49 protein-coding genes and 2 tRNA genes (1 of these 51 running past the window's edge) are annotated in these 57,671 nt (G+C 49.2%); 26 read left to right on the forward strand and 25 right to left on the reverse strand.

Annotation, left to right across the window (positions count from 1 at the left end; translation table 11 throughout):
* Positions 1-654: 654 nt before the first annotated feature.
* From Q4488_RS02805 to Q4488_RS02820, 4 genes are all read right to left on the reverse strand, one after another.
* Complete coding sequence (locus tag Q4488_RS02805) at positions 655-1,233, reverse strand: dimethylsulfonioproprionate lyase family protein (RefSeq protein ID WP_303578941.1); 579 nt, start codon at positions 1,231-1,233, stop codon at positions 655-657.
* A gap of 27 nt (positions 1,234-1,260) precedes the next feature.
* Positions 1,261-1,464 (reverse strand): hypothetical protein, encoded by a 204-nt coding sequence (locus Q4488_RS02810; RefSeq protein ID WP_303578942.1) that lies wholly within the window; start codon positions 1,462-1,464, stop codon positions 1,261-1,263.
* Between the two features lie 122 nt (positions 1,465-1,586).
* Positions 1,587-2,537, reverse strand: a complete 951-nt coding sequence (locus Q4488_RS02815) for a diguanylate cyclase (protein ID WP_303578943.1) — start codon at positions 2,535-2,537, stop codon at positions 1,587-1,589.
* Positions 2,538-2,654: 117 nt separating this feature from the next.
* Positions 2,655-6,638 carry a CHASE domain-containing protein gene (locus Q4488_RS02820; RefSeq protein WP_303578944.1) on the reverse strand — a complete coding sequence of 1,328 codons (3,984 nt, stop codon included), beginning with the start codon at positions 6,636-6,638 and terminating at the stop codon, positions 2,655-2,657.
* Positions 6,639-7,021: 383 nt separating this feature from the next.
* On the opposite strand from Q4488_RS02820, the gene Q4488_RS02825 reads away from it, so the two are divergent.
* From Q4488_RS02825 to cydX, 7 genes are all read left to right on the forward strand, one after another.
* The gene (locus Q4488_RS02825; protein ID WP_303578945.1) at positions 7,022-8,629 is read left to right on the forward strand and encodes an NAD(P)/FAD-dependent oxidoreductase; all 1,608 of its coding nucleotides are present in this window, start codon (positions 7,022-7,024) and stop codon (positions 8,627-8,629) included.
* A gap of 449 nt (positions 8,630-9,078) precedes the next feature.
* Positions 9,079-9,291: a response regulator transcription factor gene (locus Q4488_RS02830; protein ID WP_303578946.1), complete on the forward strand. Its 213-nt coding sequence runs from the start codon at positions 9,079-9,081 to the stop codon at positions 9,289-9,291.
* Positions 9,292-9,686: 395 nt separating this feature from the next.
* Positions 9,687-11,267, forward strand: coding sequence for a PAS domain-containing methyl-accepting chemotaxis protein (locus Q4488_RS02835; RefSeq protein WP_303578947.1), 1,581 nt, complete (start codon positions 9,687-9,689; stop codon positions 11,265-11,267).
* Between the two features lie 284 nt (positions 11,268-11,551).
* On the forward strand, positions 11,552-13,540 hold the full coding sequence (locus Q4488_RS02840; protein ID WP_303578948.1) for a bifunctional diguanylate cyclase/phosphodiesterase: 1,989 nt from the start codon (positions 11,552-11,554) through the stop codon (positions 13,538-13,540).
* Between the two features lie 651 nt (positions 13,541-14,191).
* The gene (locus Q4488_RS02845; RefSeq protein ID WP_303578949.1) at positions 14,192-15,760 is read left to right on the forward strand and encodes a cytochrome ubiquinol oxidase subunit I; all 1,569 of its coding nucleotides are present in this window, start codon (positions 14,192-14,194) and stop codon (positions 15,758-15,760) included.
* A complete protein-coding gene (gene cydB / locus Q4488_RS02850) occupies positions 15,753-16,889 on the forward strand; it encodes a cytochrome d ubiquinol oxidase subunit II (protein ID WP_303578950.1) in 1,137 nt (378 codons plus the stop codon). The genes Q4488_RS02845 and cydB overlap by 8 nt, the downstream gene beginning before the upstream one ends.
* 17 nt (positions 16,890-16,906) lie before the next feature.
* Positions 16,907-17,005: a cytochrome bd-I oxidase subunit CydX gene (gene cydX, locus Q4488_RS02855; protein ID WP_303578951.1), complete on the forward strand. Its 99-nt coding sequence runs from the start codon at positions 16,907-16,909 to the stop codon at positions 17,003-17,005.
* Positions 17,006-17,049: 44 nt separating this feature from the next.
* On the opposite strand, the gene Q4488_RS02860 is transcribed toward cydX, so the two are convergent.
* Positions 17,050-18,366 carry a sigma-54-dependent Fis family transcriptional regulator gene (locus tag Q4488_RS02860; RefSeq protein ID WP_303578952.1) on the reverse strand — a complete coding sequence of 439 codons (1,317 nt, stop codon included), beginning with the start codon at positions 18,364-18,366 and terminating at the stop codon, positions 17,050-17,052.
* 96 nt (positions 18,367-18,462) lie between these two features.
* On the opposite strand from Q4488_RS02860, the gene cydD reads away from it, so the two are divergent.
* Complete coding sequence (cydD, locus tag Q4488_RS02865) at positions 18,463-20,181, forward strand: thiol reductant ABC exporter subunit CydD (protein WP_303578953.1); 1,719 nt, start codon at positions 18,463-18,465, stop codon at positions 20,179-20,181.
* Entirely contained in the window at positions 20,174-21,793 is a 1,620-nt protein-coding gene (locus tag Q4488_RS02870; protein WP_303578954.1) for an amino acid ABC transporter ATP-binding/permease protein, read from the forward strand. Before cydD ends, Q4488_RS02870 begins: the two co-directional genes overlap by 8 nt.
* Positions 21,794-21,931: 138 nt before the next feature.
* Here the strand turns inward: Q4488_RS02870 and fusA are convergent, their stop codons facing one another.
* The 6 genes from fusA to Q4488_RS02900 form a co-directional block, all read right to left on the reverse strand.
* A complete protein-coding gene (gene fusA / locus Q4488_RS02875; protein ID WP_303578955.1) occupies positions 21,932-24,016 on the reverse strand; it encodes an elongation factor G in 2,085 nt (694 codons plus the stop codon).
* Positions 24,017-24,170: 154 nt separating this feature from the next.
* Positions 24,171-24,734, reverse strand: a complete 564-nt coding sequence (locus Q4488_RS02880) for a phosphoribosyltransferase (RefSeq protein WP_303578956.1) — start codon at positions 24,732-24,734, stop codon at positions 24,171-24,173.
* Positions 24,735-24,911: 177 nt separating this feature from the next.
* Positions 24,912-25,352, reverse strand: a complete 441-nt coding sequence (locus Q4488_RS02885) for a cytochrome c (protein WP_303578957.1) — start codon at positions 25,350-25,352, stop codon at positions 24,912-24,914.
* Positions 25,333-25,809 carry a DUF411 domain-containing protein gene (locus Q4488_RS02890; protein ID WP_303578958.1) on the reverse strand — a complete coding sequence of 159 codons (477 nt, stop codon included), beginning with the start codon at positions 25,807-25,809 and terminating at the stop codon, positions 25,333-25,335. Before Q4488_RS02890 ends, Q4488_RS02885 begins: the two co-directional genes overlap by 20 nt.
* Entirely contained in the window at positions 25,806-26,225 is a 420-nt protein-coding gene (gene cueR / locus Q4488_RS02895) for a Cu(I)-responsive transcriptional regulator (protein ID WP_303578959.1), read from the reverse strand. Before cueR ends, Q4488_RS02890 begins: the two co-directional genes overlap by 4 nt.
* 48 nt (positions 26,226-26,273) lie before the next feature.
* A complete protein-coding gene (locus Q4488_RS02900; protein WP_303578960.1) occupies positions 26,274-26,621 on the reverse strand; it encodes a hypothetical protein in 348 nt (115 codons plus the stop codon).
* Between the two features lie 144 nt (positions 26,622-26,765).
* Here Q4488_RS02900 and Q4488_RS02905 point away from each other — a divergent pair, with 144 nt between their 5' ends.
* From Q4488_RS02905 to Q4488_RS02935, 7 genes are all read left to right on the forward strand, one after another.
* Positions 26,766-28,985, forward strand: a complete 2,220-nt coding sequence (locus Q4488_RS02905; protein WP_303578961.1) for a heavy metal translocating P-type ATPase — start codon at positions 26,766-26,768, stop codon at positions 28,983-28,985.
* Positions 28,986-29,154: 169 nt separating this feature from the next.
* Positions 29,155-29,886: a glutathione peroxidase gene (locus Q4488_RS02910; RefSeq protein ID WP_303578962.1), complete on the forward strand. Its 732-nt coding sequence runs from the start codon at positions 29,155-29,157 to the stop codon at positions 29,884-29,886.
* Between the two features lie 140 nt (positions 29,887-30,026).
* On the forward strand, positions 30,027-31,304 hold the full coding sequence (locus Q4488_RS02915; RefSeq protein ID WP_303578963.1) for an imelysin family protein: 1,278 nt from the start codon (positions 30,027-30,029) through the stop codon (positions 31,302-31,304).
* Positions 31,305-31,308: 4 nt separating this feature from the next.
* On the forward strand, positions 31,309-32,799 hold the full coding sequence (locus tag Q4488_RS02920; RefSeq protein WP_303578964.1) for a di-heme oxidoredictase family protein: 1,491 nt from the start codon (positions 31,309-31,311) through the stop codon (positions 32,797-32,799).
* Positions 32,796-33,887: an imelysin family protein gene (locus Q4488_RS02925; RefSeq protein ID WP_303578965.1), complete on the forward strand. Its 1,092-nt coding sequence runs from the start codon at positions 32,796-32,798 to the stop codon at positions 33,885-33,887. The genes Q4488_RS02920 and Q4488_RS02925 overlap by 4 nt, the downstream gene beginning before the upstream one ends.
* Positions 33,877-34,998, forward strand: a complete 1,122-nt coding sequence (locus tag Q4488_RS02930; RefSeq protein ID WP_303579083.1) for a DUF1513 domain-containing protein — start codon at positions 33,877-33,879, stop codon at positions 34,996-34,998. Before Q4488_RS02925 ends, Q4488_RS02930 begins: the two co-directional genes overlap by 11 nt.
* A 119-nt stretch (positions 34,999-35,117) precedes the next feature.
* Positions 35,118-36,206 carry an LbtU family siderophore porin gene (locus Q4488_RS02935; RefSeq protein WP_303578966.1) on the forward strand — a complete coding sequence of 363 codons (1,089 nt, stop codon included), beginning with the start codon at positions 35,118-35,120 and terminating at the stop codon, positions 36,204-36,206.
* Between the two features lie 71 nt (positions 36,207-36,277).
* Here Q4488_RS02935 and gcvA read toward each other — a convergent pair whose 3' ends face one another.
* Positions 36,278-37,186 (reverse strand): transcriptional regulator GcvA, encoded by a 909-nt coding sequence (gene gcvA / locus Q4488_RS02940; RefSeq protein ID WP_303578967.1) that lies wholly within the window; start codon positions 37,184-37,186, stop codon positions 36,278-36,280.
* A gap of 194 nt (positions 37,187-37,380) precedes the next feature.
* On the opposite strand from gcvA, the gene Q4488_RS02945 reads away from it, so the two are divergent.
* Positions 37,381-37,599, forward strand: coding sequence for an RSP_7527 family protein (locus tag Q4488_RS02945; protein WP_303578968.1), 219 nt, complete (start codon positions 37,381-37,383; stop codon positions 37,597-37,599).
* Between the two features lie 404 nt (positions 37,600-38,003).
* Here the strand turns inward: Q4488_RS02945 and Q4488_RS02950 are convergent.
* The 3 genes from Q4488_RS02950 to znuA all read right to left on the reverse strand — a co-directional run bounded on the left by Q4488_RS02950 (position 38,004) and on the right by znuA (position 39,306).
* Positions 38,004-38,090 (reverse strand) — tRNA-Leu (locus Q4488_RS02950).
* A gap of 79 nt (positions 38,091-38,169) precedes the next feature.
* Positions 38,170-38,256 (reverse strand) — tRNA-Leu (locus Q4488_RS02955).
* A 69-nt stretch (positions 38,257-38,325) separates the two neighbouring features.
* The gene (gene znuA, locus Q4488_RS02960; RefSeq protein WP_303578969.1) at positions 38,326-39,306 is read right to left on the reverse strand and encodes a zinc ABC transporter substrate-binding protein ZnuA; all 981 of its coding nucleotides are present in this window, start codon (positions 39,304-39,306) and stop codon (positions 38,326-38,328) included.
* 87 nt (positions 39,307-39,393) lie between these two features.
* Between znuA and Q4488_RS02965 the strand changes: the two genes are divergently transcribed.
* Genes Q4488_RS02965 through Q4488_RS02985 form a run of 5 tightly spaced genes read left to right on the forward strand, consistent with a single transcriptional unit; the run spans position 39,394 to position 43,930 of the window.
* Entirely contained in the window at positions 39,394-39,888 is a 495-nt protein-coding gene (locus Q4488_RS02965; protein WP_303578970.1) for a Fur family transcriptional regulator, read from the forward strand.
* Positions 39,885-40,691, forward strand: a complete 807-nt coding sequence (znuC, locus tag Q4488_RS02970) for a zinc ABC transporter ATP-binding protein ZnuC (RefSeq protein ID WP_303578971.1) — start codon at positions 39,885-39,887, stop codon at positions 40,689-40,691. Before Q4488_RS02965 ends, znuC begins: the two co-directional genes overlap by 4 nt.
* Positions 40,691-41,482 (forward strand): zinc ABC transporter permease subunit ZnuB, encoded by a 792-nt coding sequence (znuB, locus tag Q4488_RS02975; RefSeq protein WP_303578972.1) that lies wholly within the window; start codon positions 40,691-40,693, stop codon positions 41,480-41,482. The genes znuC and znuB overlap by 1 nt, the downstream gene beginning before the upstream one ends.
* Positions 41,479-42,810, forward strand: coding sequence for an MATE family efflux transporter (locus Q4488_RS02980; RefSeq protein WP_303578973.1), 1,332 nt, complete (start codon positions 41,479-41,481; stop codon positions 42,808-42,810). The genes znuB and Q4488_RS02980 overlap by 4 nt, the downstream gene beginning before the upstream one ends.
* Before the next feature lie 7 nt (positions 42,811-42,817).
* Entirely contained in the window at positions 42,818-43,930 is a 1,113-nt protein-coding gene (locus Q4488_RS02985; RefSeq protein ID WP_303578974.1) for a sorbosone dehydrogenase family protein, read from the forward strand.
* Here Q4488_RS02985 and Q4488_RS02990 read toward each other — a convergent pair.
* The 3 genes from Q4488_RS02990 to prlC form a co-directional block, all read right to left on the reverse strand.
* Positions 43,922-44,509 carry a DNA-3-methyladenine glycosylase I gene (locus tag Q4488_RS02990; RefSeq protein WP_303578975.1) on the reverse strand — a complete coding sequence of 196 codons (588 nt, stop codon included), beginning with the start codon at positions 44,507-44,509 and terminating at the stop codon, positions 43,922-43,924. The genes Q4488_RS02985 and Q4488_RS02990 overlap by 9 nt on opposite strands.
* A 29-nt stretch (positions 44,510-44,538) precedes the next feature.
* Positions 44,539-44,796, reverse strand: a complete 258-nt coding sequence (locus Q4488_RS02995) for a YheV family putative zinc ribbon protein (RefSeq protein ID WP_303578976.1) — start codon at positions 44,794-44,796, stop codon at positions 44,539-44,541.
* 115 nt (positions 44,797-44,911) lie between these two features.
* Positions 44,912-46,945, reverse strand: coding sequence for an oligopeptidase A (gene prlC, locus Q4488_RS03000; protein ID WP_303578977.1), 2,034 nt, complete (start codon positions 46,943-46,945; stop codon positions 44,912-44,914).
* Between the two features lie 385 nt (positions 46,946-47,330).
* Between prlC and Q4488_RS03005 the strand changes: the two genes are divergently transcribed.
* The 3 genes from Q4488_RS03005 to Q4488_RS03015 all read left to right on the forward strand — a co-directional run bounded on the left by Q4488_RS03005 (position 47,331) and on the right by Q4488_RS03015 (position 49,714).
* Complete coding sequence (locus Q4488_RS03005) at positions 47,331-47,927, forward strand: hypothetical protein (RefSeq protein ID WP_303578978.1); 597 nt, start codon at positions 47,331-47,333, stop codon at positions 47,925-47,927.
* Between the two features lie 200 nt (positions 47,928-48,127).
* Positions 48,128-48,670: a gamma carbonic anhydrase family protein gene (locus tag Q4488_RS03010; RefSeq protein WP_303578979.1), complete on the forward strand. Its 543-nt coding sequence runs from the start codon at positions 48,128-48,130 to the stop codon at positions 48,668-48,670.
* Positions 48,671-48,805: 135 nt separating this feature from the next.
* Positions 48,806-49,714 carry a patatin-like phospholipase family protein gene (locus Q4488_RS03015; RefSeq protein ID WP_303578980.1) on the forward strand — a complete coding sequence of 303 codons (909 nt, stop codon included), beginning with the start codon at positions 48,806-48,808 and terminating at the stop codon, positions 49,712-49,714.
* 18 nt (positions 49,715-49,732) lie between these two features.
* Here Q4488_RS03015 and Q4488_RS03020 read toward each other — a convergent pair whose 3' ends face one another.
* The 7 genes from Q4488_RS03020 to Q4488_RS03050 form a co-directional block, all read right to left on the reverse strand.
* Positions 49,733-52,108 (reverse strand): Lon protease family protein, encoded by a 2,376-nt coding sequence (locus tag Q4488_RS03020; RefSeq protein WP_303578981.1) that lies wholly within the window; start codon positions 52,106-52,108, stop codon positions 49,733-49,735.
* An 83-nt stretch (positions 52,109-52,191) separates the two neighbouring features.
* Positions 52,192-53,028: a shikimate dehydrogenase gene (gene aroE / locus Q4488_RS03025; RefSeq protein WP_303578982.1), complete on the reverse strand. Its 837-nt coding sequence runs from the start codon at positions 53,026-53,028 to the stop codon at positions 52,192-52,194.
* On the reverse strand, positions 53,025-53,945 hold the full coding sequence (hemF, locus tag Q4488_RS03030) for an oxygen-dependent coproporphyrinogen oxidase (protein WP_303578983.1): 921 nt from the start codon (positions 53,943-53,945) through the stop codon (positions 53,025-53,027). The genes aroE and hemF overlap by 4 nt, the downstream gene beginning before the upstream one ends.
* A gap of 54 nt (positions 53,946-53,999) precedes the next feature.
* Entirely contained in the window at positions 54,000-54,521 is a 522-nt protein-coding gene (locus tag Q4488_RS03035) for an L-threonylcarbamoyladenylate synthase (RefSeq protein ID WP_368411566.1), read from the reverse strand.
* A gap of 41 nt (positions 54,522-54,562) precedes the next feature.
* Positions 54,563-55,075: a 5-(carboxyamino)imidazole ribonucleotide mutase gene (gene purE, locus Q4488_RS03040; protein WP_303578985.1), complete on the reverse strand. Its 513-nt coding sequence runs from the start codon at positions 55,073-55,075 to the stop codon at positions 54,563-54,565.
* A gap of 108 nt (positions 55,076-55,183) precedes the next feature.
* Positions 55,184-56,311 (reverse strand): DNA-processing protein DprA, encoded by a 1,128-nt coding sequence (gene dprA, locus Q4488_RS03045; RefSeq protein ID WP_303578986.1) that lies wholly within the window; start codon positions 56,309-56,311, stop codon positions 55,184-55,186.
* Positions 56,312-56,348: 37 nt separating this feature from the next.
* Positions 56,349-57,392 (reverse strand): LysM peptidoglycan-binding domain-containing protein, encoded by a 1,044-nt coding sequence (locus Q4488_RS03050; protein ID WP_303578987.1) that lies wholly within the window; start codon positions 57,390-57,392, stop codon positions 56,349-56,351.
* A 142-nt stretch (positions 57,393-57,534) separates the two neighbouring features.
* Between Q4488_RS03050 and def the strand changes: the two genes are divergently transcribed.
* Positions 57,535-57,671 carry the 5' portion of a peptide deformylase gene (gene def, locus Q4488_RS03055; protein ID WP_303579084.1) on the forward strand. The gene runs 370 nt beyond the window's last position, so 137 of the gene's 507 nt are visible here — the first part of the coding sequence; its start codon is at positions 57,535-57,537; its stop codon lies beyond the right edge, outside the window.

Genomic DNA, 57,671 nt, shown 5'->3' on the forward strand with positions numbered 1-57,671 from the left:
TTTATTTAGTTGAAAAAGCCTCACTTCATAGTGGGGCTTTTTTGCGTCTGGATTATCGCAGCTCGGAACACGAACCTGGTTCGATTATTCGTCGCTACGCTCCTCCCCCTTTATTCAATCGCAGGTAAATGGCCATCAGCAACTGCAACGTGGTCAGTGCGACCTGCTGCTATCACCGGCGGTGTGGGGTTACGAAGTTCTCTATCGGCGGGTGCTATTCAAAGATCGTTATGTGTTTAATGTCCACCACGCATCCATTGGCTCAACAATCGCTGACTGAAGCTGATTATCTCGAGGCTAAGCATGTAGAAATTCGTTATGAGGGGGCTGGAAACCCTTTTATCTAAATACACCCGGGTTGCAGGAGGCTAAGTTGAACATTACCCTGCCTGCCAAGTGTCGCGAATACTGTGCCTATTATCGCCAATACCAACCTGCTACTGACACTACCGGAACGTTAAGCGCAACTCATCGGTAACTCAATGGCGCTCAAAGAGCCACCTTTTAATAGCGATTTTGAGGTTTGCCTCTACTGGAACAAAATAACCCATCATTCCAAGGCGCATCAATGGCTACGTGAGCAGATTATTAACCTCGTCTCAAACGAGATACCCCTCAGCAAAGCCGTGACTGACGATTAAGCAAAACAGACGCTTAGTCCTTGAAACACCAGATGGCGAATAACGGTTTATCCAACGACTGCATCGCATGAACAATATTGGCAGGATTGTAGACATACCCCCCGATGTCTGGCGACCACCAAGGTTGACCTTGTTGCCACCAAAGGCCTTCACTCAATACCAGATAGATCTCTTCGGGTGGGTGATGATGGTCGGGGTAGGTTAAGTCCGGCTGCATCAAGGTGACGCCAACCGTTATACCGTCACCCACTGCCAGCCCTCTTGGACCGATAATCTCTGCGTTTGCGTGGCCCGCCATGAAGTCAGGTTGATTCACGGCCGCACGTTGAAACCAGGTTAAGTCATCGGCAATATCGAAGAATGAATTAACCAGCGGCTGTAGTTGACGGGGCAGATCATTAACCCTGTTCGCCACTTGCCGTAATGATTCACTCAAAGGATTCTCTTGCGGGGTCACGGCCGTCATAGTGACCGCTGATTCAAGTCGCTGACTGATCGTTTTCGCTGTCTGAGTACCGACGGAAGACAAACCAACGGGGTCTTTCAATAATTGACTCAATTGCCGCTGAAAAACACCAAGCTGACTCTCCATATTACCGCCTTATGCTAAATGAATCGATTATTCTGCTGTTTCCAGCTTGTTAATATAGGCTCGCATGGATGCTAGGTTAAGCTGATCCACTTGAGCTTGAATTTGCATTTTAACGTTGGCTTTGGTTTCGCTGGAGTACAACCGATAGAGGGTAAAATTGACCCCCAGTGATAACACAAACAACAATACCAGCACGATCAGTGCATCCAAGTTAAGCTCAAACTTCTTCACATATTTTCCTTCAACATAGTATGCCACTTCATGCAGCCTCACGATGCCGCAATAATTAACAGTGCCCTACCCCATCCATCACCACTGTGCGATTGTTAATCGTCCGACTCATCGGCATTACCTCACTCGGGATGAAAGCAGATCCGATCCCGGCCGGCATTTTTTGCTTCATACAATTGCTCATCTGCATTCAGAAACAGAGTTTCAGGGGACGCCTTATCACTTGGATACAGGCAAGCAACCCCAATACTAACCGTCACGCGGCTATGATAGGTATCGGGAGCATGGGGAAGGTTTAAATCTCGAATCGCCTGCATCGCTCTTTCCCCTATGGCGACGGCACCTTTTAGTGGTGTCTCGGGCAGCAACAGCGCAAACTCTTCACCGCCATAACGGGTCAATTGATCTGACGAGCGACTGATGACGTTACTCAAGACAAGTGCGATTTTCTGTAGGCACTCATCCCCTTGTCGGTGACCGAAGCAATCGTTATATAGCTTGAACTGATCGATATCGACTATCAACATGGATAAACAACTTTGTTTACGCTGCAATCGCCGCCATTCGGCCTCTAAAATAAGATCGTACGCACGGCGATTACCCACGCCAGTCAGAGCATCGATCAGCGTCCGCTGCTCCAGCATATCAGTACGCCGCTTGAGTTCTAAATGAGTATGTACTCTTGCCAGCAGTATCGGCGCAGAAATGGGCTTATGAATAAAATCGACAGCGCCCAACTGCAACCCTTTCAATTCATCGGTTTCATCATGTAACGCCGTCACAAAGATCACTGGAAGGTTACGGGTATCGTTGTTTTCTTTGAGCTCGCGACAAAAACTGAAACCATCAACTTCCGGCATCATCACATCTAACAGCAATAGATCAGGGATCTGTTTTTGCAAGACGTCTCGAGCTTCTGCCACACTGCGAGCAATGAGTACTTCATAGTAGGGGCTTAATAGATCCCCCATCAATCTCAAATTTGTTAGTTCATCATCAACAACAAGCACGCGAGCTAAAGATGTTGCTGCGCTCTGCTGTTGATAGCCTGCCTGAATGAAAGATTTGGCCATATTTAGCAACTCAATCAGTTCTCTTTTGTATATCAGCCCATAAATATAATTCGCCGACACCAACGGTTACTTTATCAGCCCCATTAACCTTTACCAAGCACCGGCTTGAACGAGCGGCTAATGTTCCACACCTTCTTCTAGGTTATCGTTTTTCTGCCAGTGAGTATGGATAATCTGTTGTGCATTGGGATAATCAAAGCCATTGATCGCTTTAATTAGCCCTGACAGCCAAGCAAGGCCGTTAAAATGCACATATGTCTCGAGTTTTACAATCAGGTCCACGGGCAGCAAGCGATGCTGTTCGATCAAATAACATATCTGACTCAACAATTGAGTCAATTCTGCCGCATCATCTTGGCTAAGATCGGTACTCTGTTGTGCTTCAGCTTGCTGTACGTAAGGCTGCAAACTCTCGAGTGTGTCACTGATGATAGATTGCAGATGCTCTAATGAGGTGGCATCTAGTCGATGTTGCTCTCGCGCTCGTTGCTCAAGTAAGGCCGCATTACGTTGCAACGGTAGTGCCTCAACATTGCCAGCAATCCCTTTCAATGAGTGTAAGGTTTGACGCAACCCACTCGGAGAAGTAGCGGCAATCTCTGCGGGTAATAATTGCGCATCCAGATGACGAAGGTCGTCATTAAATGCGCGTAACAGTCGCTGCAAAGCCCCATCATTATCACCTAAGCGTTGTTTCAGTTTGGCAAAGTCAATCCACGCTTCAGCATCATTAACGTCTGATAATTCAGCCATGCCGAGCGCATCATTAACACGCATCTCGTCTGCGCTGTGAAGATAACGTTGCAGGGTGACAGACAATAGTTGCAGCTCGATCGGCTTAACAATATAACCATCCATTCCGGCCTGCATCGATGCCGCTTTATCTTCATCCAAAATCGCTGCCGTCATCGCAATAATCGGCAGATGCTGTCCCTCAGGCTCCGTTGCCCGATAACGTTTGGTTGCCTCTAGACCATCCAAGTTAGGCATTTGCAGATCCATTAACACCAAATCATAAGTGGTCGTTGCCAAACACGCTAAAGCCTGTAACCCATCATTCGCTAGATCAACGCTTAAACCCAGTTTTTCTAGCATCGCTTGAGCCACTAACTGATTCGTTTCTTGATCTTCCACCAGCAGAATTTTTTTACTCGCGTAGCTGTGTATTAAGCCGGGTAGATACTTCATGCTCGGTTTAAATGCGCGTCCCAGACTACGTAGCACCCCGTTATATAAACGTCTCGGCGTTATCGGCTTAACGATGACCGCATCCGGCTGTGAAATATTACCAATGAGTTCCGCCGCACTCTCATCGGAATTAATCATTAACAAGACATGATAGGTGCCATCGCGGTGTTTAAGGTCGGCAGACAATGCGGGCCAATGACTACGGCTACTACTATCGAACATAATCAAATCGGCGCGACCCAATGCCGGCGAATTCAATCCTTCGCGTTCGGTGCTGACGACCGTCACAGTCGCGCCCAAAGAGTGCAGCAGATCGTAGGTGATACGTTGTCCGGTAGGCTGCGTATCAACCATCACAATAGCAACGCCTGCTAACGTCCCTGAGATTAGACTTTCACTCCCTGAGGCACCGACTAAGACAGTAAAACTAAACTCACTCCCCTCGCCAAAGACACTGCTCGCTTCGATAGTGCCACCCATTAATGTCACCAGTGAACGACAAATTGCCAGTCCAAGTCCCGTGCCTCCATATTTGCGTGTCGTCGATGCATCAAGCTGAGAAAAAGAATCAAACAATAATGGAATCTGATCTTGTCGCACCCCTAAGCCAGTATCTTTGATGCGGAAGCTCAACCGTACTTGATCCCCTTCAACGACCGCAGCCACTGTCACCAGAATCTCGCCTTGCTCGGTAAACTTAACCGCATTACCAATTAGGTTATTGAGGATCTGCCCTAGCCTTAAGGGATCCCCGATCACCTTGGCAGGCAGGTGCGCGGGGAGATCAAGATAGAGACGCAAACCCTTTTCATGCGCCTCGATCGCAAACAGGTCAATAGACCGAGTCACCACCTCTTCCAGATAGAACTCGATCTGTTCAAGTTCCAGCCGAGCAGCATCCATTTTTGAATAATCTAATATATCATTGAGCAAACTCAATAGCGTGCGCGATGCATTAAACATCCGTTTAATATAATCGCGCGCCGTATCGGGTAGATCAAACTCCGTCAATAATTGACTCAAGCCTACGATAGCGTTCATAGGCGTACGAATCTCATGGCTCATATTGGCGACAAATTCACTCTTAGATTGACTCACGGCTTCCGCCTGCTGACGAGCTTGCTCGAGTATTTCAGACGCTTTAGCTCGCTCAGTCACATCCACCACGGCAACGATAATGACCTCTTTATCCTGATAAATAATAGGGCGAGCAGTCAGCTCGACACGCACCTCACTGCCATCCTGCTTACGGTGAACCGATTCTTGCGGCAGATGAGTCGCTATTAACCCGCGTAAGCTACTACCATCCACGGCAATATCCGTCAGCACCATTTGCTGAAACTTATCGCGGGCGTAGCCATAATGCACCTCAGCCGCATGGTTGATCATCAGAAACTGCGCACTCGCCCGATCAAGCAACATCATCGGTACGGGGGCTAGTTCAAACACTTCATGATAGCGTCGTTCACTCGCCTTCAGAGCTTCTTCGGCCTGCTGTCGGCGGGTTACATCGATGATAATCGAAAGAATGACGGTCTTATGCGCCATCTCAATTTTGCCATTATGCAGCTCAACAACCCGTGCTTCTCCGTTAGCCAGTCGATGCGTTACGCGAATCCAAGATTGTTGACTGCTGTGCCTCAACATCGTTGAGGACAAACTGTCCAGCGTCATGCGCTTAAACATATCGATCTGATAGCCATAAAATCTCAATGCCGTTACGTTGGCATCGATAATCCTGCCATCATCCGGATCACTTAACAGCATCGCGACACCAGCATTGCTAAATAGCAATCGGTGCCGCTCTTCGCTGACTCGCAGTTCATGAGTCATCGCTTTAGCCAATCGTTGAGCCGCTTTTTGTGAGGAAGACAAATTAGCAACAATCAAGAACAGCAACAGATCTACCACCAAACCACAGATCGCCACAATCGTGGGTTGACTCGCTTCAGCCCCCGTCAGATAACCCGGACGACTGTAGAGATACAAACTCCAGTTATGCCCCCCCACATCGAGAACCTCAAGACTCTCAAACGTCAGTTGACTATTTTCAGCACCGAGACGCGTTTTAACACCGGGCACGTTGTTGTACAGAATGGTATCGGTGGACGCCTGCGAGCCATCATAGATTTCAAAATCTATGTTGCCCTGATCAGCCCCCAAAATACCATACATCAGATCACCCATTCGAAACGCACTAAACACATAACCCACGAGTGCTTGTCGCCGCTGCACAACGGTCTCGATGGGTTCGCCTACGCGGTATAATGGGTAGTACATCAGAAAACCATACTGAATATCTTCTTCCGTTTCTTGTACTAGGGTAACGCGTCCAGAAACCGCGGGAGCACCGGTATCGCGAGCAATGTCCATCGCTTTACGTCGCGTCGGTTCGGAATACATATCATAGCCAAATGCACGCTGATTTCGCCAATCAAATGGCTCAAGGTAAACAATCGCGCTATAGAGATCTCGATCCCCCTGCGGCTTGATACGATAATCCCAAAACCCTTCGGCCCGAATCGCTTTTTGATGGGCGGTCAGGTTATCCGCGGTCACCATGACGGCATAACCCAACCCTTGGATACCGGGAAAATGCTCCTGTAGATCGAGCGTATCCGTAAACGCTTTCCAATCGGTACGATTAAGGTCATTCGCAACGTTAAACAGGCCTATACCTGCACGTAGGGCCATGGCATATTCCTGCATACGCTGTTCAATAGCCGTGCGAACATCATGCGCCTGAAACTGAAAACGCTCACCGGCTCGTTGCTTCACTGCACTATCAGAGATATACCAAGCCAAGCCGGTTAGCACTAAGGAGATAAACAGAATAATCCAGGCGATAGTTGGCCGATGCTCGATAAACTGCCGAACCTTTTGGCCGTAGTTTACTGAAGAGGACTCAGCCATAGACGATGACTCCCTGACCGATGCGATCACTTTTGAGATTCGATTCCATATAAACGTTCAACATCAGCCGTTGTTATCCCCAAAATCCCTGTATATCGTTATGATTATAGAGCCTGCTTGTTTTAACAAGCAATCCTGACTGATTCATCGTCATCTGATGCGCTTTCAAACCCCATCTATTAGCCTGAAAGGCATCACAATGCACATGACTCAGGATCCACTGACGATCACTGCAGCACGCAACTCACCGATCACAGGGAATTCTCGTATCCCCCATACTTAAACACTGCAGCAGTTCTCTCGGAAATACAGTAAAATCGCGCCTTTACTCTAACTAAGTAACCCTGAGCCGCTTGTTTTGCTCGTTAATACCGGATATTTCAATGATACGTGTTTCAAATATTAAACTGCCTCTTGATCATGACGAGCAAGCCCTCACCGATGCGATCCTAACGACCCTTGATATCACCGCAGCACAGTTAGTCGGCGTTGAAATTCGCCGTCGTGGCTACGATGCGCGTAAAAAGAATACTATCTTTCTGATCTATACCCTCGATATTGAAACCACCATTAACACGGCCTTACTGACTCAACATGCGAGCAATCAATCGATCCGTCAAACACCGGATATGGAATACAAATTTGTAGCCCAAGCGCCCACCCACCTTGAAGAGCGTCCTCTGGTGATCGGCTTTGGTCCTTGTGGTCTGTTAACGGGGCTGGTACTGGCACAAATGGGCTATAAGCCACTGATTATTGAACGCGGCAAAGCAGTTCGCGAGCGTACCAAAGACACCTTTGGCTTTTGGCGACAGAAGAAACTCAACCCCGAATCCAATGTTCAGTTTGGTGAAGGCGGTGCCGGTACCTTCTCCGATGGCAAACTATCGACACAGATTAAAGATCCCAAGCAGTATGGCCGTAAAGTACTGAGTGAGTTTGTTGAAGCCGGGGCTCCGGAAGAGATCATGTATGTCAGCAAACCCCATATCGGCACCTTCAGACTCGTCTCGATGGTCGAAAAAATGCGCGCCAAGATCATCGAGATGGGCGGCGAAATTCGCTTCAGCGCTCGAGTGGATGATCTGCATATTGAAGACGGACAGCTAACCGGCGTGACCCTCGCCAGCGGTGAAACCATCCACTCTAAGCATGTCGCCCTTGCGATCGGTCATAGCGCCCGCGATACCTTTCAGATGCTGCTCGATAAGGGTGTCTATATGGAAGCCAAGCCGTTCTCGGTAGGCTTTCGTATCGAACACGAACAATCACTGATCGATCGCGCTCGCTTCGGTAAAAATGCCGGCCATCCCATTCTTGGGGCGGCGGATTACAAGCTGGTACATCACTGTAAAGGTGGGCGTTCGGTCTATAGCTTCTGCATGTGTCCCGGCGGTACCGTGGTAGCAGCCTCCTCTGAAGAGGGCCGCGTGGTGACGAACGGCATGAGTCAATATTCGCGTCAAGAACGCAACGCTAACAGCGCCATTGTCGTTGGTATCGATCCATCTGATTATCCCGGCAACCCGTTAGCTGGCATGGATTTTCAGCGGCAGTTGGAAAGCAATGCCTACCTCATGGGCGGCGAAAACTACGATGCGCCGGCGCAAAAAGTGGGCGATTTTCTAAAAGGCCGCTCTTCTGAAGAACTCGGTGATGTACAGCCTTCATTTAAGCCCGGTATAAAGTTGACTGATCTCTCCCAAGCCCTGCCCGATTTCTGTATCGAGGCACTTCGCGAAGCGATCCCTGAGTTTAATAAACAGATTAAAGGCTTTGCCAAAGATGACGCTCTGCTGACAGGAGTCGAAACCCGTACCTCATCGCCAGTATCGATCAAGCGCGGCTACGACATGCAAAGTATCAACACCCGCGGTTTATATCCCGCTGGTGAAGGAGCGGGTTATGCCGGCGGTATCATGTCGGCAGCGATCGATGGCATTAAAATCGCCGAAGCGATCGCCTTGAGTATCAATGAACAGCAAGTTTAAGGCTTTCATGCCCTGTCAATAATGGCTCGATAATCATATCGAGCCACGCTCAATGCCTATCACCGCACACCGTAATCAAATAAGCCTGCAGACGTTATACAACCAATAAATACGCTAAGATGCGTGCTGTTTAAAGCGTCTATGGTTAACTGATAAATGACAACTTAATAACCCATCAGCTTTTTATTCTGTTTTTGTCCAGATATGTTATTTGATATGCGTACGAGCAAGTAAGGCAGCCTATAACAAAATATTATACAACGGGACAGGCTGCCAAAGTTCTAGGTGTATGTATCCGCACGGTACAATTAGGGGTTTAAGGTGGGCGGATAGAATCCTGGAAAACATCCGGAGAGCATCGCCGCCTATCCACAAAATCGGTTCATGCACTGCACAATCTTAATCTATCACAGGATCACTCAAGCACTGCATCATCACCAGATAACAGGATGAAAACATTTCTAATTGTCAATGACAGTAAAGCGGCTTCACGCCTGCTAGCCCGCATTATCCTATCCGTTTTTCCCAATGCAGAGATTGCGGAAGCCACAGACGGCTTTGAAGCAGCCATTCGCGTAGGCAAAGCACCTCCCGATATACTGCTTGCCGATCTCAACATACCAAATATGAACGGATTTCAAATAATTGAAGCGATCCACTAGCAACTCGATCACGAACAACCAACCCTGATCATAACCACAGCCTACGACTCAGAAGAGTTAAAAAAACCTGCCGTCAATCCTACCCTATGTCGCCAACGTGTTTCACAAGCCACTTAATATCGATCTGCTGGCGATTTATCTCACTCAAGTGAAATAGCGTCTTCCCTAATAAACCTCATATCAAGGTCATTGTTATAACCGAGTGACTCCTAGGCGATTACCTTACTGAACCAACAGACTGCGGTATCCATTAGATAAGTCCATAATAAAACTGATAAAACCAAGTAGAAATCAATACTCCGTTTCGCTATATTAATATACACACTATTTGTACGGTTTGAGGTGAAGCACTCGAACAATATCTATCATACTAACAATAAACATAGAGACTATTGATGAAAAAGAACCTTCCGGTTACTGATTATGAAGTGCCATATGACAGCAATCTCAATATTCTCTCAACGACCGATGCAAAAGGCGCTATCACCTACGTAAATCAGGATTTCATTCAGCTCAGCGGCTTTGACGTTAGCGAGTTAATAGGCAAAAATCATAATACGGTGCGCCACCCAGATATGCCTCCGGCCGCCTTCAGCGATCTATGGTCTACGGTAAAAAACGGTCAATCCTGGATGGGGATCGTTAAAAACCGCTGCAAAAATGGTGATCACTACTGGGTGGACGCTTACGTGACACCGATAGAACGAAATGGAAAGATAGCCGAATACCAGTCAATTCGTCGAAAACCTGACCCTCAGCATGTGGACCGCGCTAAAAAGATTTACCCCAGCTTGATGCAGGGGAAAAAGCCCCGACAAATTATAAAAACCCCCTCATTACTAACCCGAACACTACTTAGCCTCTACCTTCCATTCTTTTTTGCACTCGTTACCAGCAGCTTTTTTGTCGAACTACCATCAACACTACTCATTGCTCTTTTCATTGCGCTACTCCTCTCCACTGCACTTATCTGCTTTGTCTTCGCCCCCTTACGCCGGTTATCGCAACAAGCTAAACAGATCGTCACCAACCCCGTCGCACAGTATGTTTATGCTGGTCGCAGCGACGATATCGGCCAGATACAGCTGGCGATAAAAATGCTTCAATCCGAATCCTGCGCATTGGTCGGTCGCATATCTGATTCGGCCAGCACGCTGACCGAGGGTTCATCCGAACTCAGTTCTGCGGCCAACCAGTCAGAGGTTGGTGTTCGCCAGCAATTTGCCGAAACCGACCAGGTCGCCGCCGCAGTCAACCAAATGTCGACCAGTATTCAAGCGGTTGCAAGTAACGCTCAAAACAGCTCCGAGGCAGCGACTAACGGCCTGAACGAAGTTGCACAAGGAAAGAACGTTGTTAATGAGAGCATGCTTGCCATTGAAGACCTTAAAAAAGAGATTGAGCAGGCTGTCAGTGTTATTGCGGATGTAGAAAATGGCAGCAAAAGTATCAATACTATTCTTGAGGTGATTCGTGGCATTGCCGAGCAGACCAACCTACTAGCTCTGAATGCGGCAATTGAAGCGGCCCGGGCAGGCGATGCCGGACGCGGCTTTGCCGTTGTTGCCGATGAGGTGCGACTGTTAGCCAATAGAACCCAAACATCAACAGAAGAGATCCGAGAAATGATTGAAAAGCTCCAATCCAGTGCCGGTAAAGCGGTGCTCACAATGGAGCAGGGACAGATCAAAACCAGCATGTGCGTTAACCAGAATGAGGTCACGGTCAACACATTGGACGCAATTTACAACTCAATCGAACTCATCAGCGATATGAATACCCAGATTGCTATTGCGGTTGAACAACAAGGTACAGTGGCCGATGAGATAAACCGCAGCGTCTGCAATATTAGAGACATGTCTGAACAGAATTTGTCGGCAGTTGAACAAACTGCGGCAACCAGTCAGCGTATGTTAGCCGTTTCTCAGAACTTTTCCGAACTCTCATCTCAATTCTGGTCCAGACAGAATCAATAAGGAGAGATGAGTGAATATGACACTATCTTTAATGCCATAAGCATAAGAACTGAAAGGGATTTTATCTAATGCAAAAAAGAATTCGACGGTTGGCTATCATTTGCGGCCTACTCGTTATCGTTTCAATTATGACAGAGCAATTTCTGTTTTTTCAGCAGGACTCACAGCATATACAAGACTACTCTGGAATTAGCGCACTTCACCTAGACAACATTATCCTTGGCTTGTTGTTAGCCACGATTGCTTTACTACTATTTGAGCGACGTCAGGCCCAGCGCCTCTATATGGCCAGCCTGAAACTGAAAAAACATCATAGCCAACATGTTCAGCTATGGAACAAACTGCCTTTTGCTATTGCGGAACTTGATTCGCACAAAGCCATCCACCACACCAATGCGGCATTCAGGCAGATATCAACATTGCATGGCGTAGCGTCTATACAACAGAAAATAGAGCAATTGTTTAACCAGCTTGAGCAAAACACGCATCAGCACCATCCGACGATATTACAGCAAATTCAGGCCGAGGATGCGGCTTTGCTCTGCCTGGAATGGCAACTACACCATGCAAATAGCCGTATATTTCTTACAGGCCGCGATGTAACCCAGCAGCAGGTAGGACGAAACGGCCTTTCTGTTGCTGAAAAAATTATCGAATGCACCCCTATCGGGGTAATGATTACCGGCCCAGACAAGCGAATTCAATATACCAACACAGCTTTCGAGCAAGTCACAGGATACGACTCCCATGAAGTGCTTGGACACCCTCCCTCCATCCTTAGCTCAGGAAAACAGAGCCCTGATTTCTACCGAGAAATGTATCAAACAATCGAAACTGAGGGCACCTGGCAAGGAGAGATATGGAATAATAAACGCAATGGCGATGCCTATCTGGAATGGTTATCCATCTCAGCGCTAAGAGATAGTTGGGGCGAAGTCACGCATTATATCGGTATGTTCTCGGAGTTCACTGCCCAGGAACGGGTTAAAGAGAAGCTGAGAACCTTAGCCTACTATGACGATTTGACGTCGCTGGCAAACCGCACGCTGTTTAATGAACGCCTGCAACACCTCGTATCGATCAATCATAAGAAGAAGCTCTGTGTTGTATTCATTGATATTGATGGATTCAAGCGTATTAATGACACCCTAAGTCACCAAATAGGCGACCTGCTTCTGGTGGCCATTGCCGACAGGATAAGGGCAACCTGTCGTGAAGCCGATACAATAGCCCGTTGGGGGGGAGACGAATTCATCATAGCAATTGAAGTCTCCGACAGCCACATTGGAATCGATACATTCTGCAAAAAACACCTAAAGTCACTGAAACAACCCTTTCTGATCAATGGCCGTGAACTTAGCATAACGGCCAGCATGGGGGTCAGTATCTATGGCGATGATGCGCATAACATCGCCGAACTAATTCGTAATGCCGACATCGCCATGTTTCAGTCAAAAAAGCGGGGTAAAAACCGCTTTGAGATATTCTCGCCTGCTCACCATGAACACCTCATGGAAAACATGGAGATCGAAAATCGTCTGCGCGTTGCCATCAAAGAAAACCAGATCGATGTTCACTTCCAGCCGCAGGTCTGTAAAGAATCAATCATTTGCGGCCTAGAAGCACTGGCCCGCTGGCATGACCCTATTCTTGGACAGGTCTCTCCTCAGAAGTTTATTGAAGTGGCAGAAGAAACCGGATTAATTAACGATCTAAGCCAGGTTATTTATCATACTGCCTTAAAAAAGTTCAAAACCATTAAGGTAATGAGTCCGGCGCTGGGGTTGTCTGTAAACCTATCAGCATCACAACTTCAGGATGTTAACTTAGTCACATCACTGAAACAGGTAACCGATATACGAGGCATCGATCCCGCCAGCATTAAACTCGAGATTACCGAAGATGTGTTGATGTCTGATATAGACCAATCCATTCGCAATATAGCGCTATTGAAAGAGATGGGCTTTCAGGTCTCGCTAGACGATTTTGGCACGGGCTATTCATCGCTTAGCTATCTGAAAGACCTTGATATCGATGAAATCAAAATTGATCGCTCGTTTGTGCAGAGTCTGACCTCCTCTAAACGAAACAAAGCGATTATTGAGGCGATAGTCGCGATGAGTAAGGTACTCGACATCGACTGTGTTGTGGAAGGTGTCGAAACCGCCGAGCAGTTAAACCGACTAGTACAGATCGGCTGTACGAGCTTCCAGGGTTACTACTTTTACAAACCGAAGCCTTCAAATCAGATAGTAGAGCTACTCACTCATTAAGTTCAGCAGCGAGGTTTTATCTCGCTGTCATCAATCCGTGCGGTCTCACGCGACTCATTTAAAGATATCAACGACTCGCCCACCCGTCTAAACCGCGATGGGTTCGCGGTATATCTCAAAAAACCATGCTGTTGATAGTGCGAAAAAAACGATTTAATAGATTAAAGAATCCACTGCAAGATCATCCCCCCCTTCAGGCAAACCAAAGGCCCCCTTTTGTCAAAAAGGTCATGAACGATGACAGAGAAAAGCAACCAACAACAGACAGGTTAAGCACTTAAGGCTGCTTCAGAAAGGCAGCATAATATGCTATATATAGCCCTTAAGACAGATCAGCCCATACCGTTACCCCATATCGCGCGGCAGCAGTTAGCTAAAGAACTGCGTCATATTTGTCTTAAAACCGCCTGCGGCCTTATGTCACAGCAGTTTTGTCATTTTTTGCGTCATAATGACAAAACCTGCGAAGAAGGGTTTGTTAACGACTCACCCTTTCATAATAAAAACATATAAAACAATCGCTTATAATTTTTAACACGTTTGGTACAGCATTTGCTGTAATAACGTTATAGCTTGAGTCGCTGGGCCCTGTGTGCTGCACGCTTCGGGCTTTATTTCGCTAGAATGCCGAACCAATGAAGGTATTAAAGTATGGTTTCTGAAACGGTTGTCGAATTATCGCGCTGGCAATTTGCCCTCACCGCGATGTATCACTTTCTCTTTGTGCCCCTCACGCTGGGGCTATCCTTTATGCTGGCGATCATGGAATCGGTCTATGTGATGACCGGTAAACAGATCTATAAAGATATGACCCGCTTCTGGGGCAAACTCTTCGGTATTAACTTTGCTCTCGGCGTTACCACCGGACTGACGATGGAGTTTCAGTTCGGCACCAACTGGGCCTACTACTCCCATTATGTTGGCGACATCTTTGGAGCACCGTTGGCGATCGAGGGTCTGATGGCGTTCTTCCTCGAATCGACGTTTATCGGTCTATTCTTCTTCGGTTGGGATCGACTCAATAAGGTTCAACACCTAGGGGTCACCTGGCTGGTTGCGATCGGCTCAAACTTCTCAGCCTTATGGATTCTAATTGCCAACGGCTGGATGCAAAATCCCGTCGGCGCTTATTTCAATTTTGAAACGATGCGTATGGAGATGGACAGCTTTGCCGAGGTTATCTTCAACCCCGTCGCGCAAGTTAAATTTGTCCACACCGTCTCTGCTGGCTATGTCACCGGCGCGATGTTCGTGCTTTCGATTAGTGCTTTCTATTTATTGCGCAATCGCGATGTCGCCTTCGCTCGTCGTTCCTTCGCTATCGCTTCAGCGTTCGGACTGGCCTCCATTTTGTCGGTAATCCTCTTGGGTGACGAAAGTGGCTATGAAGTCGGTGAGGTGCAACAAGTTAAGCTGGCGGCGATTGAGGCTGAATGGGAAACCCATCCAGCACCCGCGGCTTTCACCCTTATCGGTCTGCCTAATCAAGAAGAGCAAGTCACCGATTATGCGGTGCGGATTCCTTGGGTACTGGGGCTCATCGCTACGCGTTCAGTCGATGAACAGGTCACTGGTATTAAAGATCTAATAGCCATGAACGAAGCTCGTATTCGCAAGGGGATGGTTGCTTATGATCTGCTTCAAGAGCTACGTAATGGCAATGATACCCCGGCTAACCGAGAAGCTTTCAGTGCCGTCAGCGATGACCTCGGTTATGGCCTACTGTTGACCCGCTTTACGCCGAATGTCAGCGATGCCACCGAAGCGCAAATTAAAATGGCTGCCCGAGATACTATTCCGAAGGTTGCACCGATGTTTTGGACTTTCCGCATCATGGTCGGTGTCGGCGTTATTATGCTGTTCACCTTTGCCGCTGCGTTTTATTACACCGCCCGTCGACGTGAATATAAAACCCGCTGGTTGCTTAAGCTAGCGCTACTCTGCCTGCCATTGCCATGGATTGGGGTAGAAACTGGCTGGTTCATTGCCGAGTTTGGCCGTCAGCCATGGGCGATTGGTGAAATCCTGCCAACCTATGTGGCCACGTCTACCCTCAGCGAAACCGATCTATGGATGAGTATTGCGGGTTTTGCAACCCTCTACACATTCTTCCTCTGTATTGAAGTGTTCCTGATGATTAAGTATGTCCGTAAAGGTCCAAGCGCCCTTGAAACAGGCCGCTATCATCATGAGAAACTAGGAGAAGCTCAGCATGTTTGATTATGAAACTTTGCGTTTAGTCTGGTGGCTTTTAGTGGGCGTACTGCTCATCGGTTTTGCTGTCACTGATGGCTTTGACCTAGGGGTCGCGATGCTGCTACCTCTACTCGGTAAAAATGATACCGAACGACGGGTCATGATTAACACCATTGGACCACACTGGGATGGCAATCAGGTTTGGCTAATTACGGCTGGCGGCGCCATTTTTGCCGCATGGCCGCTGGTTTATGCAACCGCCTTCTCCGGCTTTTACTGGGCTATGTTACTCGTCTTGTTTGCGCTATTCTTCCGCCCTGTAGGGTTTGAATATCGTAGCAAAATGCCCAGCAATCGCTGGCGTAACAACTGGGATCTAGGTATTTGCCTTGGCTCCTTCGTTCCCGCATTGGTGTTTGGCGTCGCCTTCGGTAATCTCTTCTTGGGTGTTCCGTTTAGCTTTGACGAACTGACTCGCTCAACCTACACCGGTTCGTTCTGGGCGTTGCTAAACCCATTTGCGATCGTCTGCGGCTTGGTGAGCGTGATGATGTTAGTGCAGCACGGTGCGGTCTGGTTGCAGATGCGAGCAGGCGGTGCGATACAGCAACGTAGTCAGGCGGTTGCTGGGCTTGCTGGGGTCATCCTCAGCGCGCTACTGCTTATTGCTGGCTTCTGGTTATACAGCGCCATCCCTGGCTATAGCATCAGCAGCGATATTATTACCAATGCTAGCTCAAACCCACTGAGCAAAACCGTGGTTCAAAGTGCAGACTGGTTTGGTAACTTCGCTCTCTACCCGCTGCTCTGGTGCCTACCGCTGATCGCTCTGGCATTGCCTCTACTGACCAGCGTGCTGGCCCGAGGTGGACGCTTTGGTCTGGCTTTCCTAAGCAGTTCATTGAGTATAACCGCAATCATTTTACTAGCTGGCGTCACACTGTTTCCGTTTGTTATGCCATCCTCAAGCGATATGGCGAGCAGTCTTACCCTATGGGATGCCACTTCTAGCCAACTCACGCTGGAAATTATGCTCTGGGTCGCCGTGCTCTTTGTTCCGATCATTTTGCTCTACACCATTTGGTGCTATGTGAAAATGTGGCGTCGAATCGAGCCGGAGTTTATTGAACAGAACAACGTTTCCAACTACTAGTCTTAAAGGAGCACAATATGTGGTATTTCGCCTGGATTCTTGGTGTTCTTCTGGCCTGCAGCTTTGGCATTATCAATGCGATGTGGCTGGAAAATCATATGGACGACTCTGAATAGTCTCTCCGTGAACGCCGTATCAATAGCAAACTGGAATAGGGGTTTCACTGTTCCAGTTTGCGATATAGCGTTCGTAGACTACAACCAGCAATCTCAGCAACACGCCCTTTATCTGGGTAGATTTGCATTAACGCGTCAAGATAACGCTGCTCTAGCTGCTCTAAACTGAGGCCCTGCATCGCTAGCTGAGTCAATCCTTCGGCTTTTTTCAAGTCCTTATCGGGCAGCAACATCAAACTCAAACTGCGCTGTATAATATCAGCCCCGATCAGATCATCATGACGCAACACAACCGCCCGTTCGAGTATATTCTTCAGTTCGCGGATGTTGCCTTTAAAAGGTTGCTGAGCCAGTAATTGCAAAGCAGCATCACTCAAGCGTAACGGGGATTTATCTTCGATACGCAACAAAATGCTTTCCACCAGTAATGGCAAATCATCCCGTCGTTCAGACAACGATGGCAAGCGAATAGGAAAGGTACTGATACGATGAAACAGATCCTCTCGGAATTCACCTCGCTCGACCATCAACGGCAGGTCTTTATGGGTAGCACACACCAGCCGAAAATCAGCCGCCACCGCCTTACTATCGCCGACCGCACGGAACGTTTTTGTTTCAATCAAACGCAACAGCTTAACCTGCTGATGCAGCGGCACATCACCCACTTCATCAAGAAACAAGGTGCCCCCATGAGCCGATCGGACCAACCCCGTGCGCGAACTAATCGCGCCGGTAAACGCACCTTTGACATGACCGAACAGCTCACTCTCAAACAAACTGTCCGTCAGGCCAGAGCATTCCACCGTGACAAATGGTTTATCCGAGCGAGTGCTGACAGAGTGAATCGCCTGTGCCGCCAACTCTTTACCGGCTCCAGAGGCCCCCATCAACAACACATTGGTATCCGTCTTGCCGACTCGCTGAATCAGATCAACCATCTCGTTAAAGGCGCGACTCCGACCGATCATTTTATTGGCGATCGGCTCGGCGCTGACTTCACGAATAGGGGTCATCAGCTCAATAAAGTAGGCTTGCTCGTCATCATCGGTGATCGGAATGGTTTCAATGCCGACATGCTCTTTGCCCTTAGGCGTGTTATGTATGTGCAGTACACTGGCGCGATGGCCGCTATCACGCGCTTCCTGCATCGGGCACGTTTCCCCTTCAAGATCACAGGGACGTTGATAACCATGGGAAAGAAAGTAACATTTAGCCGAACTACGGCCATCCAACGAGCCAAAGCGAAAATCATAAATCGTATTAGTGGCAACAACATTATAATCCGCATCAATCAACACCGCCGGAGAGGTATAGCTATCCAGCACGTTACGCATCGTTTTCAACCAACTGGCTTTGACCATGGTGATACTCCTTACCGTCAGTTATGGCTAAAATATGTCAATAATGACAAGCACCACCCCACATTACCAGTACCTTCTTGATAGAGGCCGCCACTCATGAGCCAAATCAACATCTCCATGCTAAAACAGTGTCGCGATGGTCAGCAGTTACTGCGCCTCGCCGGAAAAATGAGTCGCCGAGAAAATCGCTGGTTAACACTGCTTGGAATGCTTCAAACCGGCGCAACCATCGGGATCACGGCGCTCATCGCGTTACTGATTAATAGCGCGGTTTATGCCGCCGAGCCAAGCCATTGGCAATCGGAGGCATGGCTGCTACTCGCCGCTTTATTAACACTACGAGCACTTTTACCCCTGTGGCAAACCCGCTTAGCCGATCGCGCCAGCATCAATGTGCGCAACCAATTACGTGCCTTAGTGCTGCAGCACTGTGCTAGCTTGCAGCTGACACTAGAACAGCATTTCAGTCATGCGGAGCTTAGCAATCTGCTCAGCAACGAGATCGATAGCACGCGTGATTACTTTGCTGAATTTTTACCACAACAGCGGCTAGCGATGCTGGCACCGCTGATGATCATAGTCGCCTGCTTCTGGAGCGGCTGGTTGGTACCTCTGTTACTCGCTATTTCGGCGCCGTTAGTCCCGCTGTTTATGATTATTGTTGGCCATAAAGCCGCCGATGCCAGCCAACGTAACCTGACGGAGCTGACCCGATTAGGCAATCTGCTAGCAGATCGCATCAAGGGTATTTCAGCCCTGCAACTGGCCAACCGCTGTGCCGAAGAGCAGCAACACCTGTTTCGTCAATCCGAGCAGTTTCGTCACTCAACCATGCAGGTTTTGCGGCTCGCCTTCCTCTCCGGCACACTACTGGAGTTTTTCAGTGCGATCAGTATCGCCATGGTGGCGGTCTATCTCGGCTTACTCTATCTCGATAAATATCAAATCGGCATGTGGCTGGATACTCTCTCTCTTAGCCACGGTATCTTTCTGCTAATGCTGGCTCCCGAATTTTATCTCCCCCTACGCCGACTCGGCACGCTCTATCATGCGCGCGCCGATGCCAGCAGTGTCGCCGACCATCTACTCAAACTACTGCAACAGCAACCACCAACTCAACCTGCTGATAGCCGACCGTTGCCTCGCGGTGAAATCACCGAGGTTTCGCTGCAAAAATTGCAAACAGGCTATGCCGACAGTCCCATTGGTCAAGCCCATAGCTTTAGCCTAACGCGCGGTCAAATTACACTCTTAAGCGGCCCATCCGGCATCGGTAAAAGTACCCTCTTGGATACCCTTGCAGGTCTACTCCCGCCGCTTGCGGGGCAGCTAGAGGTGAATAACAGTGCGATTAATGTCTATCAAAATCCGCACTGGCAACAACGAATCGGTTATATGGCTCAACAACCAGAGCTACTCTTCGACAGCATTCGTCATAACCTATGCTTGGGTCGCCGCTTCACCGATGCGCAACTGTTTGATGCCCTTAAACAGGCCCGCGCCGATCATTTAGTCGCCGAACTACCGAAACAACTCGATTATCAGATCAGTGATAGTGGCGGCTTCCTTTCCGGCGGACAAGCACAACGTATCGCCCTAGCGCGAGTCTTTTTACATCAGCCAGATCTGCTTTTGCTAGATGAACCCACCGCCAATCTAGATCAAGATAACGCCGATGCCTTTATGGCAGGCTTACAGCAGTTCACCGCCAATGGTGGCATCGTCTTGATCAGTAGCCATCGAGATGCCATCACTCAGTTTGATCAAATCATTCAACTCAGCGCCGATCCATCCTCGGAGGCTCCCCATGCCTAAACTCGTAACACGCTATTTTCAGCTATTATGGCAGCAGCGAGGCATGGCTTCGCTGGGGTTACTGCTAGCCATCATTACCGCCCTCTCAGGTATCGCCTTACTGGCGGTGTCAGGCTGGTTTATCAGCGCCACCGCAGTCGCCGGACTCACCCTTAGTGCCGCTCACGGCTTTAACTATTTCGCTCCTGGCGCGGTTGTACGTGGCTTATCGATTAGCCGCACATTCGGCCGTTACGGTGAGCGATTAGCCACCCATGAAGCCACCTTCCGCGTTATCTCACACCTCCGTAGCGATATGTTTGCCGCCTTGGCACGCCATAATTGGCAGGAACAACCCCTCAACAGCCATGAAGCCAGCGGCCGCTTACTGGACGATATTCGTCACGCCGAAGCGCTCTACCTCTCAGCGCTGGTACCCGGGTTCGTTATGTTACTCAGTAGCCTGCTTTACCTCGCCACTATCGCGCTATTCTTACCCTCACTTGCGCTCTGGTTAATACTGCCGGTATTCATCTCGGTGGTCCTGATACCCATGCTCTATCTACAACGGGTTTTACAACCGCAAAACAATCTTCATCAACAACGTAATCGGCAATGGAGTGACGCTCACTCGCTGTTTAGCAATCTGCGCACCTTGATTCTGTTCGATCGACTCTCACATCAAGGGGAAACATTAACCGATAGCGCCCACCTAGCCGATACCACCGAACAACAAACCAGCAATGCACGACAGCAAGTACTGATCATCAATCAGTTGGTACACGCCGCCATGCTATTACTGGTTTTATGGCAGGGACTCAACGGCTTAGCCGCAGGCGAGTTGGCCGGCACGCTGGTATTCATGCTGTTATTGCTGACGCTCGGTGTACAGGAAGTCATTGTTACGGGCAGTAGCGCACTGGCCGCCTTTGCGTTGGGCTATAAAGCATTAGAGCGGATCGATCAACTCAGCCCAGCCAAACCGCAGCGCGATCTACGTCTGTTCAACGAACCTAAACATCATCAACCACACATCGTTATGCAAGCGGTTCAATATCGCTACCCTTCCCGCCAAGCCGCCACGCTATCCGACTTCAACGCAACGCTAGACGCCGATCATTGGTATTGGCTAACTAGCCCCAGTGGTCAAGGCAAAACCACGCTACTACAACTGCTTGCCGGTCGATTACAGCCACAACAGGGCAAGATGACCTATACCGGCCTAACAGCGAATCAAGTTGCCATGATGCCTCAGCAGGTCAGCCTACTGCAGGGCACACTCCGCTTTAATCTCTGTTTACATCATGATTTCAGCGATGCACAGCTTTGGCAGGCACTACAAACAGTCGAGCTAAACGACTGGGCTAAACAGCTCCCGCAACAACTGGATACTTGGCTAGGCGCTGGCACGCAGCTACCGTCCGGCGGCGAACTAAAACGCCTCGGATTAGCGCGCTTACTGTTGCTCGATCGTTCGGTCATCTTAATGGATGAACCCACCGCGGGTATTGATACCGAGCGCAGTCAACGCATTCTCGAGCGCCTACGGCAGCGTTGGTCTCAACGTATTATTGTCATCAGTAGTCATGATATTCGATTGATGGCCGCGGATGATAAGCGGTTATCGTTATAGCCTGACAAGCTCCGACGGTAAACAGCAAAAAACCGCCGCGGCGGTTTTTTTGTTTTTTATAATGCCCTAACACGGCTTTAAGTCAGGCACAAAAAAGGCCCGCATAATGCGAGCCTTTTTATTAACGCAAGCTAACGATTACTTGTTAGCTTTACGCTCTTTTTCTTCAGCGATAACTTTCTCAGCAACCGATGCTGGGCATGCTGAGTAGTGCGCGAACTCCATAGAGAACTGACCACGACCGGAAGTCATCGTACGCAGGTGTCCGATATAACCGAACATCTCAGACAGAGGCACGTCTGCTTTAATACGTACACCGGAACCTGCCGCTTCTTGACCCGCGATCATGCCACGACGACGGTTAAGGTCACCGATAACATCACCCACGTGATCTTCAGGAGTGAACACGTCAACTTTCATGACTGGCTCAAGCAGCTGAGGACCCGCTTTAGGCATGGACTGACGGAACGCACCTTTAGATGCGATTTCAAACGCAATCGCAGAGGAGTCAACCGCGTGGAAACCACCATCGAACAGTTCAATTTCAACATCCAACACAGGGAAACCAGCCAGTGGGCCTGTTTCCATCATGCTCTTGAAGCCCTTCTCGATAGCCGGGAAGAATTCTTTCGGTACGTTACCACCGACAACGGTAGAAGAGAACGTGAAACCACTGTTCTGCTCGCCCGGCTTGATCCGGTAATCGATCTTACCGTACTGACCAGAACCACCTGACTGTTTCTTGTGCGTGTAGCTATCTTCAATCGCTTGAGTAATAGTCTCACGGTAAGCAACCTGTGGCTGACCAACAATCAGTTCAACACCGTAGGTACGCTTGAGGATGTCAACTTTGATATCTAGGTGTAGCTCACCCATACCTTTCAGGATGGTTTCACCAGAATCTTCATCGGTTTCAACCACGAAGGTAGGATCTTCTGCAACCATTTTACCAATCGCAATACCCATCTTCTCAGCGCCACCTTTATCTTTAGGTGTCACGGCGATGGAGATAACCGGCTCAGGGAAGATCATCGCTTCAAGGGTACATTCGTGCTTAGGATCACACAGCGTATGACCGGTTTGTACGTTCTTCATACCGACGATGGCGATGATGTCACCGGCTTGAGCAGAATCCAGTTCTTTACGCTCATCGGCTTCCATTTCACACATACGGCCAACACGTTCAGTTTTACCTGTGAACGAGTTAAGAATTGTGTCGCCTTTCTTCAGTTTACCCGAGTAAATACGGATAAAGGTCAGCGCACCGAAACGGTCATCCATGATTTTGAATGCCAGGGCACGGAAAGGCTCATCAGTAGAAACCGTAGCGACTTCACCGGTTGGCTCACCGAACTCATCGGTCAGATCTTGTGGAATAACGTCTGTTGGGCTCGGCAGGTAATCAACCACCGCATCCAGAATCAGCTGAATACCTTTGTTTTTGAATGCAGAACCACAGTAAGTTGGGAAGAACGCCAACTCACGAGTACCGGTACGGATGCAACGCTTGATATCTTCCATCGATGGCTCTTCGCCATCCATGTAAGCCATCATCAGATCATCGTCTTGCTCGACAGCCGTTTCGATTAACTGTTCACGGTACATCTCAACATCTTCTACCATGTCAGCAGGGATGTCTTTGATTTCGAAGTTTTCAGGCAGACCGGTGTCATCCCAAACCCACGCTTTACGCGTCAGCAGATCAACCACACCGACGAAGTCATCTTCACGGCCAATAGGCAACACCATGATCAGAGGCTTAGCCGCCAATACATTTTCAACTTGATCTACAACGCGATGGAAATCAGCACCCATACGGTCAAGCTTGTTAACGAAGATGATACGGGAAACGCCCGATTCATCCGCATAACGCCAGTTAGTTTCTGATTGAGGCTCAACACCGCCAGAACCACAGAATACGCCGATGCCGCCATCCAAAACTTTCAGAGAACGATATACTTCAACAGTGAAGTCAACGTGTCCCGGAGTATCGATAACGTTAAAACGGTGATCTTTCCAGAACGTGGTGATCGCCGCTGACTGGATAGTAATACCCCGCTCAGCTTCCTGTTCCATGAAGTCGGTAGTGGACTCACCATCGTGAACCTCACCTGTCTTATGGATTTTACCTGTCAGCTTCAGGATACGTTCGGTCGTGGTAGTTTTACCCGCGTCTACGTGGGCGAAAATACCGATATTACGGTAGTGTGATAAGTCAGACATTTCTTCACTCGAATGTTAGGGGCGTAAAATGCGCGGCATTATACCGCATTCATTGGCATTTGTAGATATTTTAAGCAAAGAAAAATCCTCGCCGTTATATCCACGCTCAGGGTTCATTTTTCGGCATTAGGAAATCCGCTATCCACTTAGGATGTCAGATTCCATACTCCTCATATATTTCTTTTAGACCCGGCTTATTAGCCAGCATCTCTTCCTTGTTTAACCCCTTAAGTTCATGGGGGAAAACCAGCCAACGGTCTGATTGATGCAGAAAATAATCGGGCTCTAGATCGGTCCGATTATTGATTGGCTTGAACCAAGGTGTTGCTATGCGAATATCATGGGGTGCATTCAAACGCGCTTTATCTTTCAACGTATCGATAACGGCTTTGATACTCAAACCGGTGTCAAACACATCATCAACAATCAATAATGAATCGGTTTGATTGACATTCCGCACAAGGTAATCCAAACCATGCACTCGCACCTCTTTCTCGCGGGTACCAATACCCGAATAAGACGATGTGCGAATAGCAATATGATCGGTTTGCACCCCAAGATTATCCAATAGTTCCTGTACTGCGATACCGACCGGCGTACCGCCGCGCCAGACACCCACAATAAAATCAGGACGGAAGCCACTATTATAGACTTCCAGCGCCAACCTGAAGGAATCTTCCAGTAGATCCTGTGCGCTCAGATATACTTTTTCAACCATCGTTCTATTCCATTACCGGCCGATACCTGGCCTCTACGGGCCCATGTATGAGACCTATGAAAGTACCGAGTTTTCGGTAAGGCCCGCTACTGTACGTATTCTGATCAATCCACGCAAGATCAACGAGCCGTTTTTATGTAAAAAGTAGGGCCATTGAGATGGCCCTGCAGAATAGCTTTACCTCAATCCACCACGATCAAGCCATGCCTGATAGGTCATTGCCGGCCATTGACTCTGGAAGAAGCTAATCAACGCTTCAATATCCGCATCTGACAGCTTGCCTTCAAAGCCGGGCATCGAACCGCCCAACGACACACCGCCTTGCTGAATAGCGCGTTTTAGACCTTTGAGAGGATGGTGCCACGCATGCCCCAAACCATTTAACGGTGGAGGCGGGTAGGCACCATCCGCACCGGGTGTCTGCCAGTTCCGTGTGCCTTCGGCGCTAGCACCATGACATTCGGCGCAATTATCGGCAAATAATGCTTTGCCATTTACGACCTGTGACGGGCTATACCAGCGTCCATCAACGGTGACTTCCGTTTCACCACAACCGGTCAACAGCGCCAGACTCAACAGCAAAGTGGCCACGGTTCTATTAGTCATCAGCATATTCATGATAACTCCCGGCCCTGTTTTGCTCATCAATAGCGTAAACCGTAAAGGCATCTTTAGGCGCTCCATCACTATCCATACCGGGACCTCCCGACGGCATTCCCGGCACTGTTAATAGGCGAATATGATTCTCCGTCGCCAGCAAACGTTTAATATCCTGTGCAGGCACATGCCCCTCAATCACCTTGCCATTCACTTCGGCGGTATGACAGGAGGCGCCATTGACGGGCACCCCTAAACGTTGTTTATGGGGAGTCACATCACTGACAACCACATCATTGACGGTAAAATTGTGCGCCTTTAAATGACTAATCCAGCCCTTGCAGCAACCACAACTGGCACTGCGATAGACGCTAATAGAATAAGACTGCTCGGTTTTATCCTTCAGCCATACCGGATCAGCCCCGTACGCATTAACAGACAATCCCAGACCAACCAAGGCCCATTGCATATAGTTCATGCTTTACCCCCACAGACAGACTCGTCCGTCATACCATTCAATTGATCCAGAATCGGGCAGTCCGCCTGTTCATCGCCACGACACTCACTGACAGCCGTTTCCAATAAAGCCCGCATCTGCTGCAATGACTCAATCTGCTGATCGATCCGCTGGATCTGCTGCTCAGCTTTCTGCTTAACGCTAGCACTGGTGCGGGTGGGATCTTGGGACAGCGCAAACAGTGCGCGACTCTCATCGAGTGAGAACCCCAAATCCCGAGATCGCTTGATAAAACGGAGCATATCCAGTTGCTGCTCACTATAGATACGATAGCCGTTCGCGGCACGCGCAGCGGGAGGAATAACCCCCTGTTGTTCGTAAAAACGGATGGTTTTGCTGGTCAGCCCAGTTGCCTCGGCTGCCTGAGAAATATTCATAATGCACTCCAACGATATTTAACCAAAAACGATTAACCTGACGGTATATCAAGCAGGTAAAAGCATCGCGCGGGGAGGATGGTAGGGCGGAGGAGAAATAGCGGAGAAGTAGACCTCTGGTGCCCAAACAGGCACCGCGGTCATACAGCGAGGTAGTTCAGTGGGCAAAACAAACACTGCGGCCGAAAATGCACCACAGCAGTGTGACAGTGGTTCACAACAGCTCTGCTCATGCATGCCACAACCTTGTTCATCGTGGCGGCCTTGCCCATCCATCTCAGTAAACATATGACAATCCGCCGATGCTTCAGCGACCATCCACACAGACGCCGTTAAGCCCGTCTGATTAAAGACCAGCACACTGAACAGCAGAATTATGAACGCTCGATAGATCATCAATACAGACCGGTGTTTATCCAGATATCATGAATTTAAAATACAGATTCGCGCGTTCTTATCAAAAATGCAACGCTTGCTTGACCTTACAGTGACTGGAAGCACTAACCTATGATGAGATAAACCCAATGATGGGAGCACCTCATGACCACCACACTGTTATTAGAGAACGTCACCTGTGCCGGGTGCGTTAAAAAAATTGAAACGGCCATCAACGCACTGCCCAACGTCGAACAAGCCAGCGTCGATTTCCCTCAGCGCCGCCTAAATGTCGAAGGCAATATCCGCGCCCCGCAACTCATCGAAGTACTGTCTGAAATCGGCTATCGAGGCCGACTCGCCAGCAATGATGCAGATGATAGAGCGCGTCAAAAAGTTCAACAAGCGGCGCAATATAAGCAGTATATCCGCAATACGCTGTTGGCATTGGGGCTCGGGGTTCCGCTAATGATCGCCGGTTTGCTAATGGATGAAATGAGTGTCCGAACACCGCAAGATCAACTGATTTGGGGCGTTGTCGGGCTATTAACACTCATGATTTTACTGTTCCCCGGCCGCCATTTCTTTACTGGCGCGTGGCTCTCCCTGAAAAACGCCTCGGCCACCATGGATAGCCTGATCGCACTAGGCACGGGTTCTGCTTGGTTATTCTCAACCGCCGTGGTGTTGCTACCCGAAATGTTTCCAGAGGGTTCACGTCACCTGTATTACGAAGCCAGTGCCATGATAATTGGTCTGATCAATTTCGGCTTAGCGATGGAAATACGCGCCCGCGGCAAAACCTCTGAAGCGGTCGAACGGCTACTCAGCCTACAGCCCAAAACGGCTCGGGTTATCCGTCACGAAAAAGAGATGGATCTACCGTTAGAACTGATTGAAAGTGGCGACCGACTGCGTATCCGTCCCGGCGAACAGATTCCCGTCGATGCCATTGTAGAGGAGGGCAGTAGCCTAATCGATGAATCCATGCTCAGTGGTGAACCGCTACCGGTCAGCAAAGTCAGCGGCGATCGGATCAGCGCCGGCACACTCAACAAATCGGGGGCATTAATCGTCATGGCAGAGAAAGTCGGCAGCGATACCGCCTTAAGCCGCATTATTGAGATGGTTAAACAGGCTCAGGCGAGTAAACCAGCAATATCTCGACTCGCAGACACCGTGGCATCGATCTTTGTGCCGGTGGTGATACTCTGTAGCCTCGCCACCGCAATTATTTGGTATATCTGGGGCCCACAACCTCCTCTAGCCTATATGTTGGTCACCTCGATGACTGTGCTCATTATCGCCTGTCCCTGTGCTTTGGGTTTGGCGACGCCGATGTCGGTCATGGTCGGGGTAGGGAAGGCCGCCGAATACGGTATTCTCATCCGCAACGGTCAGGCTCTGCAGAGCGCTTCTCAGCTGAATACTCTGGTGCTGGATAAAACCGGCACCATCACCGAAGGCTCGCCTCGCGTCACGGATATACTCAGCGATCGAAGTGATCTCTTATCACTAGCCGCATCATTAGAAGCCGCATCAGAACACCCCTTGGGCGAGGCGATCGTTCGCTATGCCAAGGCACAGCAAACCCCATTACTGCCTGTGGATAACTTTAAAGCATTCACAGGGCTCGGTGCCACCGCTGAGATCAACGGCGCGAGCATTGCCTTAGGCAACCATGCGTTTATGCTGGAACAAGCTGTTGATAACTCCTATTTTGTTACATCCGCCGAGCGTTTATCAGAGCAAGCGAAAACGCCCGTCTATGTCGCGATCGATGGTTGTATCGCGGGTATCATTGCAATTGCCGATCCCATCAGACCGGACTCTTTAAGCGCTATCACTCGACTGAAAAAAGCCGGCATAAATGTGATCATGATCACTGGGGATAACGCCAATACGGCGGTAGCCGTTGCTCGACAAGCGGGTGTGGATAACTTTATAGCCGATGTGCTGCCCTCCGATAAAGCGTTGCAACTAAAAAAATATCAACAGGCAGGTAATTGCGTCGGCATGTGTGGTGATGGTATCAACGACGCGCCGGCACTGGCGCAAGCCGATGTGGGATTTGCTATCGGCAACGGCACCGATGTCGCGATTGAGAGCGCCGACGTAGTATTGCTGCGCAACAGCCTTCACTCCGTAGCCGATGCCATTGAGTTATCCCGTGCTACCTTGACGAATATCCGTCAAAATCTATTCGGCGCTTTTATTTACAACAGCTTAGGCATTCCCATCGCCGCCGGTATTTTATTCCCTTTCAGCGGTATGCTACTCAGCCCTGTGATCGCAGGGGCCGCTATGGCCTTTTCATCGGTCACCGTGGTTAGCAATGCCAATCGATTACGACTGTTCAAACCTTCGGCGAGCAAATCAATATGACAAAAGATAACCCGTATTAAACTTATGTTATGTTCCATTATGATTCATCACAGAAACATTTTTAGTTTTTAGCTATCGTCATGCTTAAATTAATTAATTTTAACTACATAAAGCTTTTTGGCATGATGATCCTATTGAAAATAACTACTGCATTAAAGGAATCAAACCGATGCTATCCAACAAAGAAGGTCAGGCAGTCCCTCAGGTCACCTTTCACACACAGCAAAATAATCAGTGGGTTGATGTAACAACTGACGAATTATTCGCCGGTAAGAAGGTCATTCTATTTGCTCTACCCGGCGCCTTCACGCCTACCTGTTCGACCACTCACTTACCGCGCTATAACGAGTTGCTACCGGTATTTAAGCAACAGGGGGTCGACAGCATCATCTGTATCTCGGTCAACGATACCTTTGTCATGAATGCTTGGCAGGCAGATCAAGGCGCTGAAAATATTACCTTTATTCCCGACGGCAACGGCGAGTTTGCCGCCGGTATGGATATGCTGGTGGATAAAGATGATATCGGCTTTGGTAAACGCAGCTGGCGCTATTCGATGTTAGTGGTTGATGGCGTTGTCGAAAAACAGTTTATCGAACCTGACCTGCCGGGTGACCCGTTCACCGTGTCCGATGCCGATACGATGCTTAACTACATCAACCCGAATGCAGAGCAACCTAAACGGGTAAGCGTACTAACTAAGCCTGGCTGCCCACACTGTATCCGTGCGAAAAAACTGCTGCAAGAACAAGGCTTCCACTATGAAGAAGTTCAACTCGGTAGCCACGGCCTAAGCTACAGTTCACTGGCCGCGATCAGTGGTCAGGGAACTACACCGCAAGTCTTTATCGATGGCCAATGTATTGGCGGTGCCGATGAGTTAGAACAGTACTTTGCTTGATCTAACACTTCACAGCTAAAGCCGGTCTAAACCGGCTTTTTTGCGTCTTTTTTTCGTTATAGCTCGTCTAAATAAAATTCTATATTGCGAATCATTCTTATTTGCATTAGCATCTCCACATCACGTAACGGAGTAACCTTATGCAACTCAAATCTTTTATTTCTGCCACTATTCTCGCTGGGACTCTGTATTCCCCAATCGCTTTTTCCTCAGCACCGGCACCAACGGCCATTATCAATAACTATGCAAATATAGCGTTAGCGACTTATGAAGACGCGTTATTCAGTGCCCAACACCTGCAACAAAGCATCAATACTCTGTTACAAAACCCAACACCCGTTAATCTAGAGCAAGCCCGTCATGCCTGGATTGCCGCCCGCGTCCCTTATCAACAGTCGGAAGCCTTTCGCTTCGGAAACAGTATCGTCGATGACTGGGAAGGACGAGTTAATGCTTGGCCGCTCGATGAAGGTCTCATCGACTATGTCGATACCGGCAAATATGGCACCGAATCCGATGAAAACGAACAATATCGTGCTAACGTCATCGCGAATACCTCATTACGTGTCGCGGGTGTTGAAATTGATGCTACCGATATCACGCCACATTTCATCGCCGAAGTACTTCACGAGGCCGATGATATCGAAGCCAACGTAGCCAGTGGTTACCATGCGATTGAGTTTCTTTTATGGGGACAGGATCTAAACGGCACTAACTCTGGCGCAGGTAATCGTCCCGCAACAGATTTCAGCCTAGACAACTGCACCGGAGGACACTGTGATCGACGTCGTGACTACCTACAGGCCGCCACTCAGTTATTGATTACCGATCTGCAAGAGATGGTCGGCAACTGGCAAGACGATGGCGCTGCCCGTCAGGAACTCACCGCGAAAGAAGACAACGCTGCAATTGCAACGATTCTAACCGGTATCGGCAGTCTCGCTTACGGCGAACTGGCAGGGGAACGTACTAAATTAGGTTTGATGCTACACGATCCAGAAGAGGAGCATGATTGCTTTTCTGATAATACTCACTGGTCACACTTCTATGATGCCAAGGGCATTCGCAATGTTTATCAGGGTGAATATTCTCGCATCGATGGCTCTGTCGTCTCCGGCCCAAGCCTATCAGACTTTGTCGCCGCTAAAGCCGCCGTTGCCGATCAAAATATGCACAACAAGCTGATCGCCACCGAAGCCGCCGCTCAAGCGATGGTCGATGCCGCGGGCCGCGGGCAAACATTTGATGTCTTGATCGGTGAAAATAATCCACAAGGGAATCAAATCGTACAACGCTTCGTTGATTCACTGACCGATGAGACTCAAGCGATTGAAAACATTATCGCGGTGCTAGACCTCGATAATATTCAATTGGCAGGGTCTGATAGCTTGGATAGCCCAGAAAAGGTGATGGAATAAGTCCATGCGGACAGCCTTTCCTCGACGTCTAACCCTTGAGATCAGCCTCGCCATCGCGGTGCTGATCAGCGCTTGCATAGCGCTGCAGGCACGCGCTAGCGAGTCAGCTGATCATGCGACGGGTTATACCCAAGGAGAGGAACGTCCCGGAGGGGATACTAGCCATAGCAAGCCTCATGATCGCAATGCCTTTAGCCAGCCATCGGCGAACATGAGCTTCGCTAATCGTTTCAACTTCGGTCTCGGCGATAGTCTGTTCGATAAAATCTGGGTGCCATCCCCGTCATCCACCACCGCCAGTGACGGTCTTGGTCCACTCTACAATGCTCGCTCCTGTGATCAGTGTCATCAACGTGACGGGCGAGGCAAGCCGCCCAACGCCAACTGGCCGCAAGAGCAGGCGGTATCACTGTTTCTACGTCTCAGTATTCCGCCACAAAATGACTCACAGCGACAGCAGCTAGCCAGTGGTGAGCTCGGTGTGGTTGCCGAACCTACCTATGGCGAGCAACTACAAAATCGAGCCATTAACGGCCTCGATGCCGAAGGGCATATGCAGATTCGCTATAGCGAAAGCACGATCACCCTAACAGATGGCGTTTCGGTGAATCTACGCAAACCCACCTACAGCATCGATGCACTAAAATACGGTCCGCTACATCCGCAGGTGATGTTGTCACCCAGAATAGCACCACCCATGCTTGGATTAGGTCTATTAGAAGCGATTCCCGATGGTGCCATCCTCGCGCTTAGCGATCCTGATGATATCAACGATGATGGTATTTCTGGACGCCCTAACTGGGTCTGGGATGATCAGCAAAACCAACGGGTTATTGGTCGATTCGGTTGGAAAGCGGGGAGCCCAAGCGTACTACAACAAACCGTTAGCGCCTTGAGCAGTGATATCGGTATTGCCACGCCTTATCGACCATCGGCCTTCGGTGATTGCACCCTGCATCAAACCCGCTGCCTCAGCCAAGCCGATGGTATTACCCCCTTACAGGACAATAGCGAAGCGTCCGAAGAGTTGGTCAAGCAACTGATATTCTATACCCGTAACTTAGCCCCACCGATGCGGCCTGCGGCCAAACAGCCCGAGGTGTTGCAAGGAAAAGCGATTTTTCAGCGCAGTGGTTGCAGCGGCTGTCATCAACCCAGTTTTAAAACAAGCCATCGTGCTGATCTGACTGAACAATCAGCACAGCTCATCTGGCCATACACCGACCTACTATTACATGATATGGGTGAAGGCCTAGCCGATCACCGCCCCGAATATAAAGCCTCGGGGCGAGAATGGAAAACCCCGCCACTATGGGGGCTTGGTCTTACCGAAACTGTCAATGGTCATCGTTTTCTACTGCATGATGGTCGTGCCCGAACGCTACTCGAAGCGATTCTTTGGCACGGCGGTGAGGCCAGCGCCGCCCGTCAGCAGGTCATTAATTTAGCAACATCAGAGCGCAACGCGCTGATTACATTCTTGGAGTCATTATGAAACAAGCCTCATCTCCATTGTGGCCAACATTACTAGGCGCTGCAGCACTGTTGACCCTCAGTGGTGTGCTTCATGCAGCACCGTCAGAGCTGCAGTGGAAAAACCATAACCAAAGCCTCGTTAGCGAGCATATTATCCCCCGATATCAACATCTCGCGGATAGCAGTGCAGCACTCGCTAGCAGCACCGCGCAACTGTGTCAGCAGCCTGATCAAGCTCACTTAGATGCGGCGCAACAAGCGTTTCATCACACCATGGATGATTGGCAAAGTGTGCAACATATTCAATTTGGTCCAATTGAAAACCTGATGCGTAATTTCAGCATGCAGTTTTGGCCTGATAAGAAAAACCTGATCGGTAAACAGCTCAATATACTACTTGAACAACAAAACCCGGACACCTTGGAAACCGCTGCACTGTATAAGGCCAGTATCGGTGTTAAAGGGTTACCGGCGCTCGAGCGCTTGCTCTTTACCGGTCAACTCGATGAGTTAGACAACAACAGTTATCGCTGTCAACTAACTCACACGATTGCCGCCTATATCGCCGAAAACAGCGCAGCGACAGTCTCCGAATGGCAGCAAGAATATAGCGCCTCAGTGTTACAGGCCGGTAGTGAAGAAAGCTACTACGATGATCATCAAGAAGCCGCTGTCAGTATGATGAAATCGTTGGTCGAACCGGTTGAAGCCATTCGGGATCAGAAGATCCTTAGACCATTAGCGGATGCTGAGAAGGTACGCCCTCGCCGGAGCGAGTCTTGGCGCAGTGAACGCTCAGTGCGGAATATCCAACTGAATATAGTCAGCCTTCAGAACCTCTACTCGGGTAATGAAAACAGTGTTGATTTGCTGTTACGTCAACAAGGGGCTGCAGCACAAGCCGACAAAATCAGCGCCCTCTTCAATGAACTCGTGACACAAATGAAAAACGTCTCTGGGCCTTTCACCACCAGCCTATACCAACCTGAAACCGTGGTTCAGTTACAACAGATCAGCGCCGCTTTAAAACAGCTGGATCAGGAGCTGAATGCCGCCATGCAAACACTCGATATTCAACTAGGATTCAATAGCCGTGATGGAGACTAATCGTCGGCGTTTCTGCCAACTACTCGGTAGCGCGCTAGTATTACCCTCACTCTTACCAGTCTCAGCGCTGGCGGGCATTGACGCGGCAACGATAAAACCGCTGTTCGCCTCGGCGGCGAAAGATCGCTCAGGTGATTATCATCTCTATGTGATGAGCGAGCTGGGCGAGGTAATATTCGATCACCTCCTGCCGGGGCGGGCTCACCATACCGAGGCACACCCAACACAATCGCTATTGGCTTGCACCGCGCGACGCCCCGGCCGCTTTATCGATATTATCGATTATCAACAGCAACGCTTAGTGAAACGCATTTTGGCCGATGATGGTCGGCATTTCTTCGGTCACAGTATTTTTTCTGAAGATGGTCGCTGGTTAATCACCACCGAAAACGACATAAGTACTGCACAGGGCAGAGTCGTGGTTCGCTCAATGGCAGACGACTATCGCGTGATAGCCGATTACCCGAGTCACGGTATCGGCCCTCATGAGCTGGTTCAGCAGCCTAACAGTTCGGTCTTAGTCGTGGCTAACGGCGGCATACTCACGCGCCCCGATCGCGGCCGTGAAAAGCTCAATCTCGACAGCATGCAGCCCTCTCTGGTTCGCTTAGACCTCAACACCGGCGAGCGTTTAGAGCAACAGATGTTGCCCACCGAGCAGCATCAATTGAGCATCCGCCACATCGACACTAACCGACAGGGTAGCACCGTGATAGCCCTCCAGTATCAAGGTGATATTGGCCATAACCCACCCCTCGTAGCCGTTCATCAGCCCCATCAGCCACTACAACTGCTGCAAGCACCCGAGCCGATTAATATGGCGATGAAGGGCTATTGTGGTAGTGCTCGGTATGATCATAGTGGCCGTTTTGCCGCCATTTCTGCGCCGAGAGGGGATCTGATCTCATTTTGGGATATACAGGAGCAACAATTTATCTCCTCGATAAAAAGCCGAGATGGCTGCGGGCTGACGGCAACCGCCAATACCGCCGAGTTTATTATCAGTGCGGGGACTGGACGCTGCCTGAAACATAATATTCAAACCGGAAAAACCCAGCGGATGCCGCAAACACTCAAAACAGCCTGGGATAACCATCTAGCCACCGTTTAATTTTTAGCAACAACTGCGGACGTAGCCCGCCCCTTACCATACTGACCACTGCCGATAGATCTGGACTCAACCTGTCTGTCGGCGGCTGGGCTTTTTGCACCCTAAATAAAGGTAATAGCATGAAAAAAACACTACTGGTCTCTCTCATGGCGGCTTCCATCAGCGTCGCTCCCTCTGTTTACGCAAACGATCTACCAACAGAGCTTAGCGCGCTCAAGCAACGTATTGCTCAGCTTGAATCTCAACTCAGCAACACCATGGCGGAACAAGCCTCGGTTAAAAAATCCGTAGCACAAGCCAGCGTCAGCCCAATAACCATCAGTGGTAGTGCAGAATTCCTTGCGACAGACTCTAAATTGGCAGACGACAGCCGTGAAAGCGATTTAGATGTCGATAGTGTCGAATTAACCGTTGAAGCCGCTGTGAATGAATACATGGCGCTATCCACCACGCTGAAATACGAAGATGACGGCGAAGATCAGGATTTTTTTGTCGATGAAGCGATCGTCTCTATCAGCGCTGAAGGCAACCCTTGGTCACTGATTGCAGGTCGTACCGCGGTACCCTTCGCGGTCATTAACGGTAATGCTTGGTCAGATCCACTCACAGACGACCTAACTGATAACACCGATGACCTGCTCTTTATCGGCTTCGATCAGGGTATATTCAGTGCCGGAAGCTATCTGTTTAAAGGACAGAGTGATGAAAGTAACGTCGATAACTTAGGCCTTAACGCCGCCCTAGCATTCGACAACGGTTTTGTCATGGGTGTTGGCTACCTTAATAATATCCGTAATACCGATCCATTCCAGGCCGATAGCCTAACTGATGATGAAAAGGTAAGCGCTGCACGGATCAACCTAAGCTATGAACTCAATGCGTTAGCACTGTCCGCTGAATACCTAAAAACCGACAGCTTTGAAGAGCTAGCAGGGCGCCCACAAGTCACGGCTTGGCACCTCAGCGCAGATTACGCAACCAATGTATTTGGCGCACCTGGTAACCTATCACTGGGCTACAGTAAAACAGACGATGCCGAACTATTAACCGATGGTGGTGACAATCTATTTGCTGAATCACGCGTCAGCTTAGGCGCTTCCCGTGAGCTGCACGAAAATGCTGAACTGATTGTCGAGCTGGTTAGAGAAGAAGATTATGCCGGTGATGAAACCGACACTCTTAACCTAGTGCTATCCACCAGCTTCTAATCCCTCAACGAGACACTGACTCAATTAACGACAGCCCGACAACCTTGTCGGGCTGTTAAGTCGAACGTTATTTAAAACTCGTCTTCCGTCAACTCCATCACTTCTAACAACCATTCCCTAAACATCCGCATCCCATAGGTCAATTGACGATCTTTAGGGTATACCAAATAAAACGCACGGCCTGTTAATAGCTCAATATCCACCGGCACGACCAGCTGCCCATACTGCAACTCTCGCGTAATCAGTGCCTTATCCGATAAGGCAATCCCCAATCCTTCCAGCGCCGCACCGAGGGCCAACTGCGTACTCGAAAACGATAGCCCTTTCTCTTCACCTGTCATCGAGACACCCGCCTTCTGCAATAAGCGCTGCCACTCATTGCGTCGGCTAGTCACATGAATCAACGTCTGCTTTTTTAAATCGGCAATGGTCTCAATCTGATGCTCTTCCTGCTTACGCGGACTACAGACCGGCACCACGACCGAACGATGCACCAGATGAACTTCAATCTCATCATCATCCGGAGGATCACCAAAATAGACCGCCATATCGAGATCGGTATGATCAAAATCGATGCGGTTGACTGCTCCCGTGCTCAACCGCAGCTCGACGTCCGGATAAAGCGCCTGAAAATCTTTGATCCGCGGCATCAGCCACCGGCTTAAAAACGCCGGCGGGGCTTCAAAGGTCAATGAGCTAGTATTGGGGGCAGATATTAAGCGACGCGTAGCGGCATCCAACTCATCCAACGCATGAGAGACCGCCACTAAATATTTCTCGCCCGCCACGGTAATCTGTACCTGACGCTTTTCACGCTGAAACAGCTTCAGCCCGAGAAACTCCTCGAGCGATTTTATCTGATGACTGACAGCAGAAGGCGTGACAAACAGCTCATCCGCAGCCTTATTAAAGCTGCCTAACCGAGCGGCAGACTCAAAACTACGTAAAGCATTCAAAGGGGGTAAGCGTCTGATAAGCACCTCAATAGGTGAAATTAATTCACACTTAAGCTGAAAAACTGTCGTTTGTTATTTAAACACCACTACCTTAGTATAACTATCAATGCAGCGATGATCCAACCGCAATACAAGACATATAGCGAATATGAAACGAAACAACCTCATATTCAACGATATTCGGAACTGGACAGTCGAGTCACCAAGGTGACACTTTAATGAATTATATTGGTGATAATATGAATACTAACGAACATACTTTCAAAGTCGACAGCCTAGGTCACGTTGACACAGCATACTACATCGCGCAAGGCCGCGAAGCTCGCAACGAATATGTTGCTGAGCGTTTCGACGCTTTAAAGGTTTGGCTGAAAAGCTTAAAGCCACAGCGTCAGCAAAAGAGTTTTAACAGCACTCGTTCATTCGGGACCGTCTAGGTCTAAACGAGACTCCTTTGGGGCCACTTTATGTGGCCTTTTTTTATGCCTGTCAAAACGCTAGGGAGAGGTGAGGTATGAACCGCACCGTTGATGCAATCGACTCCTCAAACCACGCAAGAAAACCGGAAAACGTAAATCGTGCCTAGTGCAATGTTTCTCTCGTATCCGTAGTTATCGGTGCGGTTCGCAAGCTCACCGCCACCCTACAAGAGAATTATTGTGTCGGAAACAGCCCACCTCTCGTAGGCTGAGGTGAAGAACGAACCGCACCATAAGGTAGACAGATAGACGTTAAATTAACGGCATAGACAATAAAATAATATTTTGCGGGCATTAAAAGAAAAAAAGAAATATATAAAAGAAGAAATGAATTAAAGAATAAATCAGGAAAGATAATAAGTTGGTGCAGATGGGGAGACTCGAACTCCCACGCCCTTTCGAGCACTAGCACCTGAAGCTAGCGTGTCTACCAATTCCACCACATCTGCATATCAACTTATCACGTTTAAGAGCGCCCTCTTGCTATGTTCATAGCCTATCTTTCAGAACTCAACTATCGAAAATAGTTGGTGCAGATGGGGAGACTCGAACTCCCACGCCCTTGCGAGCACTAGCACCTGAAGCTAGCGTGTCTACCAATTCCACCACATCTGCTCCGAAAGAGGAGCGCATTATAAAGATGACTTTTTGATTTGTGAAGGCCTAAAGCCAGTTTTTCGGTTTTTATTCTGCCGACAGACAGCCGACAAAGCTAGCAGCCAACGATTTCAGGTAATCGCTATACCCGCCGCGGCCAACCTGAATATCGATAGCAAGAGGATCCAAACGACCCACCCGAATATCCAGTCCTCGAGTCAGGCTATCCACGACTGGCGCTTTAAACTGTGGTTCCACAAAAACACAACGACCTTTATTGGCTTCCAACGTCTCACGTATCTCAGCCAATCGACGTGCGCCGGGTTTACGGCCAGGATCAACTGTAAAATAACCCAACTGATTCAGCTGATAGTGTTCAACAAATCCACCAAAGGCATCATGAAAGACATAAAAACCTTCATCACTAATCGGTTTTAGCTGTTGCTGCAACTGCTGATCCGTTTCGTTCAAGCGTGAAGCAAAGTCTTGATAAGCCTGCTCAAACAGCTCCGCTTGCTGTGGATACAGAGTCACTAAGCGATCTTTAATTTTATCCGCTGCCGCTAATGCTTGCTCCGGAGTCATCCAGAAATGTGGATCGCCATCATGATGATGTTCGTCAGCGTGCTCGTGCTCTCCCATATGCTCATCTTCATGCTCATGAGTCGCATCATGATCATCTTCGTGCTCGTGCTCTCCCGTATGCTCATCGGCATGTTCCTCATGCTCACTCGGCTCAAGCAATGCTAGGGCAGGGCGCTCAAGTTGACTAACGGTTTTGGTTAAAAACAACTCAAGCCCTTCGCCTCCCCAAATAAACAGATCAGCCTCATGAATATCGGCGACAGAGGAGGGTTTCAGGGAATAATGATGAGGCGAACTACCCGGCGGTAACAGCACATCCACGTCAGCCAAATCCCCCAGCATATCAACCGCAATCAACTGTATCGGTTTAATACTCGCGAGCAGCTTAATCGGCTGCGCTTGTAGGGCAGGCACCCAGCTAACCAACAAACTGAATAAAAAAAACACACCGTAGCGATGCACTCGACGAAAAAAATAGTCCATGAGGGTAGATCCCAGTTATGAAATGAGCTGTCATTTAAAAGCCGCAAAGTTATAATATAACAATTAATAGATCAACCGGTATTTTTTATGGCGTCACAAAATAGCCCCAACGTTGCCTATCAAACCAATCATGACCACAACCACTGCATTAAAACGGCGCTCGAACATGCCCATGAAGTGTGTCAGAGCAATGGTCAGCGGCTCACTAAAATTCGTGAATTGGTGTTAAATCTAATTTGGCAAAGTCATAAACCACTGGGGGCCTATGATCTTTTACCGGCGCTGGCCAAGGCCGGCTTTAATTCAGCCCCACCCACGGTTTATCGCGCCTTAGATTTCCTTCAAGAACAGGGGCTGGTACACCGCTTGGCATCCCTCAATAGTTTTATCGGCTGCACTCACCCCGGCCAGCAACATCACGGCTACTTTCTGATCTGCTCTCAGTGTGGCAATACTGCCGAAATGCAATCACAAGAGTTACAACGGAGTATTCTGCACTGCGCCAGTGCTGCCGGCTTTTCTGTCGAACAGGAACAAATCGAAATTTTGGGCCGCTGCCCCAACTGCCAGGAGTCCATATGAGCCCGACGAGTCTGGTTGATGTCAACAACCTGAGTATTATCTACGGCGAAAACAGTGTTGTTAGCAATGTCTCCATGCAGCTAAAACAAGGCGAGATCACCACCCTGATCGGCCCCAACGGCGCGGGTAAGACCACCTTAATCAAAGCTATTTTGGGATTGATAACGCCGAGTATGGGAGAGGTCAATCGTTCTGAGAGTCTACAGATCGGTTATATGCCACAAAAGTTACATATCGATTCGACCTTTCCTCTAACGGTCGAGAGGTTTCTCAAAACCGCCGCGTTTTCCAGCGCTCAAGACCGCTTAGAGGCTCTGCAGGCGGTTGGCGCAGAGATGTTACTGAAACACTCGGTACACAGTCTCTCGGGGGGCGAAACTCAGCGTGTCATGCTTGCCCGTTCGCTACTCCGCAAGCCCGAACTACTGGTGCTCGATGAACCGGCACAGGGCGTCGATGTCAACGGTCAGATAGAGCTGTATAATCTTATCGCTCATATACGTGATCAGTATGGTTGTGCGGTACTGATGATATCCCACGATCTACACTTGGTTATGGCGGCCACCGATCAGGTGATCTGTCTTAATAATCATATCTGCTGTTCCGGCCACCCAGCCAAGGTCAGTAGCGACCCATCCTATATTGAGCTGTTCGGCGTTCCCGGCGCAGAAAATCTAGCGCTTTATAGTCACCATCATAATCAGCATGATCAACACAGTGAAAACATCAACATTAACACGCAACCTGATATCGCAGACATACCCGGTGAAAATCATTCGAGCCACTGTGGAGGCAATCACTGATGCCTGATTTTCTTCTCTTTGCACTCTTAGGCGGTATCGGTGTTGCCCTGATTGCCGGCCCTCTCGGGGCATTTGTGGTGTGGCGACGGATGGCCTATTTCGGCGATACCCTAGCGCACTCCGCGTTGTTTGGCGTCGCGATGGGCGTCCTGTTTGACATTAACGTCAACTTCGCCGTGGTGTGCTGCTGTCTACTCTTAGCACTGATTCTCGTCAGCCTACAACGACAACATCTGGTCGCTACGGACACGCTGCTGGGTATTATGGCGCATAGCAGTTTATCCCTCGGCTTGGTTGCCATCGCGTTACTCGATGATGTGCGGGTCGATCTAATGGATTATCTGTTTGGCGACTTGTTAGCCATCTCGCCTAGCGATCTTTACTGGATCTATGGTGGCGGCTGTATCGTGTTATTGCTCATCTGGCGACTCTGGAATTCACTCTTAGCCATCACCATCAATGAAGAACTGGCACAGGTTGAAGGGGTACCCGTAGCGCGCATACGACTGGCGTTGATGCTCTTGATTGGTGTAGTGATTGCCATTGCCATGAAGGTTGTCGGTATCCTGCTGATCACATCCCTGCTAATCATTCCGGCGGCCAGCGCCAGACGCCTCGCCAACTCACCGGAACAGATGGCGATGATTGCCAGTTTACTGGGCGTCATCTCTGTCATGCTGGGGCTATATGCGTCTTATCAACTGGATACTCCAGCTGGCCCGTCGGTGGTGGTCGCAGCCCTGATTCAGTTTCTGCTGTTATATTCATTACCGCTACGTCGCGCGGTATGATTCATTATCTAAAACGGGCACATAAGCAGGATCATCAACAGGTGTGGTCGCTGGCTTGGCCGATGATTCTGTCTAACATTACCGTGCCTCTGCTAGGTCTTGTCGATACGGCGGTTATCGGTCATCTACCCGATCCCAAATACCTCGGCGCCGTTGCCGTCGGCGCGATGATCTTTACGATTCTGTACTGGTCATGTGGCTTTCTACGCATGGGTACAACGGGGATGACGGCGCAAGCATTAGGCAACCAAGCCTATGATCAGAGTCGTCTGATATTAGCTCAGTCACTTATCGTCGCGGGACTTATCGGCCTATGCATGCTGATCTTACAATACCCCATACTGGAGATCGCCCTTAACCTGATCGATGCAGAACCCTCGGTCACCGTCGAGGCTCGGCTCTATGCAGATATTAGAATCTTCGGTGCACCCGCCGTATTAGCTAATTACACCTTACTCGGCTGGTTTCTCGGCAATCAAAACACACGTATCCCTCTGATGCTTCTGGTTTTCACTAATCTCCTGAATATGGTGTTAGATATCATCGCCGTGTATGGCCTTGAGATGCATGCCGACGGGGTCGCCTTCGCTACGGTTATCTCAGAATATGCCAGCCTCATGCTCGGCTGCTTTTTTATGTTTCGTATGCAGGCACGACAGCCGGGCACAACCCCTTGGTTGAAGTTAAAATCCGTCAGTCATTACTATCGCCTGATCAACGTCAATCGCTATCTTTTTGTCCGTACCCTCGCGCTATTGCTCACCATGGCCTTTTTTACCTCACAGGGAGCAAAGCAGGGCACCACGATTCTGTCCGCGAATGCGGTGTTACTCAATTTCGTGATGCTTATCTCGAATGGACTGGATGGTTTTGCCCATGCCGCCGAAGCCCTCAGTGGTAAATATTATGGCGCTAAAGATAATCCCCGTTTTCACCGAATAATATCCGCCTGTCTGAGCTGGTCATTAGTCAGTGCGTTATTGATGACGCTGTTTTTCTGGCTCGGCGGTGAATTCATTATCGCGCTGCTCACCGATATTCCGGCGATTCGTCAAACCGCTGCAGACTATCTAGCTTGGGTTATTATACTGCCGCTGATCGCCGTCTGGAGTTATCTACTCGATGGTGTTTTTGTCGGTACCACGCGCGTGAAAGCGATGCAAAACACCATGCTAATCTCGGTATTAGGCGTCTTTGCTCCCTTATGGTATGTCTCGCAACCCTGGGGTAATAACGGTCTTTGGCTGGCTTTTTTAAGCCTATTTGTGGCTAGAGGCCTGACTGGCGGCTATGTTTTCTTTAAGGAGTTCAAACCACCTCGGGATTAACATCATCATGTATCCGATCAGCTATCTATCGCGTCTGTTACTCTGCCTAGCCCTCTCAGCATCAACGGCGGCACAGCCAATCGATCGTCTCAAGCTACCTCAAGGCTATCAGCTAACAGTCGCCGCAGCAGCGAGTAATGCCCGACAAATGGCCTTAGGAGAACCCGGAACGCTGTTTGTCGGAAGCCGCCGAGCAGGACAGGTGTACCGTCTTCGTGATACCGATGGAGATGGCGTCTATGAGCAGCGAGACGTTTTGCTGCGGGGGTTAAATATGCCCAGTGGTATCGCTTATCGTGACGGAGACTTATACATTGCGGCCGTTAAGCAGATCTTACGCTTAAATAATGCTGATCGCGTTACACCTCCAGCGGCCAACACCGAGTTGATCACCGATCGGCTACCCAATATCAGTCATCATGGCTGGAAATACCTTAAGTTGGGTCCAGAGGGCGAGCTGTACTTTAACCTAGGAGCCCCTTGTAATAGCTGCCTCAGTGATGACCCTCGCTTTGCCACCCTCATGAAAATCAACCTCAACACGAAAACACAGACAATCGTCGCTCACGGTGTGCGCAACTCGGTTGGATTCGCTTGGCACCCCAAGACGGATGAACTCTGGTTTAGCGATAACGGCCGCGATCATCTCGGGGATGATCAGCCAGATGATGAGCTCAACCGACTCAGCCAACCTGGCCAGCATTTTGGCTACCCTTTTATTCATGCCGGCGATATTCCCGATCCCAAACTCTATCAGCAGCAAGCGTTCAGCGCTTTCGAGTCGCCCGTGTTAAAACTCGGCGCCCATGTCGCCCCCCTCGGTATGACGTTTTATCACGGCGATCAGTTTCCAGAGACCGATCAAAGTAGCCTATTTATCGCACAACACGGCTCTTGGAACCGCAGTCGTAAGGTCGGATATCGGGTTATCAAAGTGGATACATCTGTAACGCCGCCCAGCCAAGAGGTGTTTATTGACGGTTGGCTTAATGGGGAAAGGGCTTGGGGACGACCGGTAGATATTCTCACCGATCGTGATGGCAGCTTATTAATATCCGATGATCGTGCCGGGCTTATCTATCGTGTTCGCTATCGCGGCAATAGCAGCGCCTTACAGTGAAAAGCTTTCCGCCAGCGCTCGACAGGGCTGATAGCGTAGGCAATCCACTTCATGATCATTCACCATACCAGTCGCCTGCATATAGGCATAACAGATCGTGGGGCCAACAAATGTCATACCCGCTTGCTTCAATGCTTTACTCATCGTTCGGGACTGCGGCGTTTCAGCCGGCACCTCGGCAGGCTGCCGCCAGCGATTCTGAAGCGGCTGTCCATCGACAAACTGCCAGATATAGTTAGCAAAACTACCGTGTTTAGCCGCTAGTTCAAGCAACACCTGCGCGTTTTTTATCGATGACACTAGCTTCAATCGATTACGTACAATACCGGGGTCGAGCAACATCTGTTCAATTTTATCAGCTGAAAAGGCCGCCACGGTAGCAGGATTAAAGCCTTCATACTGCCGCCGATAACCTTCCTGCTTTTGTAAAATGGTGCGCCAACTAAGGCCTGCCTGAGCCCCCTCCAGCACCAGAAACTCAAACAGCTGTTGATCCTCGCGCTGAGGTACACCCCAGACTTCATCATGATACTGTTGTTCTAATTCGGTGGATGTTGCCCAAGCACAGCGATGACACATACCCATCTCCTGAGGAATTTACGCGTGCATTAATGCTTCGTTGTACTCGGGTTGGGCACAAAATTAAGCGGTTGCGCGGGCTCAAGTTCAACCTTACCACCCCGATTCACTCGCGTGTCTATTTCACCTTCAGGCTGATCAGAGCCATCTAGCGCGATCGAATCGGTGAAATCACAACGCACACATTCACGGTATTCGCGACCATCTTCACGATACATCTTCAGGGTGTCCATCTCGCCACAACGAGGGCAAACAGCACCAGCAATAAAACGTTTAACGATTGTCATATTCTTCTCAATAGGCTTTTACCAAAAGACATGCTCAATACATGCAGCATGCCCATTCATTATACCCTAAAGCGCATCATCTTCGGCGAGAGATATAAGCCGTCATCACCGTCAGCTATGCGCTGATACCTGAATGACGTAACAACGCCTCAACGCTTGGCTCGCGTCCCCGAAAGGCCACAAACAACGCCATCGGTTCTTTAGCACCACCCATCTCGAGAATATTCTCTCGAAATGACTGCCCGGTTGCTTGATTAAACACGCCGTCCTCTTCAAACCGAGAGAACGCATCAGCGGACAGCACCTCAGCCCATTTATAGCTGTAGTAACCGGCGGCATAACCACCCGCAAAAATATGACTAAAGCTGTGCTGAAAGCGATTAAATGTCGGCGGTGTGACGACCGCCACCTGACTGCGAATACGATCCAAGACCGCTTGCACCTGTGTCACGCCTGCCTGATATTCACGATGCAGTTCAAAATCGAACAGCGATAACTCCAACTGCCGTACCATCATCATGCCGGACTGAAAGTTTTTCGCCGCCAACATCTTCTCCAGCAACGCTTTCGGCAGGGTTTCACCGGTTTGGTAGTGACCTGAGATTAACGCCAACGCTTCGGGTTCATAACACCAGTTTTCTAAAAACTGACTGGGCAACTCGACGGCATCCCAAGCAACCCCGTTGATGCCGCTCACATCCGCATATTCGATACGTGTCAGCATATGGTGTAAACCATGGCCAAACTCGTGGAACAGGGTGGTTACCTCGTTATGGGTTAACAATGCGGGCTGATCGCCCACCGGCGGATTGAAGTTACACACCAAATAAGCCACCGGTAGCTGCAAAATACCCTGATCCATGCGCCGCACACGACAATCATCCATCCAGGCACCACCACGTTTTTTCGCACGGGCAAACGGATCGAGGAAAAATCGCGCGATTAATTCGCCACCACGACTAACATTAAACAACCGTGCATCTTGATGCCAACGATCAAACTCGGTGACTTCTTCAATTTGGATATCAAACAGTTTACCGGTAATGTTAAACAGCCCTTCCAGCACCTTTGGCATCGGGAAGTAGGGACGTAACTCCTCTTGCGAAATAGCGTAACGTGCCTGCTTTAACTTTTCACCGTAGTATGAAAGATCCCAGGACTGTAACTCCGGCTCACTAAACTCCTCTAGGGCGAAGTCCTGTAGCTCTTGATATTCTTTTTCGGCTTGCGGCTTACTCATCTGAGCAAGATCATTCAAGAAGCTAACGACCTGCTCCGGTGTATCGGCCATCTTGGTCGCCAGACTGTAGGCTGCATAGTTATCAAACCCCAGCAGTTGCGCCAATTCAGCTCGCAACACCAGAATCTCAGTCATGATGTTACTGTTATCCCACTGTCCGGCATTGGGTCCCTGATCCGATGCCCGAGTCGCAAAGGCCTCATACAGCTCGCGACGCAGCTCACGGTTATCCGCGTAGGTAATCACCGCAAAATAAGAAGGGAAGTCCAGTGTCACCAGCCAACCCGTTTCACCTTTCGCCTCGGCCAACTGCTTCGCCGCCGCCAATGCACTATCCGGCAAGCCCGCCAATTCAGTCTCATCGACAATCAGCTTGCTCCACCCATCGGTAGCATCCATCACATTTTCAGAAAACTTGGTGGTTAATTCAGACAGTTTCTGTTGTAACTCGCCATACCGCTGCTTGTCGGCGGCGCCAAGCGCGATACCCGATAACCGAAAATCGCGTAACGTGTTATCAATCACTTTACGTTGAGCATCATCTAAGTCGCTATAAGCGGCACTATGGGCCAATGCCTCATAAGCCTCAAACAGCCCCTGATGTTGCCCCATCTCGGTCCAAAACTGCGACAGCTTAGGCAAGCAAGCATTATAAGCATCACGCAGTTCATCACTGTTTAACACGCCATTCAAATGCGACACCGGAGACCAGGCTTTGGCTAAGCGATCATGGCTCTGCTCGAGCGGCACCACCAAACTATTCCAATCGGGCGCATCGGTATGCTCTAACACCTCCACAACGGCCGCACGACAATCGGCCAATAACTGATCAACGGCTGGTTCAATATGTTCCGGCTTGATCTCAGAAAATGGCGGCAGCAGATGGTTTTGCAGCAATGGGTTAGACATATAACGCTCCTGAGCAGAGAAATAAATAACATCAATTAATACTAAATGGGGGAGTCATTAGCTGTTTTCAATCACTGCACAGCGTTTATTCTATAACTCCATCAGAACCACTCACTGAGACAAGCCGATGAGCATCCGTCGCTATCAAGGCCGCTACACCTGATAACAACGGTGTCGATAGCTTAGTCACGCCGGGAAGCCCCTTAAAAGCGGCTATCGGTGCGTTAGTCGCCCCGTCAAAGAGGTGCTAGCCCTCACCGAGAAAGAGATTAACGGCTTTAGCCATAGCGCTGAAAACTATGTGAAACTGCAAGATAAACATCTAGCGGTAAGCTACGAATCGTAGGATAATATTGCTCGTTTTTTTTGCGTTGGAGGTACAGCCTTGTTATTGGCTAATGGTAAGACCCTACAGATTATTTGGCTGCTACTGATTATCGTTGCCGGTTATTTTATTTATAGCTTAGACGATCAGGTCACCCTCTATAAAGAGAACGGTGTACTGGAAAATCTGCAAGTGAGTATTCTATTACTGACCTGCTTTTATATGGTTATCGTTGGTAAGCAGCTGCAGTGCCGTTCCCGCTATGCCGCTTGGATGTTTGCTTGGATCTGTTTGGCATTTTTCTTCCGCGAATTCGATATTCGTAAAACCGACTGGCCAGAGTTTGCCCATATGATCTTTGGCAAGCCGGGCCAATATATTTGGTTCCTGCCATTACTGTTCATACTGGTTCAGATATTCCGCAATATCCAATTTTACCTGCGTAATATCCTACTCTATCTGCTCTCACCCATGATGCTCAACATCATCTTGGCAGGCGTAATGCTTATCATGGCGGCCGTTTTTGATAAACAGATGATCCTAACCGAGAACAAGTTTTGGGAGGAGTATCTGGAGATCGCAGCATATGCCCACCTGTTCCTCGCGGCGATATTAGCGCGTAGCAGCTTTCGCAATATTGAAATCAAAGCGACCTAAAAACGCAGCCTAAGATGCGTCAGCAAACGGATAAACCTCAGCCTTGTAGCTGGGGTTTTGTTTTTCTAATAACCGACAATATCGTCACCTATCATCAATCACTTCAATTTATTCGGAGTGAGGTCGTCATTAGCGGTTTTTCAATCACAGCACAGCGTTTATGATACAACTCAATCAGAACAGCTTACGGAGAGAAATCGATGACCATCCGCCGCTATCAGGACACCACTCCACAACTAGGCAATAACAGCTTTATCGATCCGACCGCAGTGGTCTTGGGCGATGTTATCCTGGGCGACGATGTGTCAGTCTGGCCATTAACCGTCATCCGAGGCGATATGCACCGCATCCGGATCGGCAATCGTACCAGTGTGCAAGACGGTTCCGTGCTACATATCACTCATGCTGGCCCCTTCAACCCCGATGGTTTTCCTCTATTGATAGGCGATGATGTCACTATCGGTCATCAAGCGATGCTGCACGGCTGCACCATCGGCAACCGAGTCTTAGTGGGCATGGGCGCCATGGTGATGGATGGCGCGGTCGTAGAAGATGAAGTCATCATCGGCGCGGGCAGCCTTGTACCGCCAGGAAAAACGCTTAAAAGCGGTCATCTCTATGTTGGCCGCCCCGTAAAAGAGGTGAGAGCCCTCACCGAGAAAGAGATTAACTTCTTTACCTATACTGCTGGCAACTATGTGAAACTGAAGGATAAACATCTAGCGGAAGGGTACAGTGAGTAGCGCAACCACACTTCAAAAAAGGACATCGCTAGACACTTGCTAGGATAACGCAGAATCGATGGTCTCTAAACGGCCATCACTCCTGTGGCAAGAAAGTCAGACGCTCTGATGCTTGGGCTGTAGGGTCATTGATATATGAAAACACGCAATCACACCAGTATATCTCTCGTATTAGGCAGTGGAGGGGCGCGTGGGCTCGCTCACATCGGCGTGATTCATTGGCTTGAACAGCATGGCTTCAAGATTGCGTCCATTTCAGGTTGTTCTAGTGGTGCATTAATTGGCGGTATCTATGCGGCGGGCAAGCTGGATGAATTTGAAGCCTGGGTGCAATCGATCCGCACCGTCGATATCGTGACGTTCATGGACCTATCATGGAAAAAAAGTGGTCTAGTCAAGGGCGATAAAATCATTAATACACTCACCAATCTGGTCGGGGATGTGATGATTGAAGATCTCCCTATCAACTATACCGCCGTCGCCTCTGATATTAACAATGAAAAAGAGGTGTGGATCAATTCTGGACGATTATTCGATGCTATTCGAGCATCCATCTCGCTGCCACTGCTATTTACCCCCTTCCAATATAAAGGCATCGAGCTGATTGATGGCGGAGTTTTAAACCCAGTTCCGATTGCGCCTACGTTCAATGATGCAACAGACTTAACCATCGCAGTTAATCTCGGTGGCAAGGTTAATGGTAAAGAGAGGGTTACCCTCAACACGGGGATCTCGGAAGCTAAAAAAACCTTCTTATCTAGCAAAATTGCTGAGTTTTTAGAGAGCTTTAAAGAACCAAGTACCGCTTCACCGTCTAAAGATAGAGATGCTTACGATATCGCCAACCAAGCCTTTGATGCGATGCAAAGCACCATTGCACGCCAAAAATTGGCCGCTTATCCAGCCGATTACTTTATTGAAGTAGCTCGAAACGCCTGCGGCATGCTGGAATTTGATCGCGCCAGCGAAATGATATCTCTGGGTTATCAAGCCGCAGAAAAGAGTCTACAAGCGATTAAAAACCCAGAGAATCAAAAAGCCTAGTACCGCTATATTGCCTGCTTATGCCTTAGCCTTAGCGAGCTCTCGCAACCGCTTTACCACCTGCGCATTCACCGAACGCTGAGTAAACGAGCCATCTTCCTTCAATTGACCCGCCTTTCTTCCCATCAGTAGTTCAAGGCATTGATCCACCGTGGCAACCCCGTGGATACTAAATTCACCTTCCGCCACCGCATCTACGACTTCACGCTTGAGCATTAAGTTACGAATATTAGCTTTGGGAATAATCACGCCCTGAGTGCCGGTGAGACCACGGGTTTTACAGAGATTGAAAAAGCCTTCGATTTTCTCATTGACGCCGCCAATTGCTTGCACTTCGCCGTATTGATTGATCGAACCGGTGATCGCGAACTGCTGTTTGATCGGGATATCCGTTAACGCCGAGATCAGCGTACAGATTTCCGCCATCGAAGCACTATCGCCATCAACATAACCGTAGGATTGCTCTAGCGCGATGCTGGCAGAGAGTGTTAACGGGAAATCCTTGGCATACTTATGCCCCAGATAACCAGACAAAATCAGTACCCCTTTAGAGTGAATCGGCTGACCCAGCGTCACCTCTTTTTCGATATCGACGATGCCTCGGTTACCCGGATGCACCGTCACGGTAATACGCGCAGGAAAACCAAAGGAGACATCGCCAACGCCCAACACCGTTAAGCCGTTGGTACGCCCTGAGGCCTCACCATCGGTATCGATCAAAACCGTTTGATTAAGAATACTATCGAGAATCTTCGATGAGATACGGTTGGTACGTCGCTCTTTCGCCTGTAATGCCATCTCAACGTGCTGATCATTGATGATCTCGTCTTTCTGACGAATGCGTTTGTAATCGGCTTCACACAGCAGATCCACCAGTTCGCCAACATGAGCGGATAATAACTCCTGATCTTCTGTCAACCGCGAGCTATGCTCTACTAAGCGGGCAACCGCCTGACGGTTCAGAGGGGCTAAACCCTCCTCACCCGCGAGGGTTTTCATCAACCGCGCATAGCCACGAATGGTCGCCGGTTCGCGCTTAACATCTTCATCGAAATCCACCACGACACGAAACATTTTTTCGAAATCATGATCCAGTTCTTGTAATAGGTAGTAGGTTTCTCGAGTACCGATCAACACCACTTTGACATGTAATGGAATCGATTGAGGGGCCAGCGTGATCGTCCCCATGCCTGTCATTTCAGACATGGGATTTTCAATGCGAATCTCATGGGATTTCAAGGCCCGTTTCAAGGCACCGTAAACAAAGGGCTGTTCCAGTAGCTTTTCGGATTCCAACACCAAATAACCACCATTCGCTCTATGCAGCGCTCCAGAACGAATCAACTGAAAGTTAGTCGTCAAGGCACCCATTTCTGAGTTGTATTCGATTCGACCAAAGAGATTATCGTAAGTCGGGTGAGTTTCAAAAACGACCGGGGCACCTTTGGTTTTCTGATTATCCACCAGCATATTAACCCCGAAGGTATTCTCCATATACTGCCGTCGCGCGAGGTCGGTACGCGCCTCATTAGGCTTATCCTCTTCGAGAATATCCAACGCATTTTTCACCAGATTAGATTCCAGCTGACTCAGATAATCCGACACGCCAGAGAAGTTATGATATTTTTCACGCAGCGGCTGAATCAGAGGTGCCACTGCATTACGAGCGGTTTCACGATCCAGCACTTTCATTTTATCGCCCGCTTCCCGGCGCCACTTAGGCATATTGGCAAGCTCTTCATTGAGATACTCTTCCAGCTTGGCAATATTCCGCGTAAATTCATCACGAACATCTTCCGGTAACTGGGAAAAAGCGGCCTCATCCATCCCTTGACCTTCCGATACCGGAGTAAAGCCGATACTGCCTGCATCACGATAGACCGCGATGCTATGTTCACGGGCTAAGCTATCGACTTTTTCAATGGCCTGATCATAAAGTCGGTTAAAATCCCGTTCGACCTTACTTTTCTTACGTTGATAAGCAGGGCTCTCGAATGCAGCCGGTAGTTCGGTCAGAATCCCCTCAATAAGATGTTTGATATCGCGCTTGATGACCCAACCCTTACCCGCCGGCAATTGAATCACCAAGGGGTTACGATTCTCTTCAAGGTTGTTCAGGTAACACCAGTCGCTGGTTTTCTTCAGCTCTTTCTTGGCGATGGCACGTATACTTTCAATGGCGAATGAGAAACGTCCAGTATGCGGGTTGCCCATCACAAACATGTTATAACCGGGGCGTTTCATACCGATACCGAACTCCATCGCTTCGACGGCACGTTCTTGACCAAAAAAACCGGTGTAGGGCTCTAAGGTTTCGGTGGTTTTGAAGGGCAACAACTCTGTGTTGCAGTGACGATATAGCTGATCGGGGGAGAGGCGGGTCTCTTTTTCCATAACGGATCATTCCTGCGACTGGAGTTGACTCTTCTGTTATAACCCGATGAGAAACTCCGCGCAAGGAACGATTTTACTGGTTATTACTTAGCCAGTAGTTGATATCTAAGCTCTTGAATTAATTCGGAAGTATCCGGACGTATACCGCGCCATATCGCAAACGACTCTGCCGCTTGCTCAACCAGCATGCCTAAACCATCAATCGCTTTTGCCGCACCGTGAGCCTCAGCCCAGTGATTAAACGGCGTGATCTGTGCAGCATACATCATGTCATAACACCATGCCCCCTCGCGCAGAAGGTCATCAGGCAGGAGTGGAACTTCACCTTGCAAACTAGCGGCTGTGCCATTAATCACGAGATCAAACTGCTGTCCTTGCAGCTCTTCAAAACTACACACGTCAATGTGACCAACATCACTAAAGAGCTCTGCCAACGCCTCCGCCCGAGCCACCGTACGATTCGCGATTACCAATCGAGCAGGGCGGTGGGCTAAAATGGGTTCCAGCACGCCTCGTACCGCACCTCCAGCGCCTAAGATTAGCAACTCTTTAGCCTCTATCTCGCCGCCATTGTTGCGAGTGATATCGGCCACCAAACCCAAGCCATCGGTATTATCGCCACACAATTGCCCCTCGGCATTACGATAGAGTGTATTTACGGCACCGGCTAACTTTGCACGCGGGGAATGACGCTCGGCTTTTTCCCATGCCTCAACTTTGAATGGCACGGTAATATTCAGACCTTTACCATCTCCATCTGTGGATAAAAAGTTATCAACAGCCTCGCTGAAGCCATCTTCAGCGACCAGTACAGAACGGTAATCTAAATCTTGATGGGTCTGCTGAGCAAAGGCCTTGTGGATAAGTGGCGACTTAGAGTGTTTGATGGGGTTTCCAAATACCGCATAATGATCGGTCATAGCGACACCTCTAACCAGTTTTGCGGCTGCAAATAATAACTATAAAGCAGCGCTTCTTCGGTATCAGGCTGAGGTTTCCAATCATAGCCCCAACGCACTTCAGGGGGCAGCGACATCAAGATAGATTCGGTACGGCCACCGGATTGAAGACCAAATAATGTGCCCCGATCAAACACCAGATTAAATTCAACATAACGCCCTCGACGATGCAGCTGAAAATCTCTTTGCGGCTCACCATAGGGGGTATTTTTACGTTTTTCGACAATCGGACAATAGGCCGGCGCGTATGCATCACCGATCGATTGCATGAGGGCAAAACAGCTATCGAAATCCGGCTCGCTTAGATCATCGAAGAACAGACCACCAATGCCTCGAGGCTCGTCACGATGTTTAAGATAGAAGTATTCATCGCACCAAGCTTTATAGCGAGGATAAATATCCTCACCAAACGGATCACAAGCATCTTTAGCCGCTTGATGCCACGCGCGACAATCCTCTTTATTGCCATAATAGGGCGTGAGATCGAAGCCGCCGCCAAACCACCACACCGGCGCTTCACCCTCTTTCTCGGCGATAAAAAACCGCACATTGGCATGTGAGGTCGGTACATAAGGATTATGTGGATGAATAACCAAAGAGACGCCCATTGCCTGAAAGCTACGACCGGCTAGCTCAGGCCGATGCGCGGTTGCAGAGCCCGGCAACTTATCACCAAATACGTGGGAAAAGTTCACCCCTCCTTTTTCAATAACAGCACCCTCCACCATGACTCGAGTACGTCCCCCACCGCCAGCTTCCCGCTGCCAACTATCTTCTGTGAAGCGGGCCAGACCATCAGCCTGTTCTAGCGCTGCGCAGATACTATCCTGCAAGCTCAGCAAATACTCTTTTACTGCATTAATGTCGGGTGCTGACATTATGTTATCCTTTACCAGAACAACAGTGTTAGTGGATACTCACTATTGTTTAAATTAACTTCTTACCGGTTTATCACTGTCTAATCGGTAAATTTTTGTCGGTCGACTCAGAGCGCCTAGATCACCGGGGACAATAGCATCAACCTTATCTTTAAAGTGAATACTTACTTTCAACTTATCCCTTGCAGCAACGCGATCGGAGTAATTAGCCGAAGTAGAGACGATCATCGATCCAAAGCTATCACAAAGGTTTTTAACCTGATAGTGATCACTCACTCTCACTGCGACAGAGGCATGATTTCCTTTAATCCAGTAGGGAATAAGGTTGTCGGGATCGGGTAATAACCACGTCACAGGGCCAGGCCAAGAAGCACTCACTCGCGCTTGATCTTCAGCCGTAAGATTATCCAATAGAGGACGGATTTGATCGACCGAAGAGGCCACCAAAATCAAACCTTTGTGAACGGGGCGACGCTTAATCGCCAATAAACGATAAACCGCGGCTTCATTGAAGGGGTCGCAGCCGAGCCCCCATACCGCTTCGGTGGGATAGGCGATGACACCACCTTGGTGCATCGCCCTGACTGCTTGACGAATATGCCACCAGCCCATTGCGATTAGATCTCGCCGTTAGCCAGTCTTTCTTGCAATGCCTTATCTTTGGCAATGACCGCATCGGTATTCGCTTGACGTTCCGCTTTAATTCGCTCAGCGAGCTCAGCATCTTGAACCGCAACGATCTGAGAAGCCAAGTAAGCAGCATTTTTAGCGCCGGCTTTACCGATTGCAACAGTCGCCACCGGAATACCTCCAGGCATCTGTACGGTGGACAGCAGCGCATCTAAGCCATCAAGAGATGATTCGATAGGCACGCCAATCACAGGTTTAGTGGTATTCGCAGCCACGGCACCCGCCAAATGAGCGGCCATACCGGCGGCACAAATAAATGCAACGGCACCACGTTGATCCGCATCCTTGACGTAATCGTGGGTTTGTACTGGTGTACGGTGTGCAGAGCTGACTTTCATCTCGAAAGGGACTTCGAGAGAACGCAGCACATCAGCCGCAGCCTTCATAGTTGGCAGGTCAGAGTCGGACCCCATAAGAATAGCAACAAATGGTTTAGTCATGATCGCCTTCAATAGTGTGAAGTTAGTAGGAAAACGTGGCAAAGTATCTTAAAACTGTACAACTTTCAACCACGTAAATTGACTGGTTTTTACGTACCGATAAGTCATTTAGATCAGTCGCTGATAACCATCTAGCGTATTTTCGATATAACCCGTTAATTCCATGGCGACTAGCTGAGGAAGTAGGGCTGCCGCAGGCATTCCGGTTAGCTCAATTAACTGCTCTAGAGTCACCAGTTGATAGCCCATCTGATTGAGCAACTGAGCCTCACTATCAGTCAGTTTGATGCATTCCGGCTCAATACGTTGCTCATGATAACAGTAGCTCCCCAACAAACTGGCTAATGGCTCGATAATCTGTGCACTGGTTTCAATTAATGTCGCACCTTCACGAATAAGATCATGACAACCGTGGCTTTGAGGGTTGTTCAGAGCGCCGGGGAGCGCAAAGACTTCTCGGCCTTGCTCTAATGCCATTCGCGCAGTAATCAACGAACCGCTCCGCCTAGCCGCCTCTATCACCAACACTCCTGCACTTAAGCCACTGATAATGCGGTTTCGGCGCGGAAAGTTATACGCTAACGGCGGCATTTCTAACGGATACTCGGACACCAGTGCGCCGCCGTGCGCAATAATCTCAGCGGCTAACGATTGATGCTGACGTGGGTATATCGTCATCAAACCGGACCCTAGTACCGCCACCGTTGGCTTAGATAGTGATACCGCTGCGCGATGTGCTGCACCATCAATGCCTCGAGCAAGGCCGCTGGTAATCGTCATTCCAGCTGCCGTTAGGTCTCGCGCAAAAGCCCCACTCAAGGAGATACCATTACGACTCGCAGAGCGACTCCCGACAATGGCTAATTGAGGCAGATGTAAGACACTGGGATCACCGCTGACATAAAGCAATACTGGGGCATCAGGAATCTCTTTGAGCAACCCCGGATAGTCTTCATCAGTAAGCGATATCAGGTGATTTAAAGGCTGTTCTAACCAGCGCTCAATAATCTGGAGATAGTCGGCATCAGGCCAAGTGCCGGCTTGAAATGCCTTGATATGGTGAAACGTTTTTGCCGGAAGATTGAACGACCGAAGTTGATCATCACTCACCTCAAATAGCGAACGATATCCCACTGCTGCATTAAGCTGACACTGCTGTATCAACCTTAACAGCACGCCGGCACCAATACCGGGCAGCTCTGCTAAGGCGATCCATTCCCTAACATGATCTTGCATGGACACTCCTTGTCCATCCTTAGGTTAAAAATAGGCCTTAGTCGGGATTACGAACCTCATCACCGATAGAAACGACATCGGTCGCTTTAAGTATCAAAGCATAGCTGATCTTGTCATAAGCCTTGAAAACCATCAATAAACCGGATTTTTCAGACGGCAAGCTAATCAATTCCTTCGTCAGCGGGTCTTTCAATACTTCACCCGCACGGAAGATAGTCAGTACATGACCCGGTGCAAGCCCTTCTCGCTGCCCTTTGTTAATGGCAACAACATCATACTGACCCGCCTGACGAACCCCCCTGAGTACCGAGAGAATCAGCCCATTAATATCATTTTCGGGAGCTTTAGGGTAGAAAATCGACTGAATAGACTCTTTAGGGCTGGGATAAACACGATCGAGAGCCGAAACTTCTTCGCGTGTTTTACGCAGATCAAGCGAGATAATATCGCCTTTTTTGCTGGCAACAACCGCATCACCGATCTTAAACATCTCATAGCCGAGATGCTCTTTAGTCACCGGATCGAGGTACTCTTTCGCCGGTCGATAAATATTCTGTCGGGAATAATCACCCACCAATACACCTCGGGCATAAACCCGATCACCCGCCCCAGCAACAATGCGCTGAGCGGTGCCGCCGACAATATATGGCGCCGTGGTTAGTTCATCGCTATCCATGATTATGTTATCGGACAGAAAGCTGATGATATCCTTCAGAGGAATCGCGGGGATCGCATCTTTTAGCCGCGTCACCTTGGCTTTAGGGCTCAGACGAATAATGCCATCATTAACAACAAGCCGAGGCTGCCCATCAACCCACTTCAAGGTTAATATATCGCCGGGATAGATAAGGTGTGGGTTATCAATCTGCTGATTGTATCCCCACAGCTGAGGCCACTTCCATGGAGACTTCAAGAACATCCCAGAAATATCCCAAAGTGTATCGCCCTTAACGACGACATAAGTTGCCGGATAATTTTCCTGTAACGCGAGGGTATCTTTGCGAACATCGGCCTGAGCCGGCGCTATTAATGCAATACATACCATCAGAGCGCCGAGTAAACCTGCTACCAGTTGTTTCATTGTTTAATCCTTGTCTCCAGACCACCATGTTTTTGAAAGTCTATAACAGTATCGACAATACATTGCGTATCTATATCAGTATAATAGAATGATTATTGATTCTAGCGCTCACTTTTTTCAACCTTTTTGTTTTCAAGCGACCATGTCATTACTTCCAATACTCGAATTTCCTGATCCACGCCTGCGCACAATTGCTGCGCCGGTTACCGAATTTAACGATGAACTGCGTCTGCTGGTTAAAGATATGTTTGAAACCATGTATGACGCACCCGGTATCGG

The sequence above is a fragment of the Amphritea sp. 1_MG-2023 genome (genome assembly GCF_030547545.1).
In the GTDB taxonomy this organism is placed as follows: domain Bacteria; phylum Pseudomonadota; class Gammaproteobacteria; order Pseudomonadales; family Balneatricaceae; genus Amphritea.

What these genes read in the sequence shown, in the direction of transcription:
- Q4488_RS02805 (WP_303578941.1), bottom strand. Translation starts at nt 1,233, where the DNA reads ATGGAGAGTCAGCTTGGTGTTTTTCAGCGGCAATTGAGTCAATTATTG.
- Q4488_RS02815 (WP_303578943.1), bottom strand. Translation starts at nt 2,537, where the DNA reads ATGGCCAAATCTTTCATTCAGGCAGGCTATCAACAGCAGAGCGCAGCA.
- Q4488_RS02820 (WP_303578944.1), bottom strand. Translation starts at nt 6,638, where the DNA reads ATGGCTGAGTCCTCTTCAGTAAACTACGGCCAAAAGGTTCGGCAGTTT.
- Q4488_RS02825 (WP_303578945.1), top strand. Translation starts at nt 7,022, where the DNA reads ATGATACGTGTTTCAAATATTAAACTGCCTCTTGATCATGACGAGCAA.
- Q4488_RS02830 (WP_303578946.1), top strand. Translation starts at nt 9,079, where the DNA reads ATGAAAACATTTCTAATTGTCAATGACAGTAAAGCGGCTTCACGCCTG.
- Q4488_RS02835 (WP_303578947.1), top strand. Translation starts at nt 9,687, where the DNA reads ATGAAAAAGAACCTTCCGGTTACTGATTATGAAGTGCCATATGACAGC.
- Q4488_RS02840 (WP_303578948.1), top strand. Translation starts at nt 11,552, where the DNA reads ATGGCCAGCCTGAAACTGAAAAAACATCATAGCCAACATGTTCAGCTA.
- Q4488_RS02845 (WP_303578949.1), top strand. Translation starts at nt 14,192, where the DNA reads ATGGTTTCTGAAACGGTTGTCGAATTATCGCGCTGGCAATTTGCCCTC.
- cydB (WP_303578950.1), top strand. Translation starts at nt 15,753, where the DNA reads ATGTTTGATTATGAAACTTTGCGTTTAGTCTGGTGGCTTTTAGTGGGC.
- cydX (WP_303578951.1), top strand. Translation starts at nt 16,907, where the DNA reads ATGTGGTATTTCGCCTGGATTCTTGGTGTTCTTCTGGCCTGCAGCTTT.
- Q4488_RS02860 (WP_303578952.1), bottom strand. Translation starts at nt 18,366, where the DNA reads ATGGTCAAAGCCAGTTGGTTGAAAACGATGCGTAACGTGCTGGATAGC.
- cydD (WP_303578953.1), top strand. Translation starts at nt 18,463, where the DNA reads ATGAGCCAAATCAACATCTCCATGCTAAAACAGTGTCGCGATGGTCAG.
- Q4488_RS02870 (WP_303578954.1), top strand. Translation starts at nt 20,174, where the DNA reads ATGCCTAAACTCGTAACACGCTATTTTCAGCTATTATGGCAGCAGCGA.
- fusA (WP_303578955.1), bottom strand. Translation starts at nt 24,016, where the DNA reads ATGTCTGACTTATCACACTACCGTAATATCGGTATTTTCGCCCACGTA.
- Q4488_RS02880 (WP_303578956.1), bottom strand. Translation starts at nt 24,734, where the DNA reads ATGGTTGAAAAAGTATATCTGAGCGCACAGGATCTACTGGAAGATTCC.
- Q4488_RS02885 (WP_303578957.1), bottom strand. Translation starts at nt 25,352, where the DNA reads ATGAATATGCTGATGACTAATAGAACCGTGGCCACTTTGCTGTTGAGT.
- Q4488_RS02890 (WP_303578958.1), bottom strand. Translation starts at nt 25,809, where the DNA reads ATGAACTATATGCAATGGGCCTTGGTTGGTCTGGGATTGTCTGTTAAT.
- cueR (WP_303578959.1), bottom strand. Translation starts at nt 26,225, where the DNA reads ATGAATATTTCTCAGGCAGCCGAGGCAACTGGGCTGACCAGCAAAACC.
- Q4488_RS02900 (WP_303578960.1), bottom strand. Translation starts at nt 26,621, where the DNA reads ATGATCTATCGAGCGTTCATAATTCTGCTGTTCAGTGTGCTGGTCTTT.
- Q4488_RS02905 (WP_303578961.1), top strand. Translation starts at nt 26,766, where the DNA reads ATGACCACCACACTGTTATTAGAGAACGTCACCTGTGCCGGGTGCGTT.
- Q4488_RS02910 (WP_303578962.1), top strand. Translation starts at nt 29,155, where the DNA reads ATGCTATCCAACAAAGAAGGTCAGGCAGTCCCTCAGGTCACCTTTCAC.
- Q4488_RS02915 (WP_303578963.1), top strand. Translation starts at nt 30,027, where the DNA reads ATGCAACTCAAATCTTTTATTTCTGCCACTATTCTCGCTGGGACTCTG.
- Q4488_RS02920 (WP_303578964.1), top strand. Translation starts at nt 31,309, where the DNA reads ATGCGGACAGCCTTTCCTCGACGTCTAACCCTTGAGATCAGCCTCGCC.
- Q4488_RS02925 (WP_303578965.1), top strand. Translation starts at nt 32,796, where the DNA reads ATGAAACAAGCCTCATCTCCATTGTGGCCAACATTACTAGGCGCTGCA.
- Q4488_RS02930 (WP_303579083.1), top strand. Translation starts at nt 33,877, where the DNA reads ATGGAGACTAATCGTCGGCGTTTCTGCCAACTACTCGGTAGCGCGCTA.
- Q4488_RS02935 (WP_303578966.1), top strand. Translation starts at nt 35,118, where the DNA reads ATGAAAAAAACACTACTGGTCTCTCTCATGGCGGCTTCCATCAGCGTC.
- Q4488_RS02945 (WP_303578968.1), top strand. Translation starts at nt 37,381, where the DNA reads ATGAATTATATTGGTGATAATATGAATACTAACGAACATACTTTCAAA.
- znuA (WP_303578969.1), bottom strand. Translation starts at nt 39,306, where the DNA reads ATGGACTATTTTTTTCGTCGAGTGCATCGCTACGGTGTGTTTTTTTTA.
- Q4488_RS02965 (WP_303578970.1), top strand. Translation starts at nt 39,394, where the DNA reads ATGGCGTCACAAAATAGCCCCAACGTTGCCTATCAAACCAATCATGAC.
- znuC (WP_303578971.1), top strand. Translation starts at nt 39,885, where the DNA reads ATGAGCCCGACGAGTCTGGTTGATGTCAACAACCTGAGTATTATCTAC.
- znuB (WP_303578972.1), top strand. Translation starts at nt 40,691, where the DNA reads ATGCCTGATTTTCTTCTCTTTGCACTCTTAGGCGGTATCGGTGTTGCC.
- Q4488_RS02980 (WP_303578973.1), top strand. Translation starts at nt 41,479, where the DNA reads ATGATTCATTATCTAAAACGGGCACATAAGCAGGATCATCAACAGGTG.
- Q4488_RS02985 (WP_303578974.1), top strand. Translation starts at nt 42,818, where the DNA reads ATGTATCCGATCAGCTATCTATCGCGTCTGTTACTCTGCCTAGCCCTC.
- Q4488_RS02990 (WP_303578975.1), bottom strand. Translation starts at nt 44,509, where the DNA reads ATGTGTCATCGCTGTGCTTGGGCAACATCCACCGAATTAGAACAACAG.
- Q4488_RS02995 (WP_303578976.1), bottom strand. Translation starts at nt 44,796, where the DNA reads ATGACAATCGTTAAACGTTTTATTGCTGGTGCTGTTTGCCCTCGTTGT.
- prlC (WP_303578977.1), bottom strand. Translation starts at nt 46,945, where the DNA reads ATGTCTAACCCATTGCTGCAAAACCATCTGCTGCCGCCATTTTCTGAG.
- Q4488_RS03010 (WP_303578979.1), top strand. Translation starts at nt 48,128, where the DNA reads ATGACCATCCGCCGCTATCAGGACACCACTCCACAACTAGGCAATAAC.
- Q4488_RS03015 (WP_303578980.1), top strand. Translation starts at nt 48,806, where the DNA reads ATGAAAACACGCAATCACACCAGTATATCTCTCGTATTAGGCAGTGGA.
- Q4488_RS03020 (WP_303578981.1), bottom strand. Translation starts at nt 52,108, where the DNA reads ATGGAAAAAGAGACCCGCCTCTCCCCCGATCAGCTATATCGTCACTGC.
- aroE (WP_303578982.1), bottom strand. Translation starts at nt 53,028, where the DNA reads ATGACCGATCATTATGCGGTATTTGGAAACCCCATCAAACACTCTAAG.
- hemF (WP_303578983.1), bottom strand. Translation starts at nt 53,945, where the DNA reads ATGTCAGCACCCGACATTAATGCAGTAAAAGAGTATTTGCTGAGCTTG.
- Q4488_RS03035 (WP_368411566.1), bottom strand. Translation starts at nt 54,521, where the DNA reads ATGCACCAAGGTGGTGTCATCGCCTATCCCACCGAAGCGGTATGGGGG.
- purE (WP_303578985.1), bottom strand. Translation starts at nt 55,075, where the DNA reads ATGACTAAACCATTTGTTGCTATTCTTATGGGGTCCGACTCTGACCTG.
- dprA (WP_303578986.1), bottom strand. Translation starts at nt 56,311, where the DNA reads ATGCAAGATCATGTTAGGGAATGGATCGCCTTAGCAGAGCTGCCCGGT.
- Q4488_RS03050 (WP_303578987.1), bottom strand. Translation starts at nt 57,392, where the DNA reads ATGAAACAACTGGTAGCAGGTTTACTCGGCGCTCTGATGGTATGTATT.